General features: G+C 68.3%; 54 protein-coding genes and 2 pseudogenes (2 of these 56 cut by a window edge). 29 read left to right on the top strand and 27 right to left on the bottom strand.

Going from position 1 to position 55,727, the window contains the following annotated elements:
* The 3 genes in view from LCL87_RS21030 to LCL87_RS21020 are tightly spaced (at most 47 nt apart) and all read right to left on the bottom strand, a layout consistent with a single transcriptional unit that may run on beyond the window.
* A protein-coding gene (locus LCL87_RS21030) for a hypothetical protein (protein WP_225023382.1) crosses the window boundary here: on the bottom strand, nucleotides 1-387 show its 5' portion. Its footprint begins 321 nt before the window's first position; 387 of the gene's 708 nt are visible here — the first part of the coding sequence; the start codon lies at nucleotides 385-387; its stop codon lies beyond the left edge, outside the window.
* A gap of 47 nt (nucleotides 388-434) precedes the next feature.
* On the bottom strand, nucleotides 435-2,828 hold the full coding sequence (locus tag LCL87_RS21025) for a TPR repeat domain-containing protein (protein ID WP_225023381.1): 2,394 nt from the start codon (nucleotides 2,826-2,828) through the stop codon (nucleotides 435-437).
* Entirely contained in the window at nucleotides 2,828-3,109 is a 282-nt protein-coding gene (locus LCL87_RS21020; RefSeq protein WP_225023380.1) for a hypothetical protein, read from the bottom strand. The genes LCL87_RS21025 and LCL87_RS21020 overlap by 1 nt, the downstream gene beginning before the upstream one ends.
* A gap of 161 nt (nucleotides 3,110-3,270) precedes the next feature.
* Here LCL87_RS21020 and LCL87_RS21015 point away from each other — a divergent pair, with 161 nt between their 5' ends.
* From LCL87_RS21015 to LCL87_RS21005, 3 genes are all read left to right on the top strand, one after another.
* A complete protein-coding gene (locus LCL87_RS21015; protein ID WP_225023379.1) occupies nucleotides 3,271-4,095 on the top strand; it encodes a hypothetical protein in 825 nt (274 codons plus the stop codon).
* 100 nt (nucleotides 4,096-4,195) lie between these two features.
* The gene (gene pnuC, locus LCL87_RS21010) at nucleotides 4,196-4,819 is read left to right on the top strand and encodes a nicotinamide riboside transporter PnuC (protein WP_225023378.1); all 624 of its coding nucleotides are present in this window, start codon (nucleotides 4,196-4,198) and stop codon (nucleotides 4,817-4,819) included.
* On the top strand, nucleotides 4,819-5,907 hold the full coding sequence (locus tag LCL87_RS21005; RefSeq protein ID WP_225023377.1) for an AAA family ATPase: 1,089 nt from the start codon (nucleotides 4,819-4,821) through the stop codon (nucleotides 5,905-5,907). Before pnuC ends, LCL87_RS21005 begins: the two co-directional genes overlap by 1 nt.
* A gap of 14 nt (nucleotides 5,908-5,921) precedes the next feature.
* On the opposite strand, the pseudogene LCL87_RS21000 reads toward LCL87_RS21005, so the two are convergent.
* Nucleotides 5,922-6,155 (bottom strand): annotated as a pseudogene (locus tag LCL87_RS21000) (FAD-linked oxidase C-terminal domain-containing protein); the annotation flags it as partial.
* Between the two features lie 1,268 nt (nucleotides 6,156-7,423).
* Between LCL87_RS21000 and LCL87_RS20995 the strand changes: the two are divergent.
* Nucleotides 7,424-8,260, top strand: coding sequence for a hypothetical protein (locus LCL87_RS20995; protein ID WP_225023376.1), 837 nt, complete (start codon nucleotides 7,424-7,426; stop codon nucleotides 8,258-8,260).
* 411 nt (nucleotides 8,261-8,671) lie between these two features.
* On the opposite strand, the gene LCL87_RS20990 is transcribed toward LCL87_RS20995, so the two are convergent.
* Nucleotides 8,672-10,051, bottom strand: coding sequence for an FAD-linked oxidase C-terminal domain-containing protein (locus tag LCL87_RS20990; RefSeq protein ID WP_225023375.1), 1,380 nt, complete (start codon nucleotides 10,049-10,051; stop codon nucleotides 8,672-8,674).
* 93 nt (nucleotides 10,052-10,144) lie between these two features.
* Between LCL87_RS20990 and LCL87_RS20985 the strand changes: the two genes are divergently transcribed.
* Nucleotides 10,145-10,768 carry a maleylpyruvate isomerase N-terminal domain-containing protein gene (locus tag LCL87_RS20985; protein WP_225023374.1) on the top strand — a complete coding sequence of 208 codons (624 nt, stop codon included), beginning with the start codon at nucleotides 10,145-10,147 and terminating at the stop codon, nucleotides 10,766-10,768.
* 19 nt (nucleotides 10,769-10,787) lie between these two features.
* Nucleotides 10,788-11,219, top strand: a pseudogene (locus tag LCL87_RS20980) (DUF429 domain-containing protein); the annotation flags it as partial.
* A gap of 207 nt (nucleotides 11,220-11,426) precedes the next feature.
* Here the strand turns inward: LCL87_RS20980 and LCL87_RS20975 are convergent.
* Complete coding sequence (locus tag LCL87_RS20975; RefSeq protein ID WP_225023373.1) at nucleotides 11,427-12,191, bottom strand: hypothetical protein; 765 nt, start codon at nucleotides 12,189-12,191, stop codon at nucleotides 11,427-11,429.
* A 352-nt stretch (nucleotides 12,192-12,543) separates the two neighbouring features.
* Between LCL87_RS20975 and LCL87_RS20970 the strand changes: the two genes are divergently transcribed.
* From LCL87_RS20970 to LCL87_RS20955, 4 genes are all read left to right on the top strand, one after another.
* On the top strand, nucleotides 12,544-12,837 hold the full coding sequence (locus LCL87_RS20970) for a hypothetical protein (protein WP_225023372.1): 294 nt from the start codon (nucleotides 12,544-12,546) through the stop codon (nucleotides 12,835-12,837).
* Between the two features lie 137 nt (nucleotides 12,838-12,974).
* Nucleotides 12,975-13,499, top strand: a complete 525-nt coding sequence (locus LCL87_RS20965) for a DUF3558 domain-containing protein (RefSeq protein ID WP_225023371.1) — start codon at nucleotides 12,975-12,977, stop codon at nucleotides 13,497-13,499.
* A 138-nt stretch (nucleotides 13,500-13,637) separates the two neighbouring features.
* Complete coding sequence (locus tag LCL87_RS20960; protein ID WP_225023370.1) at nucleotides 13,638-13,898, top strand: hypothetical protein; 261 nt, start codon at nucleotides 13,638-13,640, stop codon at nucleotides 13,896-13,898.
* A gap of 27 nt (nucleotides 13,899-13,925) precedes the next feature.
* Nucleotides 13,926-15,479 (top strand): PPE domain-containing protein, encoded by a 1,554-nt coding sequence (locus LCL87_RS20955; RefSeq protein WP_225023369.1) that lies wholly within the window; start codon nucleotides 13,926-13,928, stop codon nucleotides 15,477-15,479.
* 23 nt (nucleotides 15,480-15,502) lie between these two features.
* Here the strand turns inward: LCL87_RS20955 and LCL87_RS20950 are convergent, their stop codons facing one another.
* Genes LCL87_RS20950 through LCL87_RS20935 form a run of 4 tightly spaced genes read right to left on the bottom strand, consistent with a single transcriptional unit; the run spans nucleotide 15,503 to nucleotide 21,327 of the window.
* Complete coding sequence (locus LCL87_RS20950; protein ID WP_225023368.1) at nucleotides 15,503-16,093, bottom strand: hypothetical protein; 591 nt, start codon at nucleotides 16,091-16,093, stop codon at nucleotides 15,503-15,505.
* A gap of 13 nt (nucleotides 16,094-16,106) precedes the next feature.
* Nucleotides 16,107-17,546: an HAD-IB family hydrolase gene (locus tag LCL87_RS20945; RefSeq protein ID WP_225023367.1), complete on the bottom strand. Its 1,440-nt coding sequence runs from the start codon at nucleotides 17,544-17,546 to the stop codon at nucleotides 16,107-16,109.
* Entirely contained in the window at nucleotides 17,543-19,843 is a 2,301-nt protein-coding gene (locus LCL87_RS20940; protein ID WP_225023366.1) for a glycerol-3-phosphate 1-O-acyltransferase, read from the bottom strand. The genes LCL87_RS20945 and LCL87_RS20940 overlap by 4 nt, the downstream gene beginning before the upstream one ends.
* Nucleotides 19,840-21,327, bottom strand: a complete 1,488-nt coding sequence (locus LCL87_RS20935) for a wax ester/triacylglycerol synthase domain-containing protein (protein WP_225023365.1) — start codon at nucleotides 21,325-21,327, stop codon at nucleotides 19,840-19,842. The genes LCL87_RS20940 and LCL87_RS20935 overlap by 4 nt, the downstream gene beginning before the upstream one ends.
* A gap of 171 nt (nucleotides 21,328-21,498) precedes the next feature.
* On the opposite strand from LCL87_RS20935, the gene LCL87_RS20930 reads away from it, so the two are divergent.
* The 3 genes from LCL87_RS20930 (at nucleotide 21,499) to LCL87_RS20920 (ending at nucleotide 23,821) form a co-directional block, all read left to right on the top strand.
* Nucleotides 21,499-21,810 carry an FmdB family zinc ribbon protein gene (locus LCL87_RS20930; RefSeq protein WP_510850827.1) on the top strand — a complete coding sequence of 104 codons (312 nt, stop codon included), beginning with the start codon at nucleotides 21,499-21,501 and terminating at the stop codon, nucleotides 21,808-21,810.
* Between the two features lie 30 nt (nucleotides 21,811-21,840).
* A complete protein-coding gene (gene fmdA / locus LCL87_RS20925; RefSeq protein WP_225023364.1) occupies nucleotides 21,841-23,094 on the top strand; it encodes a formamidase in 1,254 nt (417 codons plus the stop codon).
* A 355-nt stretch (nucleotides 23,095-23,449) separates the two neighbouring features.
* On the top strand, nucleotides 23,450-23,821 hold the full coding sequence (locus LCL87_RS20920; protein WP_225023363.1) for a hypothetical protein: 372 nt from the start codon (nucleotides 23,450-23,452) through the stop codon (nucleotides 23,819-23,821).
* On the opposite strand, the gene LCL87_RS20915 is transcribed toward LCL87_RS20920, so the two are convergent.
* The 3 genes from LCL87_RS20915 to LCL87_RS20905 are packed head-to-tail and all read right to left on the bottom strand — an operon-like array spanning nucleotide 23,779 to nucleotide 25,961.
* Nucleotides 23,779-24,438 carry a Type 1 glutamine amidotransferase-like domain-containing protein gene (locus LCL87_RS20915; protein ID WP_225023362.1) on the bottom strand — a complete coding sequence of 220 codons (660 nt, stop codon included), beginning with the start codon at nucleotides 24,436-24,438 and terminating at the stop codon, nucleotides 23,779-23,781. The two genes, LCL87_RS20920 and LCL87_RS20915, sit on opposite strands and share 43 nt — an antisense overlap.
* 6 nt (nucleotides 24,439-24,444) lie before the next feature.
* Nucleotides 24,445-25,266 (bottom strand): maleylpyruvate isomerase family mycothiol-dependent enzyme, encoded by an 822-nt coding sequence (locus LCL87_RS20910; RefSeq protein WP_225023361.1) that lies wholly within the window; start codon nucleotides 25,264-25,266, stop codon nucleotides 24,445-24,447.
* Nucleotides 25,263-25,961: a mycothiol-dependent nitroreductase Rv2466c family protein gene (locus LCL87_RS20905; protein ID WP_225023395.1), complete on the bottom strand. Its 699-nt coding sequence runs from the start codon at nucleotides 25,959-25,961 to the stop codon at nucleotides 25,263-25,265. The genes LCL87_RS20910 and LCL87_RS20905 overlap by 4 nt, the downstream gene beginning before the upstream one ends.
* A 195-nt stretch (nucleotides 25,962-26,156) precedes the next feature.
* Here LCL87_RS20905 and LCL87_RS20900 point away from each other — a divergent pair, with 195 nt between their 5' ends.
* Entirely contained in the window at nucleotides 26,157-27,695 is a 1,539-nt protein-coding gene (locus tag LCL87_RS20900) for an AMP-binding protein (RefSeq protein ID WP_225023360.1), read from the top strand.
* 3 nt (nucleotides 27,696-27,698) lie between these two features.
* On the opposite strand, the gene LCL87_RS20895 is transcribed toward LCL87_RS20900, so the two are convergent.
* On the bottom strand, nucleotides 27,699-28,073 hold the full coding sequence (locus LCL87_RS20895; RefSeq protein ID WP_225023359.1) for a DUF488 family protein, N3 subclade: 375 nt from the start codon (nucleotides 28,071-28,073) through the stop codon (nucleotides 27,699-27,701).
* Nucleotides 28,074-28,342: 269 nt separating this feature from the next.
* Here LCL87_RS20895 and LCL87_RS20890 point away from each other — a divergent pair, with 269 nt between their 5' ends.
* From LCL87_RS20890 to LCL87_RS20880, 3 genes are read left to right on the top strand one after another with little or no spacing between them, the layout of a single operon-like run.
* Entirely contained in the window at nucleotides 28,343-29,458 is a 1,116-nt protein-coding gene (locus tag LCL87_RS20890; protein ID WP_225023358.1) for a Re/Si-specific NAD(P)(+) transhydrogenase subunit alpha, read from the top strand.
* Nucleotides 29,459-29,791 (top strand): NAD(P) transhydrogenase subunit alpha part 2, encoded by a 333-nt coding sequence (locus LCL87_RS20885; RefSeq protein ID WP_225023357.1) that lies wholly within the window; start codon nucleotides 29,459-29,461, stop codon nucleotides 29,789-29,791.
* The gene (locus LCL87_RS20880; RefSeq protein ID WP_225023356.1) at nucleotides 29,791-31,221 is read left to right on the top strand and encodes an NAD(P)(+) transhydrogenase (Re/Si-specific) subunit beta; all 1,431 of its coding nucleotides are present in this window, start codon (nucleotides 29,791-29,793) and stop codon (nucleotides 31,219-31,221) included. The genes LCL87_RS20885 and LCL87_RS20880 overlap by 1 nt, the downstream gene beginning before the upstream one ends.
* A gap of 116 nt (nucleotides 31,222-31,337) precedes the next feature.
* On the opposite strand, the gene LCL87_RS20875 is transcribed toward LCL87_RS20880, so the two are convergent.
* The 4 genes from LCL87_RS20875 to pdhA all read right to left on the bottom strand — a co-directional run bounded on the left by LCL87_RS20875 (nucleotide 31,338) and on the right by pdhA (nucleotide 35,746).
* Nucleotides 31,338-32,435 carry an MFS transporter gene (locus tag LCL87_RS20875; RefSeq protein WP_237692565.1) on the bottom strand — a complete coding sequence of 366 codons (1,098 nt, stop codon included), beginning with the start codon at nucleotides 32,433-32,435 and terminating at the stop codon, nucleotides 31,338-31,340.
* A 124-nt stretch (nucleotides 32,436-32,559) separates the two neighbouring features.
* A complete protein-coding gene (locus LCL87_RS20870) occupies nucleotides 32,560-33,666 on the bottom strand; it encodes a dihydrolipoamide acetyltransferase family protein (protein WP_225023354.1) in 1,107 nt (368 codons plus the stop codon).
* Nucleotides 33,663-34,652, bottom strand: coding sequence for an alpha-ketoacid dehydrogenase subunit beta (locus LCL87_RS20865; RefSeq protein ID WP_225023353.1), 990 nt, complete (start codon nucleotides 34,650-34,652; stop codon nucleotides 33,663-33,665). The genes LCL87_RS20870 and LCL87_RS20865 overlap by 4 nt, the downstream gene beginning before the upstream one ends.
* On the bottom strand, nucleotides 34,649-35,746 hold the full coding sequence (gene pdhA / locus LCL87_RS20860) for a pyruvate dehydrogenase (acetyl-transferring) E1 component subunit alpha (RefSeq protein ID WP_225023352.1): 1,098 nt from the start codon (nucleotides 35,744-35,746) through the stop codon (nucleotides 34,649-34,651). The genes LCL87_RS20865 and pdhA overlap by 4 nt, the downstream gene beginning before the upstream one ends.
* Before the next feature lie 167 nt (nucleotides 35,747-35,913).
* On the opposite strand from pdhA, the gene LCL87_RS20855 reads away from it, so the two are divergent.
* Nucleotides 35,914-36,423, top strand: a complete 510-nt coding sequence (locus LCL87_RS20855; protein ID WP_225023351.1) for an Lrp/AsnC family transcriptional regulator — start codon at nucleotides 35,914-35,916, stop codon at nucleotides 36,421-36,423.
* Between the two features lie 117 nt (nucleotides 36,424-36,540).
* Nucleotides 36,541-37,569, top strand: coding sequence for a phosphotransferase family protein (locus tag LCL87_RS20850; RefSeq protein WP_225023350.1), 1,029 nt, complete (start codon nucleotides 36,541-36,543; stop codon nucleotides 37,567-37,569).
* A gap of 164 nt (nucleotides 37,570-37,733) precedes the next feature.
* Here LCL87_RS20850 and LCL87_RS20845 read toward each other — a convergent pair whose 3' ends face one another.
* Nucleotides 37,734-37,874, bottom strand: a complete 141-nt coding sequence (locus LCL87_RS20845) for a hypothetical protein (RefSeq protein WP_225023349.1) — start codon at nucleotides 37,872-37,874, stop codon at nucleotides 37,734-37,736.
* Nucleotides 37,875-37,986: 112 nt separating this feature from the next.
* On the opposite strand from LCL87_RS20845, the gene LCL87_RS20840 reads away from it, so the two are divergent.
* Nucleotides 37,987-39,405: an MFS transporter gene (locus LCL87_RS20840; RefSeq protein WP_225023348.1), complete on the top strand. Its 1,419-nt coding sequence runs from the start codon at nucleotides 37,987-37,989 to the stop codon at nucleotides 39,403-39,405.
* 13 nt (nucleotides 39,406-39,418) lie between these two features.
* Here LCL87_RS20840 and LCL87_RS20835 read toward each other — a convergent pair whose 3' ends face one another.
* The 5 genes from LCL87_RS20835 to LCL87_RS20815 all read right to left on the bottom strand — a co-directional run bounded on the left by LCL87_RS20835 (nucleotide 39,419) and on the right by LCL87_RS20815 (nucleotide 42,377).
* Nucleotides 39,419-39,877 carry an acyl-CoA thioesterase gene (locus tag LCL87_RS20835; RefSeq protein ID WP_225023347.1) on the bottom strand — a complete coding sequence of 153 codons (459 nt, stop codon included), beginning with the start codon at nucleotides 39,875-39,877 and terminating at the stop codon, nucleotides 39,419-39,421.
* Nucleotides 39,878-39,905: 28 nt separating this feature from the next.
* Nucleotides 39,906-40,388, bottom strand: coding sequence for a DUF6328 family protein (locus LCL87_RS20830; RefSeq protein WP_225023346.1), 483 nt, complete (start codon nucleotides 40,386-40,388; stop codon nucleotides 39,906-39,908).
* Nucleotides 40,389-40,396: 8 nt separating this feature from the next.
* On the bottom strand, nucleotides 40,397-41,239 hold the full coding sequence (locus LCL87_RS20825; RefSeq protein ID WP_225023345.1) for a shikimate 5-dehydrogenase: 843 nt from the start codon (nucleotides 41,237-41,239) through the stop codon (nucleotides 40,397-40,399).
* Nucleotides 41,240-41,282: 43 nt separating this feature from the next.
* A complete protein-coding gene (locus LCL87_RS20820) occupies nucleotides 41,283-41,981 on the bottom strand; it encodes an HNH endonuclease family protein (RefSeq protein ID WP_510850826.1) in 699 nt (232 codons plus the stop codon).
* Nucleotides 41,982-42,059: 78 nt separating this feature from the next.
* Nucleotides 42,060-42,377, bottom strand: a complete 318-nt coding sequence (locus tag LCL87_RS20815; protein ID WP_225023344.1) for a hypothetical protein — start codon at nucleotides 42,375-42,377, stop codon at nucleotides 42,060-42,062.
* A gap of 88 nt (nucleotides 42,378-42,465) precedes the next feature.
* On the opposite strand from LCL87_RS20815, the gene LCL87_RS20810 reads away from it, so the two are divergent.
* A complete protein-coding gene (locus LCL87_RS20810) occupies nucleotides 42,466-45,267 on the top strand; it encodes a DEAD/DEAH box helicase (protein WP_510850829.1) in 2,802 nt (933 codons plus the stop codon).
* Entirely contained in the window at nucleotides 45,264-46,079 is an 816-nt protein-coding gene (locus tag LCL87_RS20805; RefSeq protein ID WP_225023343.1) for an SWIM zinc finger family protein, read from the top strand. Before LCL87_RS20810 ends, LCL87_RS20805 begins: the two co-directional genes overlap by 4 nt.
* A gap of 15 nt (nucleotides 46,080-46,094) precedes the next feature.
* Here the strand turns inward: LCL87_RS20805 and LCL87_RS20800 are convergent, their stop codons facing one another.
* The gene (locus tag LCL87_RS20800) at nucleotides 46,095-47,342 is read right to left on the bottom strand and encodes an amidohydrolase (RefSeq protein WP_225023342.1); all 1,248 of its coding nucleotides are present in this window, start codon (nucleotides 47,340-47,342) and stop codon (nucleotides 46,095-46,097) included.
* A gap of 157 nt (nucleotides 47,343-47,499) precedes the next feature.
* On the opposite strand from LCL87_RS20800, the gene LCL87_RS20795 reads away from it, so the two are divergent.
* Entirely contained in the window at nucleotides 47,500-47,997 is a 498-nt protein-coding gene (locus tag LCL87_RS20795; RefSeq protein ID WP_225023341.1) for an SRPBCC family protein, read from the top strand.
* Between the two features lie 58 nt (nucleotides 47,998-48,055).
* Here the strand turns inward: LCL87_RS20795 and LCL87_RS20790 are convergent, their stop codons facing one another.
* Complete coding sequence (locus LCL87_RS20790; protein WP_225023340.1) at nucleotides 48,056-48,421, bottom strand: nuclear transport factor 2 family protein; 366 nt, start codon at nucleotides 48,419-48,421, stop codon at nucleotides 48,056-48,058.
* Between the two features lie 128 nt (nucleotides 48,422-48,549).
* On the opposite strand from LCL87_RS20790, the gene LCL87_RS20785 reads away from it, so the two are divergent.
* The 5 genes from LCL87_RS20785 (at nucleotide 48,550) to LCL87_RS20765 (ending at nucleotide 53,309) form a co-directional block, all read left to right on the top strand.
* Nucleotides 48,550-49,326, top strand: coding sequence for a helix-turn-helix transcriptional regulator (locus LCL87_RS20785; RefSeq protein ID WP_225023339.1), 777 nt, complete (start codon nucleotides 48,550-48,552; stop codon nucleotides 49,324-49,326).
* A gap of 70 nt (nucleotides 49,327-49,396) precedes the next feature.
* The gene (locus LCL87_RS20780; protein ID WP_225023338.1) at nucleotides 49,397-50,719 is read left to right on the top strand and encodes an alpha/beta fold hydrolase; all 1,323 of its coding nucleotides are present in this window, start codon (nucleotides 49,397-49,399) and stop codon (nucleotides 50,717-50,719) included.
* 142 nt (nucleotides 50,720-50,861) lie between these two features.
* The gene (locus LCL87_RS20775) at nucleotides 50,862-51,386 is read left to right on the top strand and encodes a WxL domain-containing protein (RefSeq protein WP_225023337.1); all 525 of its coding nucleotides are present in this window, start codon (nucleotides 50,862-50,864) and stop codon (nucleotides 51,384-51,386) included.
* Nucleotides 51,387-51,461: 75 nt separating this feature from the next.
* The gene (locus LCL87_RS20770; RefSeq protein WP_225023336.1) at nucleotides 51,462-52,496 is read left to right on the top strand and encodes a COG1361 family protein; all 1,035 of its coding nucleotides are present in this window, start codon (nucleotides 51,462-51,464) and stop codon (nucleotides 52,494-52,496) included.
* A 114-nt stretch (nucleotides 52,497-52,610) separates the two neighbouring features.
* Nucleotides 52,611-53,309, top strand: coding sequence for a methyltransferase domain-containing protein (locus tag LCL87_RS20765; RefSeq protein ID WP_225023335.1), 699 nt, complete (start codon nucleotides 52,611-52,613; stop codon nucleotides 53,307-53,309).
* Between the two features lie 13 nt (nucleotides 53,310-53,322).
* Here the strand turns inward: LCL87_RS20765 and LCL87_RS20760 are convergent, their stop codons facing one another.
* Complete coding sequence (locus tag LCL87_RS20760; RefSeq protein ID WP_225023334.1) at nucleotides 53,323-54,999, bottom strand: sulfatase family protein; 1,677 nt, start codon at nucleotides 54,997-54,999, stop codon at nucleotides 53,323-53,325.
* A gap of 215 nt (nucleotides 55,000-55,214) precedes the next feature.
* Between LCL87_RS20760 and LCL87_RS20755 the strand changes: the two genes are divergently transcribed.
* On the top strand, nucleotides 55,215-55,727 hold the start of the coding sequence (locus LCL87_RS20755) for a CoA-acylating methylmalonate-semialdehyde dehydrogenase (protein ID WP_225023333.1). Its footprint extends 993 nt past the window's final position; only the first 513 of its 1,506 coding nucleotides appear in the window; it begins with the start codon at nucleotides 55,215-55,217; its stop codon lies off the right edge, out of view.

The following is a 55,727-nucleotide window of genomic DNA, read 5'->3' as shown; positions in this document are numbered from 1 at the left end:
GGCGTAATTGCGGGCGAGGGGAAAGCGGCCGTCGGTGGGTTGGGAGACGTCGGTGTCGTCGGTGCACACGATGGCGTCGACTCTTTGCTCGGTGGCCTGCTCCAGTAGCAAATTCAGGCGCAAAGTTCCGATCGGCCCGACCGTGTTGTCGAGTGCGTTGACCGCTATGGCAGTCGCATTGGGGCCTGCGGCTTCGAGGTATCCGGGGTACGTGTAGCGGCGTCCGATGCCAAGTGCGATTAGATTGTTCTCTGCCGCCGCCCGGATGACGGAGATCGGCGGCGAGTCCAGATCGAGGTCCTCTGTGTTGCTCCACTGGAACGCGACCGACCACGATCTGGTTGGGGCGGCAGGTGTTTCGGCTGTCGAGCTACAGCCGACACACATCAGTGTGAGAGCGAGTGCGATTGCTGCAGCGGGGTTGTGCGGGGTTCTCAACGCTGCACCTGAGGGTCAGCCAGGATCCTGTTTTCGTAGTGGGCTGCATCGGATGTGTACTCCTGCAGATTGCCCCGCCACTCGTCGAGCGGCCCGTTGAACCGCTCCAGCCTCAGGCCACCGCGATCCAGCGCTTCTTCCGCGATTGTGCGCAGTTCGACGGCCGTGGTGAGTCGACCATCGGTCGCCACGATTTCGCTGTAGCTGCGGAGCCTGCCATCGTCTACCCAGTCGCTTGGTATCAACGGATCCCCGTCGCTCAAGAGTTCGTCGAGAACGCTCGGATCCTTCGCCGCGACGGCCTCGAGGACGTGGTAAGCCCGCTGCCCTGCAAGTAGGTTGTCGCTTACGTCGAACGATTCCGCGGGCAGACCCGACTTCTCCGGTGTGATCCCCGCCTGCACAACCGACGACGCAATGTCGAGTGGGATGGTCGCCGGCCCGCCGAGTCCCACCACGGTCTTGGTGGCGACGTCGATAGCGAGCGTGGTTCTGTCAGCGGACTGCTCGGCCGCAGCCGCGTCATCCAGCCCGCGGTCGTATGCTTCCGCGCGCAGACCCTGATCCATGTAGCCGAGGAGGCGTCCGCTCGCCTCCCCGAGCTGGTACCGGATGACGCTGGATTCGCCGTGGAGTTCGCCGAACCGCCCGGCATAGTCGTTGGTGCGCTCGACGATGGCGCCGTTGAAGAGGGCGGACGCCGTTGGATCGGTGTTCATCAGCGTGGCCAATCGAATCGACCGGATATCGCCGCCCTCGCCGACGGCGGCTTCCCGGTCGAAGCCGTGTGTCTGCAACTCGGGTGCGCGCGCGATGTCTCCGAGATAGGGCGTGACCGCCTGCGCGATCTGCTGAGTCAGGGCGGGGTTGACCTCGCCGAGTGAACGTCCATCGTGACCGGGCAGGTTCATCATCGATTCGAATCGGCCCGACGTTCCGTCCGTGATCAGCGAGATCAGTCCGGTCGCCGCCCGGCCCGCCTGCTCGGACTGCGCGACAGAGACCTCGGCGCCGGGGATCGCGTTGTCGCCGATCCAGCCGAACAGGTTCGGCGCGCCGCGATCGTCGGACCAATCGAACTGCAGGAGCGGGGTAACGGAGTTCGAGGGCTTGTAGTCGCTGTCGAGCGGTACGCGATCCGAGCCCTCGCCGGTGAGCAGCTGGGTGATCGCCTCATGGTTTCGGCCGGAGACCTCGAGATAGTCGCGCATCGACTGCTCGACCAACTCGGGGGCGGCGCCGGAGAGCGCTGTTCCCTCAGCCAGATTCGCGGCTTGGCGGGTCAGCTCTCGCGCCATCTCGATGCCCGGGGCGTAGCCCGGCTCGGACTCCTTCAACAGTTCCCCGAGACGCCGGGTGTCCTCGTGGAAGCGGTACTGGTCACCGAGTGCCCCCGACTCGCCGGGAAAGCGGATCGCGTTGGCCTCGGCGCCGTGCGTCCGCGTCGAGATCACCTCTCGAAGATCTGCCGGCAGCTGGTCGTACGAGCCGGGCGAGCGCAACGACCCGTCCGGGTTGTAACCGCTGCCGATGTTCTCGTTCGAGACCACCATCAGCCCGTTGGCCAGCGAGTTCAGGGCGCGGCCGGCGTTCGGATCGCCACCGGCTTCCTGCGCCCGCAGATGATCGCCGAGCGCCAGGATCCCGTCCTTGCCGGCCGTGCGGTACAACTCGGCGTAATAGTCGCGCACCGACTGCGGCAGCGTGCCGACCTGGCCGCCGGCCGCGAGCGCATCTAGTTCCGCGGTAGTCAGGCCTTGTACCGGCAGCTGGCCGGCGATTCGGTCGAGCGTCTCGACGTCCCCGGCTGCGGCGGCTGTCGCGAGCGCTTGGCCGTCCTCGCGTCCGAGCCCGCCGGCGCCGTCCGCGATCGACTCGGAGGGGTCGCCACCGGAACCGATCAGATCACCGCGCGCGAGGATGCGCTGCGCCGCATCCTCGATCAGGCGCGCCACCTCGGTGTCCTCGCATGCCAGGGCCGCGGCGGCGCCCGCGACCGCGTCGCGGTGGGCGAGCAGGAGTTCCGCGGAGGCAACCGCGTCGCCCACTACGGTCCAGTCGTCGAGCACGGTGCACCCGTCGGCGAGGGCCGCCTCGACCCGCGACAGTGCAACATCCCGTGCCCAGTACAACCGCTGCGCACCCTCGTCGAGGATCTTGGCCAGGTCGAGGACGTCATTGGAGACGGACTGGCCTGCCGCTCGCTCGGCGTCGACGCGATCGCGGGCGGCGTCGTAGGCGACGCCCGACCAGTCGTGGCTCAGCTCGTCCATCGCCCGTGACGTCGCGGCCAGTTCGTCGACGAACCGGGAGTCGGCGTCAGCGGTGCGGGTCGCGGCGTCGGACAGCAGCGCGGTATTCCAGGACCGCACCTCGGACAGGCTGGGCATCAGTCCACTCCGCCCATCGCGCCGAGTCGGGCGGTGAAGTCGGATTCCGTGACGTCGTACTCGTCGGCGTTGCCCCGAGCGATCACGGCCATCTGCCGCAACCGGTCCGCGACCCGGAGATAGGCGCCTTCGACAAACTCGACGGCCTGATTACAGGCTGTAGCTGCGGCGGAACCTGGAAGCCGGACGCCCGGACCGATCACGGCGATGGCGTCGACCGCATCGCCGGCGCCGTCCATGGTCGATGCGAACGCACGCAGCCGCGCGGAGTCCACCTTCATGCGATTCCCCCTCGATACCGGCGACCTCCCCTGATCGCACCGGTTCGGTCGCCAATGTACCGAATGACGCGCGGCGGCCCCCTCGGCGGTTGGCGCCAGACTTCGGGGCGACCGTAGTGTGGCCCCGCCGCGCAACGCTCGTCGGCGGCGAAGGGGGAGACATGAAGTCATCCGATGACACGCACAGGGTGGGGGAGTGGCCGAGCGCGTCGTTCTCGTTGCGTGAATGGGCCGCGATCGTGGTCCTCCTCGCAATCGGTTGCGGTGCAATCATTATGGGCGTCGCCGGTGGCATCGATGGTAGGACGATGGTGCTGCGATACAGTGCGGCCTACGGGTGTCTCGCCCTTCTCGTTGCGGCGTTCGGGGTTCTGACGAGGTGGCCCCGTTCCGGGGGTGCGGTGCGCTGCACTCCGGTGGAGTCGGGGACGGCCACGGAGATTCGGCAGTCTCGCGGATTGTGGGCGGTGTTGGTGGCAATGACGGCGTGCTGTGCGGCTATCACCGCCGGTCCGGCCGTCGAGATCTATCTCAGCGTGGGGACGTCCGGAGTACCCGGCGCGACGGTGGTTTTCGGTGTGGTCGGAGCGTTGTTGGGGTCCTTCCTCGTTCTGGTGGTGTTGCGACGGGTTCGACGGGGCTCGGTGCTGCTCATTCCCGACGGGGTTCGTCATCGCGGCTGGAGTTTCGACTCTTACCTGCCGTGGGAATCGGTGGCGGGTGTGCAGCCGGCCCACAGCGGGCACCGGATGATCCTGCTGATCGGGTTCACGAACGCGCAGTGGACCCGCCGGTACACCACACCGATCTGGCGAATCGACAAACTGCCCCCGGTTCCGATGATCGAGCTCGACTGCCGCAAGTTCGCGATGGACGACGTGCTGCTGCTTCACTTCGTGCGCTTCTACGCGAACGATCCCGCAATGCGCGGCGAGCTCGGGACCGACGCTGCCCAAGACCGTTTCGCGTTGCGCGACTTCACGTGAGAGCGGTGTCGGGACGGGAGGTCCGGACGGCCGGGCATCCCTCGGTAAGAGTTAGCGCAAATGTGCGCTAATGTGATGGGCGTTGAGCCGAGGAGGAGTGATGATCGATTTCCTGAACTCGACGGCGTTCACCGCATTCGGTGCGCCGACGAGTTGGGCGGAGGTGCTGGGCTTCGTGACCGGAGCCTGGTGTGTGTGGTTGGTGGGCCGCCAGTCGATCTGGAACTGGCCGATCGGGATCGCCAACAATCTGGTGTGGATCCTTCTGTTCGCTACCGCAGGACTTTTCGCGGACTCGGCGCTCCAGGTCGTCTACATCGCGCTCGCGGTGTGGGGGTGGCGGAACTGGGTGCAGGGGCGCGCGGGAGATGCCCTGCCGGTCACCGGCACCTCCGGGGCCGAATGGATGTGGCTCGCCGCCGCGGGCATTGCCGGAACCGGCGTGCTGACAGTGCTTCTCGACACCGCGACGTCATCGACGGTGCCGTTCTGGGATGCGGTCACCACCGTCCTGTCGCTGCTGGCTACATGGGGGCAGGCGACTAAGCGGTGGGAGTCGTGGCTGCTGTGGATCGCCGCGGACCTGATCTACATCCCGCTGTACGTGCACAAGGGGTTGACGCTGACGGCGCTGCTCTACGCCGGGTTCTTGCTGCTGTGCATTCGCGGCCTCCTCGCGTGGCGACGCAGTCGGGCAACCGATCCCGTGTTGGCGGTGGCGTGATGGCCGCGCCCTACCGGCACGCCCTGGTGATCGGCAAGTTCTATCCACCGCACCTCGGACACCACCACCTGGTCCGATCGGCCGCGCGGATCGCAGACCGCGTGACGGTCGTGGTGATGGCGTCGGCGGCGGAGTCGATCCCGCTCGCCGACAGGGTGTCCTGGATGCGGCAGAGCCACGCGGAAGACGCGGCGGTGCAGATCACGGGGATCGCCTGCGACGCCCCGATGGACCTCGAATCGACCGCGGTGTGGGCGGCGCAGGTCGCCTGCATGCGCGCCGCTGTCCGTCAGGTCGACGCCACCCCGATCGACGCGGTGGTGTCGAGCGAGAAGTACGGCGACGAGCTCGCACAGTGGTTCTCGGCCACCCACGTGTGCGTCGATCCCGACCGGATCGCGCACCCCGTATCGGGCACCGGGTGCCGCGCGGACCTCTCTGGGCACTGGGATCGGCTGGACGAGCCCGCACGCGCCGGGCTGACGACCCGCGTCGTGGTGCTCGGCGCCGAATCGACCGGAACCACCACCGTCAGTCGCGCACTGGCGCAGCACTACCGAGACCGTGGCGGCGTGTGGTCGGGGACCGGCTGGGTGCCCGAATACGGGCGGCAGGCCACTCTGGACAAGCTGGCCAGCCTGCGTGCGGCGCACCCCGAGGCTGCGATGGAAGAACTGGAATGGACCGGCGACGATTTCGCGGACATCGCCGCGGAACAGGCGCGGATCGAGGAAGCCGCCGCCCGAGCCGGCTCGCCGGTACTGATCTGCGACACCGACAGTTTCGCCACCACCGTCTGGGAGCGGCGCTACCTCGGAACCGGCAGTGGGCGCGCCTGGGAGGGCTTGGTCGACCGGTCGGCAATCTACCTGCTCACCGATCACGTCGGCGTCCCCTTCGTGCAGGACGGCATCCGCGACGGCGAGCATGTGCGGGCCGAGATGACGCGGTGGTTCGAGGACGCGCTGACGGCGACCGGGCGGTCGTGGGTGCTGCTCACCGGACCGCTGTCGGAGCGGGTGGATCTCGCGGAGCGGGTGACCGATCTTGCACTGGCGCAACGGTCGACGTTCGGGTCGTCGCTGTAGAACCCGGGTCGGGACAGGACGGCACCTGGATTGAGGATCCCCAGCGGATCCAGCGCGTTCTTGACCCGCCGATTCAGCTCCATGACGTCCTCGCCGAGCTGGCCAGGCAACCATTCTCGCTTGAGCCGCCCGACGCCATGCTCACCGGAGATGCTGCCGCCCAGGGCGATCGCGAGATCCATGACGCGACTGAACGCTACGCGGGCGCGTTGGGTCATGTCGGGGTCGGTGGGGTCGAAGACGATAAGGCTTGGATCTTGGCGTCGCCGGTGCATTCGGCAGCGGCCTTCTTCACCTCCTCGCGGCGCAGTACTCAAACGCATCAAAGAGTTTGGCAGATCCGCTCAGTCGCTCACAGAGGCGAACAGTTCCGGATCGGTGATGGAGCCGGCTCCCCTCCGTGCCGGGTCTGGATCACTTCGGACACGAACGCTACACCGCATCAGGTTCCGTACCGCTGATAGTGGTGCATCGGTGACCGGTCCGACCAGTAGGCGCCAGCATAGTGGCACCAGTACCCGTGCTTGGGTAGATTCCACCGGTGGCGCAGGAATGGCGTCCAGATCGGCGTAGCGTCCGCAATGTGTGGGCTCCAGTACGCCTGACCCGTCGCACTCAACGCGTACTTCCAGCTCCTGACTCAGGTAATCGATGCCGCCGAGGTCGAAAGACCACTGCGAGCGGGCCATCGATCTGTCCCACCTCATAACGGGCACGGGGGATCCACGTATGCACGTGACCACGTACGGTTCTCGGATGAGCACTTCGGCCGAAGCCGCCTCGGGGGGTCGGTGGTGGTCAGCGTAGCTGCGATTGTCGGCACGCCCTGCGACGAACAGAGTTGCGGAGCGGGTCTGAGCAATGTTGGTAGTTCTATTTCCGACCCTCCCGATTGTGGTAGCGCAGTTGAACCGTGGTGAAACCCCGGCGATATCGCGTAGCTGCTGCTTGGAGGCTTGGTGGGATCGGTCGCCATCAATCAGGCGACGACTGCGCACTGGCTGTACTCCGACAGGCCTGATGCGTGTGGACGAGCCCCAAAGGTAGCCTGTCTCTACTTGGCTAGCGATCTGCCGAGCAAGTCCAGCGCCGGATCCATTCGGGCGTATCAATCAGGCTTCGCGATGCTCAACTTCGCGCAATCTGTCCCCAACGCGTGGTGGCTGGCGTGCTCATAGATCGGTTAAGGGCTTAGCGGACTCAGCGACCGATCCTGCGCTGGATTCTGACGTGGACACTGGGAATGCGTCTAGGGGCAGCCATAGCAGGATCGTGTCGCGCTAGAGGGAAGGGATTTGGCGTGGTTGCAAGGAATGCATGAGGATGCAACGGGTTGCAGGGGCGGGATGGTGGCGAAGCATGGGCTAGCCGCAGACTTTCGGGCGATGTAGATCGCATGAAGTCTGGGTATCGCTGCAGTTAGAAGCTGTTTTGGTGCACATTCGCCCGCCGGGCTTGGGGCGGTGCGATGTTGTCTCATATGATGATCATTCATTTCGTATCGCAAGGGGGCTAGGTGTCTTCAATCGGGTTGCAGCTGTCAACCGAGCTCGTCGATTTCACACCATCGATCGCGGCCGAGTATCTACAGGTCAACACCCATAACCGCAGCAAGACGCAATCGCGCATCGATCAGTACAAGAACGACATGCTAGCTGGCCGATGGGCGATGAACGGTGAGGCTATCAAGATTTCCGATACCGGTGTCCTGTTGGACGGCCAGCATCGGCTGCAAGCGGTCGCAGATATTGACGTCCCAGGGTTTAGTGTTCAGATGCTCGTCATTCGTGGGCTGCCGATGGAGTCCCAGATGACGATGGATCAAGGGGGAGTGAGGCATGCGCATCAGCAACTTTCCCTTGCTGGCGTACAGGCCGACGGCACTATGGCCGCCGCGATACGGCTGTACATGAGATGGGAACAGGGCAAGCTATTCGGCGATCAAGTCCGTTCAAAGACAACGACGGCCGAGGTTGTGGACTGGGCGCTGAACAATGACTGGGCAGTGGACATCGGGCGCAAGTTCACAGCAGATGGATTCCGCAAGATTCGGTGTCAGCCATCGGTATCTATGGGAGTTGCTCTCAAGTTGTACCGCATAGATGCGCAGGCGGCGGATCGCTTCTTCTCCAAGCTTCTCAACGGTGACTCGCTTGAAGTGGGGAACCCGATCCTGACATTGAGGGAACGATTGGGGCGGATCAAGGAATCGAAGACCAACGAGCCGGAGCGTGACATGATCGCGTTCTTCGTGCTGGCCTGGAACGCTTGGCGTCAAAGCAAGTCGATGACGAAGTTTCAGCGTCCGCGCGGGGGATCTTGGACGCCGGACAACTTTCCACATCCCGTGTGAGCTGAAGCGATCTGATCTGACCGTCCTTGAATGGGGCTCCGACGCGGACCTCGCTCGACTCGAGGGGCACGATCTCGCGCATGCTCGGCTCGGTTATCGACGCGGAGGATGCCGCGCAGGAGACAACTGCGCGCTGGTACGCCCTCACTGGGTGAGCAGTGTGAAGCCATCGGTTCGGTAATCCACGGGGCTGTCTAAATGCGGTGGCCAGTCGCGTCTACCTTGACATGCTCGGTTCGGCTCGCGCTCGCCGCGAGCGATTCACCGGGGCTGGTCAATGGGCAACCCGGTTTGGTCGCCCGGTGGGGGCGCGACGCTCGCGTTCCTTGCTTCGACGCGGGCGACGCACGTATCCGCTCGATTTGAGCTGTCCGCAAGCCCGACAAACTCAGCGGCTGGACGCGAATGGCGTCAGCCGAGCACCGCGCCGGGGTTGAGGATCCCCAGTGGATCGAGTGCCGATTTGACCCGCCGGTTCAGCTTCATGACGTCCTCACCGAGCTGCCCAGGCAGCCAGTCCCGCTTGAGCCGTCCGACGCCGTGTTCTCCGGAGATGGTGCCGCCCAGTGCGATTGCCAGCTCCATGACGCGGGCGAAGGCGGTGCGGGCGCGGTCGGTCATGTCGGGGTCGGTGGGGTCGAAGACGATCAACGGGTGGGTGTTGCCGTCGCCTGCGTGGGCGACGGTGCAGATGAGGACGTCGCAGTCCTCGGCGATCGCCTCCACGCCGGTGATGAGCGCGGGCAGCTGCTGCATCGGCACGCCGACGTCCTCGAGCAGCAGGCTGCCCATCGCCTGCACGGCGGGGAAGACGGATCGCCTAGCGGCGGTGAAGGCGTCGCCCTCGGCGGCGTCGTCGGTCGCGAACACCTCCGTCGCACCGTTCTTTTCGCACGCTGCGACGATGGTCGCGATCTCCTGAGCACCGGCGGCGCCGGGCGCGTCGGACTGGGCGAGCAGCAGCGCGCGGGTGTTGCGGTCCAGGCCCATCCGGACCGCGTCCTCGACCGCGTTGATGCTCGCGTGGTCCATGAACTCGAGCATCGCCGGCCGCATTTCCCGGGTGATCGCGAGGACCGCGTCGGCCGCGGACTCGACGGACGGGAACGACGCGACCACCGTTGACGCCGGCGGCTGCGCGGGGATCAGCCGCAGCGTTAGCTCGGTGATGATGCCGAGGGTGCCCTCGCTGCCGACGAACAGCTTGGTCAGCGACAGTCCGGCTACGTCCTTGAGGAGTGGCCCGCCCAACCGGACGGCGGTGCCGTCGGCGAGGACCACCTGCATGCCGAGCACGTAGTCGGTGGTCACCCCGTACTTGACGCAGCACAGGCCGCCCGCGTTGGTGGCCGCGTTGCCGCCGATCGAGCAGATCTCGTACGACGACGGGTCCGGCGGATACCAGAGCCCGTGCTCGGCGGCGGCCTTCTTCACCTCGGCGTTGAGTAGGCCGGGCTGGGTGACGGTGACCCGGGTCACGGGGTCGACGGTGATCTCCCGCATCCGCTCGGTGCTCAGCACGATCCCGCCGCCCACAGCGCTCGACCCGCCGGACAGCCCGGAGCCCGCGCCGCGCGGCACCACCGCGATCCGGTGCTCGGACGCCCACCGCATCACCGCCTGCACGTCCTCGGTGCAGGTCGCGCGGACCACCGCGATCGGGGTGCCGGCGTTCGGGTCGGCGGCCCAGTCCTGGCGGTAGCCGGCGGTCATGTCCGGGTCGGTCAGCACCGCGCCGTCGGGCAGCGCGCCGATGAGTTGGTCGAGAACAGCCGGGTCCACCGTCGTCATGCGTCCATCATGCCCCCGCGTGCCGGATTTGCGACCGAAGGTAACGACCGGGCGATAACGTCGAAGCGACCGTACGTCGACGAGGGGGTTGTGGTGGCGGAGTTCGAGCAGGACCGGGATCTGTTGATCCGACTGTGGCGGATGTGGGCCAAGCGGGCCTCGGAGCTGTCCGACAAGCAGTGGACGACGGAGACCCGGCTGCCGGGTTGGACCGTTTGTGACGTGTACGTGCACGTCACCCCCGACGTCCTGATCGCGATGCTCGCCGAGCCCGCCGCCGACGGCGACGCGAAGATCACGAGCGCCGCGGACATGCTTCGCGTCTTCAACGCCGACCCGGCCGCCACCGAGCCGCTGCACGCGCAGCTCGCCGAGATGGTCCGTCAGATGGCCGCCGACGTCGATCGCGGGACCATCGTCGAGCGTTTCGAGACCGAGTTGCCCGACGCGTTCGAACGGCTCACCGGACTGAGCCGCGACACCGACATCGCGCACCCAATCCTGGAGTCGGTCTCGCTCGGCGCCTTCCTCGACATGGCGATCATGGAAGCGACGGTGCATTGGCTCGACGTGATCGACGCGGTCGGCGGTGATCAGCCCGAGGCGATGGCGCTCGAACGGGCACGCGACGTCCTCGCCGCGGTGCCCGATCCACTGGCGTTCGTCGAGGCGGCGTCGGGGCGGTCCACTGGCGCGGTCCTGCCGGTGATGCGTTGAGGGCCGATAACGTCGCGGCATGAGGACTGTCGGTATCGACCTTGCGGCCGAACCCGCGAAAACTGCTGTCGCGACCATCGATTGGGGTGAGCGCTCCGCTCGGGTCGTCGGCCTGAAGCTCGGAGCGACGAACGACGACCTTGTCGAAGCGGTCCGGGGTGCCGACAGATCCGGAATCGACGCGCCGTTCGGGTGGCCGGACGCGTTCGTCGACTTCGTTCTCGCGCATCACAATCGGGAACCACGCCGCGAGCTCGAACTGAGCAGTCGTGCCGGTCGGCTGCCGCTGGTTCGACGGCGGACGGACCGTGTGGTGCACGAGGTGACGGGAATCGTGCCGCTCAGCGTGTCGGCCGACCTGATCGCACACGTGGCGTTGCGGTGCGCTGGGCTGCTGGCGCGGCTTGCGGTCGAGGGCGTCGACACGGATCGCGTGAACCGCATCGTGATTTAGGCGTACTCGGCGGCCGCGCTGCAGCAGTGGAGGGTGTCCACCCATTCGTGCTCGTTGTGTTCACCAATTGCGATAGCAACGTGGTCGCTGCCGCCTCGATTGGTGGTTGCGGGCCGATGTCTCGCGATCTGCGTAGTCTCGACCGCTGTCGGATAGTTGCCGGACATCACATCGCCAGTCGCAGCGGGGTCGACGGGTCGCCAGTCAGGACGACATCGCCCCATAGTCGGGCTTCGTGAGTTCGAGGCTAGCCAGGTGCTTCTGCAGTCGATTCGACATCGGCAGGAATGTCGCGAGGGTGAGTCCCCCGGAGAACACCGCTCCGATGACCGGTACGACCTTCGCTACCGCCCCCGCGTAGACACGCTTTGTCATCGTGACGCCGAGCATGGTCGCGACCTTCTTGACTACGGGGTACAGCGTCCCCTTGGTCAGCGCCTGCTGGGGCAACTTTTTGACTACTTGCCTCGCCATCATGTCGGCGACCTTCGCCACGCCGGCCTGGGCGACCTGAACCCCAAACATGACGCCGACAAACAGAGTGAGGATGCCCTCGGTGGCTTCATCGATGCCGTCGCTCTTGTCGGTGAATAGGTCCGGCCAGCTGTAGATATAGGCGAGCTTCTGGGCGATGCGTAGTACGTGACCGAAGTACTGGACCACATCGGCGGGCACAGTGCCGAGCATCGCCACACCGCCAGGAATCCCTGCGGCCGTAGACAACGCAGTCACTTTGCTCGTCTCGAACTTGATCGAGGTCTTCGCCACCTTAGTGATCACGTCATTTGGGATGCCCGCGGCGGCTGGACTGGTAGCGATCGCGCGCTCGATCTGCTCATCGGTGCAGTACCGCTTCAGCGCAGCACGCAGGTAGGCCCTACGGTCGATTCGGGCACCGGGGAGTTGCGCGGAGGCCTCTAGTGTCTGCGTGAACTTCGATCCGGGCTCCACCTGCGTTCTCGTCGACATGCGATGAACATATAGCACCATCATCGTGGATCGTGTGCTGCCGCCCGGGCATCACTGGTATCGGGGACTTGCCCGGCTTGTTTTACGCCGTCGCCTACAGGGAAACAACTGATTTGAAGCGAGAGCGGTGCGACGTGGCGGTGCCGCCGGATGGTGGTGCGTCGACTATTCGTACCAACGTCTTTCGGAATGATGCGCGGCCTGACCCCCGTGAGTAGGTTGTGAAGCTGGCGACGGTCCTGAGCCCCTAAACCCCGGAGTAGTCAATCGTGACGGAACTCGTACGGCCTGGTTTGTGCCAGCTCTGCGGCATCGGGTGAACTGGGCTTCGAACTTGGGATAGCAAGAAAGTGTGCCGCTCGCTGTGAAGAGTTTGGTTGGTCAACTTCAGGCCATTAAGGATCGGGCGTTGGTGCCGGCCACGATCGATGGGTTCGGGGAGCACCTTTCCTCCGCGGGTTGTCCTTGCAGCCAAGTTCGAGCGCAGGCCTCGGCCGGGGAATACTCACTCGACCAAGCGCTGGCCGATCACATCGCTGAGGTTGAGCAGATGCGAGACGTCTACCTCGCCGTTGAGAACCGCTACACCGCAGCGGATGAAGCGAACACCGCAGCCTTGGCGGGCTCCGCCTCCGCGATGGAGTAGGTCTCGTCGCCGGCGGTGGGGTGTTCCGAGATTGCCGGTGCAACCGTTTGCCGGTGCTGTGAACTCGATGGAACCAGAAGTGTCGGCTCGGCGTCTGATTAGAGTGAAGTGGTCTGGAAGTAGGGGAGGAGGTCCGGATGCGAGTTACCGTTGCGATCGTGCTGATCGGTGCTGGTCTGCTGTTGGCGGGGTGTGGGTCGGGAACTGTGCCGGGCGATGCTGGTGCCGAGGGAACTGCTGTGGGGGAGGCCGCGTTCAGTCCGTGTGAGGACATTCCCGACCAGGTATTGATTGATCTTGGCCTAGACCCTGCGACCGAATCGCCCGAGATCATGGGTATTAAGCAGCCGGGTTGGAAGATTTGCAAGTGGCAAGGTGCAGGACCTGCCCTTGGAGTCGCTGCCACGAACTACACGTTGGGCGACGTGCGGGAGAACGCCCGCAACACGGAGTTCAACGAGATCGAAGTCTCGGGTCGAAAGGGTCTGACGTACAGGGAAACCACTGACCGGGAACGTCGAAGTTGCGACGTAGCACTGGCGACCGGTGGTGGCGTAGCAATCATCTCGGTTACGTACCTGGGCGTGGATCCGGTGGTCGAAGATCCGTGTCTCGTTGCAGTCCGGCGCGCGGACAATATTGCTCAGTACATTCCTGCATAGCGTCAAACTGTTCGAGGGGGAGCATTGGACATGTCTGGATGGCGTCAACTGGGCGAATCTGTTGCCACAGGGGATCTGAGCATCGAGCGAGGGACCGCCCAACGCTGTGCGGAGCGATGCAGTGCACTCGTAGCCCGATTGAAGGACATTCAGTATGAGTCCAAATGGCTGGGGAAGGTCGAGGGTTTCGGCGACAAGCTGCCTTCGGGCATTGCACTTGCCGCCAAGTTTGAGCGCAAGGCGTTGGGAGGAGACTACTCGTTGGACCAAGCCCTTTCCGAGCACATCGCCGAGATCGAACAGATGCGCGACGTCTTCCTGGCCATTGAAAGCCGCTTCGCCGCAGCGGAGGAAGCGAACACCGCCGCCGCAAGTGCTGTCGAATCGCAGATCAACTAGAGCTTCCGGGGCCGTGCCACTGAGGGGATGGCGCGGCCTCGGATCCGCCACGGACGGGGTCACCGGCCGAGGTATGAGAAGAGGGGGATGAGAATGGGCGTGTCGAGCTTCGGCGGCTTGATTGCCGGCATCAGCAAGGACATCGTCGAGTTCGGCAAGCATTCGGGCAACAAGGTGGTGGATCTGCTCACCGGCTACGACCTGATCGAACGCGGCCGCGTGCGTGACGCGCAGGCCGACGGCAATGCCCTACGCGACGACCTCTACCTCGTGCAGACCCCGCTGTACGGCGACTTCGACGAGAACGAGTTCGACGGCCCCGCCCTCGGATCTCCGGAACCCTTCGAAGCCATGTCGCATCAGGAGATCAAGGCCGCCGTCGACGGGATGAACGGCGGATCCCTACGCGCCAGCGCCGAAGGCTGGACCAAGATCGGTGAATCGCTCGAACAGGCACTCAACGACTTCCGTGATTTCATCACCAATGAGACCAACGGCAAATGGGAAGGCCTCGCGCAGGATTCTGCCGCGGCAGCGACCGACAGATACGCCACCGAGTCGGGCAAACTGGCGCGGGCCGGAAAACTCATCGGCACCAAGATCACCGAAGCCGCAACCGGCGTAGACCAAGTGAAAGCCACCGTCCCGCCCGTCTCCGGTCGCTCACTTTTCGAGATCGCCTTCGACGCAGGCGTTCCCGGTGCCGGCGTGTTCAAACGCGTCTTCCACGCCCAGGACGAATCGCACCAGGAAGCCATCCAGATCATGCGGACCGTCTACACCCCGGTCATGCAGCAGGCCGACACCAGAGTCCCGAGACTCCCCGAGCCGCCACAGGTCGTCGGTCCGGGGCAGAACTACCCAGACTCCAGAGGCGGTGCACCCGGTATCGGCGCCCCGAACCCGTACGGCCCCTACGTCGGGGGGCCGAGTGCGACCGCTCCGACCCCGCAGACGCCGACTCCCGAAGGCGCACTTCCCGGCGGCACACCCGGCTCCGGATCCACTCCCAATGCCTACGATCCGATCACGCCGGGCGGGCAGCCCGCGGCGAACGACCAGTTCACCTTCCCGGCCGATGCCACGACAACTCCAGCCGCCGCCTGGACCGCACCCGCGGCTGCGACAGGGCTTGACGGCAGCCGCGCGGGACAGTCCGGTTACGGAATCCCCGGGGTGGGCGGGGGCGCCGGCACCTACTCGGGCACAGGCGGCTCGGGATCGAGCACAGGGTCGGGCATCGGCGCAGGAGCAGGAGGCGGCACCGGCGGCTACGGAGGTGGAATCCTCACCGGCGGATACGGCTCCGGCGGAATGGGTTCTGGTGGATCAGGAACCGGAGGCGGTGCCGCGGGATCGTCGCCGAGCGCGACCGCAGGCGGAGCAACGGGCACGACAGCCGCCGGCACCGCCGCGCGAGGTGGTGCAGCTGGCGGCGGCATGATGCCGGGTGCTGGAGCGCGCGGGCGCGGCGAGGACGATGCCGAACACAAGACGCCCGGCTACCTGGTGAACGTCGACAACGGCAGCGAACTCATCGGCAACCTGCCCCTGGCCGCCCCGCCCGTCATCGGGAGCTGAGGCGGCCGGGGCCGGCGCCAGCCCTAGACGCCGATCAGCTGCTTGGCCGCCGCGACGGCGGCCGGGGCGTCCAGGGACGGCATGTCGTCCCACTGGCCGCCGGTGATCGTCACCTTGACCTCGGGGGTCTCGACCGTCGTGACGATCACCCCGGCGACTGCCGTCGTCATCGGCAGCGTGTAGGCGACACCGCCCGCCTTCGCGATTGCGGCATCCGGAAGGACGGTGAGCTTGCCGGCTTCGAGGTCACTCACCGCCGGAACCTCACCGGTCCCCGGCTCGATCAGCACCTCGACAGAGCGGATCTCGCTCAGCGAGGTGGCGCTCTCCGGGGTCTCCCAGTTGCAGATCACTCCGTACTCGTCGGCCGCGTTCGACGGGCTCTCCTGCAGTCCCGCGATGTACTGCGCAACCGTCGGCGCGACGTCCCCGCAACTCGAGAACCGCGCCAGCACATCCGCGCCCGAGGTACTCGCGGCATCCGCGACCTCACCACCGGCGACCGTGCCGAAGGTGACCTCCGAGCCTGCAGTCTCGGCATCGTCGGAACCGCAGGCGCTCAGCGCCGCAGCAAGAACTAGAACCGCTGGAACAAACCGGGCGTTTCGGGTCATGTAGGCACTGTACCTACGCCTTCACCGGCCCCGCCCGCAGCACGTCGTCGAACCGCTCCCGGACCTCGGCGACGTGCTTGTCGAGGTCCTCGACCGTCCACCCCTCGGTGCTGATCGGCTCCAACACGTCGACGTACACCTCACCGGCATGCGCGACGAACGAGTTACGCCACATCAGATCCCCGGCATTGTGGATGACGATCGGCACGATCGGCACCCCCGCCTGCATCGCCAGATGGAAGCCGCCCTTCTTGAACCGGCCCAACCGGGGTGTGGGGGAGCGGGTGCCCTCCGGCGCGATCGCGATCGACGTGCCGCCGCGCAGCTTGTCGACCGCCGGCTTCAGCGCCTCCCGCGCCTGCGCACTGTCCGTCCGGTCCACATACGCGACGTCGAGCAACGCCCCCACCGCCGCGAACCGCGGATCGTGCGACGCCTCCTTCTTCGCCACCCCCGTCGCATCGCGCTGGATCACCTTGCCGATCAACAACATGTCCAGCGAACTCTGATGGTTGAACATGAACACCGCCGGCCGGTTGTTCCACGCGTTGTCCTCGCCGGTGATGTGCACGTTGACGCCACACAGTCGCAGCGCCAGATCCGGGCCGTACGTCCCCACCAGGTTCGCTGCCGTCCGCCGATTCCCCGACAGCACCCCGGCCGTCGCCCCGAGCGCCGTCGTCGCCATCAACGCACCCAACGCCACCCCGGTCCGGGCCGTCGCGACCGGCGTCGCACCCCGCTCCGGCTTCGGCAGATTCACCGACAGCCAGCCCTCCGACCGTGCGATCCCGGCGAGCTTGCGATCGGGGTTCAAAGCCACCGGCCGCCCCACCGAATCGAGCATCGGAACATCCTCGGCGCCATTGGAATACGCGAACGCCTCAGCCAGCGGCGCCCCCGCCTCCTCCGCGAACGCCCGCACCGCCTTCGCCTTCTCCGGACCCCACAGCGCCGGACCGGTGAGTTTGCCGGTCAGCATGCCGTCCACCACCTCGGGACGGCTGCACAGGATCTCGTCGATCCCCAGGTCGTACGCGACGTCCTGCGCCTGATACACCGTCGCCGACGTCGCCAGCACGATCCGATGCCCGGCCCGGCGGTGGGCGTCGAGCAGACGTCGGACATCGGGGTAGATCATCGCGGCGATGTCCTGCCGGAACAGCCGCTGACTCCACTCCCGCAGCTCGTCCTCGCGCCGCCCGGCCAGTCCGGTGACCGCGATCTCCATCAGCCGACCGACGTCGGCGCCCCGGAACTGCGTGTCGAACGCGGCGCCGGTGGTGCGGAGCAGTTCGGCGACGCTGATGTCGAAGCGGCGCAACCGGTCCCGGTACACGACGCTGGCGGTGTAGCCGGTGATGAGGGTGCCGTCCAGATCGAACGCGGCCAGCGTCTTCGGCCCCTGCGGGGCGGCGGCGATCGCGGAGTAGATGTCGTCGAGACGGTTCATCGATCCGACCCCGTTCCCTCGATGAACTCGGCCACCGAGTCGGCGCCCTTCACCTCGTCGAGCTTGGCGTGGGCGCGGGCGCGGATCTCGCGCACGCGGCGCACGAGGGTGCGGACCTCGTCGGCGAACGCGCGGCGCCCCGCCTCCACCGACGGGTCGTCGTTCTCGATCAGCCGGCGGTTGCGGGCCAACTGCAGGGCGGTGGCGAACAGTTCCGACGAGATGGACTCGCTGCTCGCGATCTGCTGGCGGAGCCGGCGCTGCTGCGCCAGCGCGAGACACTCTGAGAGGAACGCCTTCTCGTCGAAGTCCGGCGCCACCGGCGCGTCCAGCAGATGGTCGGCGACCACCTCGTACGCCTCGAGGAACGGCTGTAGCACCCGGTGCGCGAGATACGGGCGCACCTCGTCGAGGATGTGCTCGACGTGCTCGGGGTTGCTCAGGTCGCTCTCCCACGCCGGGTCGATGAGGCTCAGCTCCGAGCGCAGCTCCTCCCGGAACGTGTCCTTGTCGCTGAAGAAGAACTCGAACTTGAGCAGGTCGCGGATCCGTTTGGCCTCGGCCCAGCCGTCGGCGAGCGGGTCGGCGAACTTCTCGTCCACCGCCGCGCACAGCACCATCTCGGCGATCGCCCGCGCCAGCAGGAAGTGAATGGTGTTGTTGCGGTAGAACGCCGCCACCAGACCCTGATCCTTGCCGAGATAGTAGACGCGCTCATTGCCCTCGTCGTACCGCTCGAGCACCCCGGAATCGAGGTGCGTGAACAGCGCCCTGCGGATCACCTGCGGGTTGGTGAGGTCGACGTCGCCGGCCGTCGGCAGCTTGCGCGCGATGATGTAGTCGACCATCGGGGCGAGGATGAAGCCGAGCTCGGGCACGGTGAGCGCCCGATCCTCGATCCCGAGGAACGCCAGCATCACCAGCGACGACGCGGTCACCGGGGTGACCTCGTTGATCCGGTGGCTCACCTCGATGCCGGTCTTCTGGATCGCCAACCGGAAGTCGTCCTCCTGCGCCAGCGAATCCCGCAGCGACAGTGGACGTCCCACCGTCACATGTGCGACGCCGCGGCGCTGGCCCTGCGCCCGGACGTAGCCGACCATCCAGCGAAAGCTCTCCTTCCGCTTCGCCGCACCATGCGCCTCCGCCGCCATCGCGCTCACCTCGTACAACTGGTCGTACACCAGCGAGACGGGGACGAGGTAGACGTCGGACGCGTCGGACGACTGGAATGCCTTCGCCAGATACGTCAGCAGCCCGTATCGGGGCGGACGCAGCTTGCCGGTGCGGGACCGGCCACCCTCGATGTACCACTCGAGGTTGAAGCGCTTGTTCATCAGGAAGCGCATGTACTCGCGCAGCGTCCACTTGTAGATCTCGTCGCCGTCGAACTTGCGACGGATGAACACCGTGCCGCTGCGCTTGCTGATCGGGCCGATCGGCCAGAAGCTCACGTTGAGCCCGCCCATCACGTGGTTGAGCGGCAGGTCGTTCGCCAGCAGCGCCGGCCGCAGCACCAGCGGATCGAGGTACGAGCGGTGGCTCGGCAGGAACACCAGCGAGTGTTCGCGGTTGAGTTCCCTCAGCTCCTCGAACCGGGTGGTGTCGACGTCGAGGCGGTAGGCGCGGGAGAAGTAGCGGCCCAACTGATCCCACACCGCGATGGCCCGTCGGCTCTGGGCGGCCACCATCTCGTCGAGGTCCGCGCGGGCCCGACGTTCGACGTCGACGACGGTGAGGTTCAGTTGCGCGGCAAGCTTCTTCACACCCGCGGTGAAGCGGTTGGTGTCGGTGATCTCCTCGACCACGAACCGCGACACCTTGTACTGCGTGCCGAGCAGGTGACGTTCGGCCCGCTCGAGCGCGAGCGCGGCCTGACGCCGGATGAAGTCGGGCAGCGACCCGCCGCCGCGCTCGGCCAACCGGTCCCGCATCTCGGTCAGCGACGCCGGATCGCCCTCGATCACCTTGCATCGCGCGGGATCGGAGCGCAGCACCCGTCGTTGCGCGTTGGGCGCGATGTGCAGCGGATCCCGGGCCGAGAGCACCTCGCGCAGGCGCTGCCCTCGATGACCGTTCGTGGTCTCGGGCATCCACACCACGCGCACCGGCGTCAGCACCGGGTCGTCGTCACGCAACACCAGCGCCGACAGCGACTGCCCGGTGGTGGCGACCGTGACCGTCGGCCGGCCGTCCTCGGCCTCCCGCCGGCCGAGCCACGTCCGTAACACCCGGTCCTCGGTGTCGGTCATCTCCTCGGTGAGATAGATCCGCGGATGTCGGTCCGGATCGGTCATCGCTGCGCCCCCTCCGCCGCGTCCTCGGCGGCGCCGCCCAGCGCCACCACCTCGTCGAGACTCTCCTGCAGACAGCGCATGAACAGCGCGGGTTCGGTGACCGCCGCGGTGTCGATGTTGACGCCGATGCAGCACGTGCCGACGTGCGAGACCATCGTCGCCATCACCGCGCAGCCCGGCGCCGGCCCGAACGGGAACATCCGCTCGATCCGCGCGCCCGCCAGGTACACCGGCACCGGCACGCCCGCGACGTTCGACGCCTGCAGATCCAGGCCCGTCGACTGCGACAGGTACCACTCGGCGAGCAGCCGGGTGGGCAGCCGCACCAGCAGCGGCGAGGCCGCCTCGACGATGTCGAGTGCGGGTTCCTCCCGCAACGCCAGCACTGTCGCGCGCACCTTCCGGATCCGCTTCGCCGCGTCGGGCTCGGTGGCGGGCCCTGCGAACCGCACCGCGGCGATCCGGTTCCCGCCCGACGGATCCGACGCCGCCCGCATGTTGATCGGCATGCCCATCGGAACCTTGCCGACCTCCGTGCCCATCTCCTGGTGGTAGCGCCGGAAGCCACCGAGCAGCGCCGCGATGTAGGCGTCGTTGACCGACCCGCCGGCCGCGTGCGCTGCGATCCGCAGCTCGTGCAGACCCACCTCGAGTACCCCGAACCAGCGGCCGAGCCCGCGCTCGCGCAGCAGTGGCGAGCCGGTCGCCGGTGGCGGTTGCACGACCCGGCGCAGTGACCCGGCGTAGTCGAGGACCTCGCCGGCCGCGTCGAACGGGCGCGTGACGGCGGTGACCGCGGCACGGAGGGACCCCGACACCAACCCGGCAACACGGCCCGGGGCCTTCCGGAACCCGGAGACCACATCGCGACCGAGCGCCCCGAGGTCGGACAGGTGCTCGGGCGGTGCGGGTTCGCGGTCGGGCTTGTCCGGGGTCGGCTCGGCGCGACGGCTGTGCAGCAGCGCCATCATCTGGATGCCGCCCATGCCGTCGGTGATGCTGTGGTGCGTCTTGACGACGTACACCGCACGGCCGTCGTCGAGGCCCTCGATGAGCATCGCGACCCACGGCGGCCGGGCCTTGTCGAATGGCTCGGTCGCCAGATGCCGGCAGATCCGCAGCGCGTGATCGAGATCGGCCTTCTTCCCTGGCAGGCGAATCCGTCGCAGGTGGTAGTCGAGGTCGAACTCGGGGTCGACCGACCACACCGGATTACCCAGCCCGAAGGCCGGCTCCACCGCGCGCATCCGGATGCGGGGCACGATGTGCGACGCCCACTCGTGCGCGCGTACCAACCGGTCCCAGTCCGGGGCCTTGTCGAGGACGTCGACCGCGACGATGGGGGTGCGGAGTTCGGGTCGCACCTCTTCCATGCGCCACATGCCGGTCTCGAAATCCGACATGGTGCGACTCTGACCCCACGCGACCGCGGACAGATCGACATCCACCGCGCTCGGTGGAACGAACGGTTGTCCCTCGGTCATACGCGCTCCTCGGCGATTAGTCCTCGGTTCGATTCGACGTCGCTTCAAGTGTGGACCCGTTCGCGGGGGAGCGTCCCCGATTTCGGCGCTTCCGGGTTTCGGACACCGGGGACAACTCGGATCGCGCGCGGATGTGCCGGGTGTCCGTTAACGTTCGGGGCACTTCGATCCTTGCCCCGGCGAAAGGACGCGGTCATTCCTCTCTACCAGTTCCGGTGCGCCCAGTGCGGTCCGTTCGACCGGCACTTCCCGATGGCGGACGTTCCCGACAGCGCCGACTGCCCGCTCTGCGCGTCCGACGGGCGCCGGCAGATCACCGCTACCCGGCTCGGCCGGGGCGGCTCGGCGTCGATGCGACTGCTCGACGCGACCGCCCGGTCGGCGAGCGAGCCCGCCGTCGTCACCGGGCCCGGCCCCGGTGCCCGGCGCACCCCGCAGAAGACCACCACCAACCCGCTCCACCGAAAGTTGCCCCGCCCCTGAGTAAATCGCCCGTCCGCGTTAGGAGGCTCGATGCCCGAGTTGCTGTTCCCGTTGGATTCGAACAAGAAGTTCACCGAGCAGGAGAAGATCGGCCACAACCGGTGGCACCCGGACATCCCCGCGGCGGTGACGGTCAAACCCGGTGACTCGTTCCGGGTGCACTGCCGGGAATGGTTCGACGGCGCGATCCACAATGACGACTCGGCCGACGACATCCTGAACGCCCCGCTCACGACCGTGCACACGCTGTCGGGGCCGTTCGCGGTCGAGGGGGCCAAGCCCGGCGACCTGCTGATCGTCGACATCCTCGACATCGGGCCCATCCCGCAGGAGGATTCGGGTCCGCTGGCCGGGCAGGGCTGGGGGTACACCGGCATCTTCCCGACCGACAACGGCGGCGGCTTCCTCACCGAGCAGTTCCCCGACGCCTACAAGGCGGTGTGGGACTTCGCCGGCCAGACGGCGACCTCCCGGCACGTGCCGCACGTGAAGTTCACCGGCATCGTGCACCCGGGTCTGATGGGCACCGCGCCGTCGCACGCGCTGCTCGGCAAGTGGAACACCCGCGAGGCCGCGCTGATCGCGACCGACCCCGACCGGGTGCCGCCGCTGGCGCTGCCGCCGGAACCGCGGGACGCGATCCTCGGCACCCTCGCCGGCGCCGACTTCGACCGGGTCGCCGCCGAGGCCGCCCGCACCGCGCCGCCGCGCGAGAACGGCGGCAACCAGGACATCAAGAACCTCACCAAGGGCAGTCGCGTCTTCTATCCGGTGTTCGTCGACGGCGCGAATCTGTCGGTGGGCGACCTGCACTTCTCGCAGGGCGACGGCGAGATCACCTTCTGCGGCGCCATCGAGATGGGCGGCTTCATCGACCTGCGTGTCGACATCATCAAGGGCGGCATGGAGACGTACGGCGTCTCGGAGAATGCGATCTTCATGCCCGGCAACACCGACCCGCAGTACTCCGAGTGGCTCGCCTTCTCGGGGACGTCGGTGACGCTCGACGGCGAGCAGCGTTACCTCGACTCGCAGCTGGCATATCAGCGCGCGTGCCTGCACGCGATCGACTACCTCACGAAGTTCGGCTACAGCCCCGAGCAGGCGTATCTACTCCTCGGTGCCGCGCCGATCGAGGGACGGCTGTCCGGCGTGGTCGATATCCCGAATTCGTGCGCCACGGTGTACCTACCGACCGCGATCTTCGATTTCCCGATCGCGCCGTCGGCGAGTGGGCCCGTGAAGATCGATCCGGGGATCGGCGCACCGCACTCGGCGCGCTAGCGCATTCATTTACCGACCGCAGCGCCGACGGCCTTCCCCGGTCGTCGGCGCTGCCGTCGGTGCGAGCGGAGGTTACCAGCACAAAGTGCATATTTGGGGTGCTAGGTGTGGACTTCACCCGAATTCTCACCCTCGAGTTTCGAGAAAATCCGCCTGTGTGTGAACGGCAGGTTTCGTTATCTAATCGTGATGATCAAACAGTAACGCCCCAGTCATTCGTCACGTTAGCGTCGATCTCAATCGCCCGGCGCTATCGAAGCGTTACGCGATGACACAACATCTACATTCTCGTCGCCCGGATCGTGATGTCCGCCAGTGCGAGATCGGGCCGTCGGGGAGAAAGGGGCGCGGAGTCGTGAGCGCTTCGTCGAACTGCATCGAGAACTACATCGCGGCCATGTTTGCGTACGAATTCATGGACGGCGGTGTCGACCTCGACTCGCTCGAGCGCATCCATCGCGGCGACGTCCGCGAGTGGGTCGGCGCGGTCGCCGGGTCGGGTCTGTTCACCAACGCGCAGGTTGCGCGCGTCGATGCCGGTTGGCGTCACGATCCCAAGTCGCTGCTCGACACCCTGCTCTCCGAGGCCGACGAAATGACCGTCAAGCGTTGCGAGACGACGTGGGCCGCCCTGGACCGCATCGAGTCGCCGGCCGAGCGCCGCGAGCTGGTGGCCGTCGGTGGTTACAGCACCGCGGTGGCGCCGGCGTCCACGACGATCGCCTGATCGTCCGTCAGCATTCGATACCGAACCCCGGCAGCACTGCAGGCCTCGACCATTCGGGCCGCCTCGCTGCCGGGGTTCGTCGTATCCACGGACCCGTCGGTGTCCCGCTCGCAATGCGGGACGATCGAGAAGTCCACGAACCCCAGCCCGTCCCAACGTGGTTGGACGCCGCACACGGGCTCCACCTCACCCGGATCGTCGGCGCTGTCGATCCCGACCAGTGACGGCGCCATGACGCACGCCCCGGCGCTGTACCCCGCGTAGGTCAGCCGCCCGTCGCGGACCGCCGTGCCCAGCACCACGTCGCCGCCGCTGCGCGCCAGCTGCGCGCGCAGGACGAACGTGTTGCCGCCGCGCACCCACACCGATCGGAATCCCGACAGCGTGGCCGCCAGCCGTTCCGGGGCGCCGACGTAGTCGCGCAGATCCACCTCGGCCGGGGCGAACCCGAGCCGCCGCAGCGGAACGACGTCGCTGACGACCGCGGACTCCCGCGCCCGGGCGGGCCACGCGTCCGCGGCGTTCGCGATCACCGCGATCGGCCCCGGACCGCCCGCGAGGTCCACGAACCGGTCCACGTGCGTGCCGAAACGATACGACGACAGGAATAGGCGCACCCGACGTCAGATCGTGTAGGCGAGGTGGTCGAGGAGCCGTCGCCCCACCTCGGTGTCGCCGCTCAGTTCGAACTCCGACACGTGGTCCGCGGCGGTGGTCCGCCCGCATGCCAGCCGGGTGAACAGGCGCGAGTCCATCGCGATCGTCGACGTGGCCGGCCCCGACAACTCGGGTACGACTACCGCCCGGCCGTCGACCTCGACGTGCATCGTGCGGGCCAGCGGACCGGACAGCTCGAACGTCACCCGGGAGCCGTCGGGTGCGTGGCCCAGCTTGCCGACGATGAAGCCGAGCGCCCCCTCGATCTCCTGGAACGCGAGGTTGCCGCGCGAGCCGCCCTCGTCGCTCGCGGGGCCGCCCAGCGCATCGCGGATGTCGTGCTCGTGGATCCAGCAGTCGAACAGCCGGATCCGCATGAACCGGCCGTACGTCGCCGGCCCGGCGGGGGTGACCGCGGTCGCGTCGAAATCGTCCTGGTTCATGTCGCCGAGCACCTCGAGCCGGCTGGAGGTGATCTCCCGGAACATCGCGAGGATCTGTGCTCCGGTGTGGGCTCGCAGTCCCTCCACCCACTGCTCGTTGAGCGCGCCGATCTCGTTGCGCACGTGGGCGAGTCCGTGGACGTCGATCGCGGTCGCCGGCGGCTTCAGACCCGAGAGCATCGACTCGGTGCCGATGATGTGCGAGACGACGTCGCGCACCGTCCAGCCGGGCAGCGCGGTCGGGGTCAGCCAGGCGTCGCCCTCGACGGTGGAGAGCACGTCGTCGAGCACGGCCCACTGCTCGGACAGGGCGTCGACCAGGATGCCCTGGGGGAACTCGCTCATCTGTCACTCTCCGTTTCCGCCACGGGGAGGTCGACGACCTCGCCTCGGTCGACACTCTGCCAGTCGCGGCCCCGCACGTACGGTTCCAGCGCGCGTCCGATGTCCGCGGCGTCCGACGCGCCCTTGATCCGCTGGATCTCGTAGACGTGCGGGAACTCCAGCAGTTCGGTCACCGTGTTCCACAGTCGCACCGCCGCCGCGCCCTCCGGTGGGTCGATCAGCACCGGGCCGAAGAACGCCGTGCCCTGGACGAACAGCGTCGGCACGCCGAACCCGCCCGCCGCGACAACTCGATCGTGGTCCGCGCGGACGTCGTCGTGCGTCGTGGGATCGGCGAGGGCCGCGTCGAGCAGCGCCGGATCGAGGCCCAACCGCTCGAGCAGGCCGCGGGCGACCACCGGGTCGTGCGGTTTGCCGCCGTCGACGTGCAGCAGATGACCGGTCGCGAAGTACCAGCGGTCCAGCAGATCCATGCTCTCGCGGCGCAGCAGTGCGCCGATCCGCATGAGCGACCACCCGTAGGACCACTCGCGCTCCCACGGGTGCTTCTGATCGTCTCGGCGGTTGATCTCCTCGAGGCTGAAGAAGCGCCACGAGATGTCGATCGCGGTCTCGGCGCGCACGTGCCGGATCCACCGCGACGCGTGGAACGCGAACGGGCACATCGGGTCGAAGTGGAAATCGACCGACGTGATCGGCTCGGCGCTCGCGTCCGTGCTCACCCTGCCACTCTATGACCGATCGCCGCCCGGGGCGACGACTCGGACCGCAAACGTGGCGCGAGGTCGGTCTTTCGAACGATTCGGTCGAAATCGCCCCGCGGACGCGACCGGAGGTGGACCATCGACGCAGACCGATCGTGCGAATCACCGTTCACATGAGGAGCTGCCGTGTTTCCGGGAAACTTCGTCTCCACCACCCCCGACAAGCCGGCGGTCATCCGGCCCGCCACGGGCGAACAGCTCACCTACCGGCAGCTCGACGACCGGTCGCTGCGGCTGGCCCGCTACCTGCACTCGGTCGGGATGCGGCCCGGTGACCACATCGCGGTGGTTGCGGGCAACGATCTGCGGGTGCTCGAGGTGTACTGGGCGGCGCTGCGATCCGGGCTTTACATCACCGCCGTCAACTGGCACCTCACCCCGGCGGAGGCGGCGTACGTGGTCGACGATTGCGAGGCGTCGGTACTGGTCGTCTCGGCGGACGCCGCCGCGACCCTCCCGGCCGATCGCGCCGAGCTGCCGAAGGTACGACACCGATTGGTGTTCGGGGGAGCGGTCGACGGCTACGACTACTACGACGCCGTGCTCGCGCGGCAGTCGGACGAACCGCTGGCATCCCAGCCGCGCGGGCAGGACATGTTGTATTCGTCGGGCACCACCGGCCGGCCCAAGGGCATCAAGCCGAAGCTGCCGGAGGGGCAGGTGCACCAGACCGTCGATCCGTACACCGCGGTCTTCGCACCGATGTACGGATTCGACGCCGACACCGTCTATCTCTGCCCGGCGCCGCTGTATCACGCTGCGCCGCTGAGGTTTTGCGGCACGATCAACTCCGTCGGCGGGACCGTGATCGTGATGGACCGGTTCGACGCCACCGAGGCGCTCGAACTGATCGAACGCCACCGGGTCACACACAGCCAGTGGGTGCCGACAATGTTCGTGCGAATGCTCAAGCTGCCCAACGAGGTCCGCGACCGCTACGACGTGTCCAGCATGCGCGTCGCGGTCCACGCCGCGGCCCCGTGCCCGGTCGAGGTCAAACGCGCGATGATCGACTGGTGGGGTCCGGTGATCCACGAGTACTACGCGTCGACGGAGGGTTCCGGGGCGACGTTCATCGACAGTGCCCAGGCACTGGCCCATCCCGGGTCGGTGGGGCGCGACGGGGTTCTCGGCATCGTGCACATCTGCGACGAGGCGGGGCGCGAGCTGCCGACGGGGGAGACCGGCACCGTGTACTGGGAGCGCGATCAGCTGCCGTTCGAGTACCACAACGATCCCGTCAAGACCGCGTCCGCGCAGCACCCCGACCATCCGACCTGGACCACCAGCGGCGACATCGGCCATATCGACGACGACCGCTTCCTCTATCTCACCGATCGTGCGGCGTTCACCATCATCTCCGGCGGCGTCAACATCTATCCGCAGGAATCGGAGAACGTCCTCACGCTGCACCCGAAGGTGTACGACGTCGCGGTCATCGGGGTGCCGCACGACGAGATGGGTGAAGAGGTCAAGGCGATCGTCCAGCTGGTGGACGGTGTGACCGGCAACGCAGACGTGGAACGCGAACTGCTCGATTACGTCCGCGAGCGCGTCGCGCACTACAAGGCGCCCAGGTCGATCGACTTCGTCGCCGAACTGCCACGCACCCCCACCGGCAAACTCGTCAAGCACACCCTGCGTGCCGGGTACGTGCCCGCGTGAGGATCAGCTCGGAATCTCGAGATCTCGGAAGTGTTCGCGCAGGACGGCGGCGTGACTGTGGTCGAGGTCCTTGGTCGCGGTGAGCAGGACCAGGGGGCGGTGTCCCGCGAGGGCCAGTACGCGCTCGACGGCGCTTCGTCCCTCCGCGGATTCCAGCTCCGTGAGATAGCGGGAGCGAAACTCGCCGAACTCTGCTATGTCGTGGCTGTACCACCGGCGCAGCTCCGTCGACGGCGCGAGATCCTTCGCCCAGTCGTCGTAATGGAACGAATCCTTGCGCAATCCGCGCGGCCACAGCTTGTCCACGAAGACGCGAAAGCCCGCCTCTGCACCCGGATGGTCGTACACACGTTCGATGTCGACGGTTCTCGTGGGCATCTGCCATCTCCGTTTCGTGGGCCTATTCGAACGGTAAGTTACGTCCATGTGAAATAGTGAGCTGTATCACAAAAAGTGTCTCTTACAGTGGTATACCTCTGTTCGGACTCGATTCAGACACTCTCGCCGACTTGCGTGTGTTTCCTTGCTCACGGTAGTTCTGCTTACCATCGTGGACCACTTGCATCGTTCGGGTCATCGTCCGTCGATCGCTCGATAGTTGCCGCCCGTCGCGGCCGGCACACCATCTACCGCAGGAAGTCGAAACATTGGATACATCGAAGAGCGCGGCACAGGTGCGCCCATCGGTCGGTGTCGTTCGGGAGACGAGCGACGGCGAGCGACGGGTCGCTCTGGTGCCGAAGGTCGTGGCGTCGCTGGCCGCCAAGGGGGTCGACGTCGTCGTCGAGCCCGGCGCCGGACTGGGCGCCCTGATTCCGGACGAGCTGTACAAGGAGGCCGGCGCCACCATCGGTGACGCGTGGACGTCCGACGTCGTCGTCAAGGTCGCACCGCCGTCGGACGACGAGGTCGGCAGGCTCCGCTCGGGGCAGACGCTGATCGGCTTCCTCGCGCCGCGCAACGCCGACAACCAGATCGGTGCGCTGTCCGCGGCCGGTGTGAGCGCGTTCGCCGTCGAGGCGATCCCGCGTATCTCTCGCGCCCAGGTCATGGACGCGCTGTCGTCGCAGGCCAACGTCGCCGGCTACAAGGCCGTCCTCGTCGCCGCGTCGGAGTCCACCCGGTTCTTCCCGATGCTGACCACCGCGGCCGGCACCGTGAAGCCCGCAACCGTCCTCGTCCTCGGCGTGGGTGTCGCGGGTCTGCAGGCGCTGGCCACGGCCAAGCGTCTCGGTGGCCGCACCACGGGCTACGACGTGCGCCCCGAGGTGGCCGATCAGGTCCGCTCGGTCGGTGCGCAGTGGCTCGATCTCGGCATCGACGCGGCCGGCGAGGGCGGTTACGCCCGTGAGCTGACCGACGCCGAGCGTGCGCAGCAGCAGCAGGCACTCGAGGACGCCATCAAGGGCTTCGACGTCGTCATCACCACCGCGCTGGTGCCGGGACGTCCCGCGCCGCGTCTGGTGACCGCCGCTGCCGTCGAGGGCATGAAGCCCGGCAGCGTGATCGTCGACCTGGCCGGTGAGACCGGTGGCAACTGCGAGCTCACCGAGCCCGGCCGGACCGCCGTCAAGCACGGCGTCACGATCTGCTCGCCGCTGAACCTTCCGGCGACGATGCCCGAGCACGCCTCGGAGCTGTACTCGAAGAACGTCTCGGCGCTGATCGAGTTGATGCTCGACGAGAACGGCGCGCTGGCGCCGGACTTCTCGGACGAGATCCTCGCCGGTGCGTGCGTGACCGGATCGAAGGAGACCCCCTAGATGTACACCGAACTTCTGGCGAACATCGCGATCCTGGTCCTGGCCGGGTTCGTGGGCTTCGCTGTCATCTCGAAGGTGCCGAACACGCTGCACACGCCGCTGATGTCGGGCACCAACGCCATCCACGGCATCGTCGTGCTGGGTGCGCTGGTCGTGCTCGGTCACCTGCCGGCGGACGCGCCGTGGTCGATCAGGATCATCCTGTTCGTCGCGCTCGTGTTCGGCACCCTGAACGTCGTCGGCGGTTTCGTGGTCACCGACCGCATGCTCGCGATGTTCAAGCCCAAGAAGGACGCCCCCAAGGCAGCTGAGAAGAAGGGGGCTGACGCCTGATGAGCTACCTCGTCACGATCCTCTACATCGTCGCGTTTGCGATGTTCATCTACGGTCTCTCGGGTCTGACCGGCCCGAAGACCGCGGTCCGCGGCAACTACATCGCTGCGGTCGGCATGCTGATCGCGGTCGTCGCGGTCCTGATCGACATCCGCGACACCGACCACTGGGGCCTGATCATCGGCGGCCTGGCGGTCGGCATCATCCTCGGCGTCCCGCCGGCCCTGCGCACGAAGATGACGGCGATGCCGCAGCTCGTCGCGCTGTTCAACGGCGTCGGCGGTGGCACGGTCGCGCTCATCGCGTGGGCCGAGTTCCTCAACTCGGACGGCTTCACCACCGTCGAGACGGTGCCGTCGGTGCCGTTCATCGTCGGCTCGCTGTTCGCCGCGATCATCGGTTCGGTCTCGTTCTGGGGCTCGCTGGTGGCGTTCGCGAAGCTGCAGGAACTGTTCAACAAGAACTTCGAGAAGAAGGTCGTCGCCTCGGCGAAGGCGTTCCAGCTGGCGAACATGATCCTCGCGGTCGTCTCGGTCGGCATCGCGATCTACATCGGCATCCAGGCCGACCCGGCCAACGATCCGACGTCGGCGATCTGGATCGTCGGCCTGCTGATCGCGGCCGGTGTCATGGGTCTGTTCGTGGTGCTGCCGATCGGCGGCGCCGACATGCCCGTCGTCATCTCGCTGCTCAACGCGCTCACCGGTCTGTCGGCCGCGGCCGCGGGTCTCGCGCTCAACAACCAGGCGATGATCGTCGCCGGCATGATCGTCGGCGCGTCCGGCTCGATCCTGACCAACCTCATGGCCAAGGCCATGAACCGCTCGATCCCCGCGATCATCTTCGGCTCCTTCGGCGGCGGTGACGCCGGCGGTGCCGGTACCAGCGCGGCCGGCGGCACCGTCAAGGCCACCTCCGCGTCGGATGCGGCGATCCAGATGGCGTACGCCAACCAGGTCATCGTCGTCCCCGGCTACGGTCTCGCCGTCGCGCAGGCCCAGCACGCGGTCAAGGAGATGGCGGCCCTGCTCGAGGAGAAGGGCGTCGAGGTCAAGTACGCGATCCACCCGGTCGCCGGCCGCATGCCCGGTCACATGAACGTCCTGCTCGCCGAGGCCGACGTCGCGTACGACGCGATGAAGGAGATGGACGACATCAACGGCGAGTTCTCGCGCACCGATGTCACCGTCGTCATCGGCGCCAACGACGTCACCAACCCGGCCGCGCGCAACGATTCGAGCTCGCCGATCTACGGCATGCCGATCCTCAACGTCGACCAGTCCAAGTCGGTCATCGTGCTCAAGCGCTCGATGTCGTCGGGCTACGCCGGTATCGACAACCCGCTGTTCACCGCGGACGGCACGTCCATGCTGTTCGGCGATGCCAAGAAGATGGTTTCCGAGGTCACCGAGGAGCTCAAGGCCCTGTAGGTCCTCGGCGCACCACGGAATACGAAGACGGCAACTGGCGGACGAATCCCCCTCCGCCCGTCAGACGAAGGGTCCCTTCACACGCTCCCCGCGGGTGAAGGGACCCTTCCGCCGTTTCAGCCGACGGTGACGGTCCGCGTCGCCGGCCGTCCCACGATCCCGGCGAAGCGGGATGCGACCAGCACGCACGCCAGCGGCACCACCATCGCGATCGTGAGCGGCACGAGCTGCGTGAGCCAGCCGATGGTGGCCGGCCCGGCGAGGAAGCCGATGTAGCCCATGCCCACGACGCGGGACATGTTCGCGCCGGCCGAGCCGGTGCCGAGGTTCCCGGCCGAGGTGAAGATCTGCGGCACACAGCCGGACAGCCCTAGCCCGAACAGCGCCCACCCGAGCAGCGTGGTCGGCAGCCACGGCGAGACGACCACCGTTGCCATTCCGGCCGCCGCGATCAGCGTCCCGTAGCGGACCACCGCGACCGGTCCGAGCGCGGAACTGACCCGGTCCGCGGTGAACCGGCCCACCGTCATCGTCAGCGAGAACGCCCCGAACGCGAGCGCCGCGACCGACTCCGGGACCTCCAGGTGTTCCTTGACCTGCAGCGTGGACCAGTCGTTCGCGACCCCCTCGGCGAGCATCAGCGCGAACGCCACCGCACCGAGCGCCAGCACCCGCGGTGAGTACCGGGCCTTCGTCCGCTGCTCGTGGGGTTCGGGCCGCGGATGCGCCGACGGTGGCAGCAGCCGGGTGGTGCACAGCGCGATCACCGCGACCCCCAGGACGGACGCCGCGCCCAGCGTGACGGCCGGAGACCAGCCCGCCTCGATCGTCACCGCCCCGACGAGCGAACCGGCGACGCCGCCGATCGAGAACATGCCGTGGAACGCCGACATGATCGGGCGGCCGTACTCACGTTCGGTGAGGACCGCCTGCGAATTCATCGACACGTCCAGCGCGCCGTTGCCGAACCCGAACACCATGAGCGCCAGGCCCAGCTGCCACGCGGTGGACGCCAGACCCGGGCCGATCGCCGCGACCGACAGCAGCGTCCCGCTCAGTGCGACCAGCAGCCGACTGCCGTACCGGTCGGCGAGCGGCCCCGACAACTGCATGCCGGCGATCGCGCCCACCGCGAGCAGCAGGAGCAGCGAGCCGAGCGTCGAATGCGAGATGTCGGTTCGGGTCTTGATGGCCGGGATCTGGACCACCCACATAGCGAGCAGGAACCCGTTGATGCCGAACACGCCGAAGATCGCGGCGCGGGCGGACCGCAGGTGTCGCGGGAGGGGTGTCGGGTTGTCCACGTTCCCCTTTGTACCGAACGGCGCGCGGGTGGGGTCAGAGGTGCGCGAGGAGGGCGGTCACAGGGTCGGTGAGTATCGCGCCGAGGTCGGCGAGGAACCGCGAGGCCTGCTCGCCGTCGACCAGCCGGTGGTCCACGGTCACGCTGAGCGTCGTCACGTCCCGCGCGACGATGTCGTCGCCCACCACCCACGGCCGCCTCGTGATCGCGCCGAGCGCGAGGATCGCGGCCTCGCCCGGGTTGAGAATCGGGGTGCCGGTATCGATGCCGTAGATCCCGACGTTGGTGATCGTGATCGTCCCGCCGGTGAGATCGGCCGGCGTCGCCCGTCCGGCCCGCGCGGTGTCGGTGACTGCGCCGATCGCCCGGCACAGGTCGGGGAGGGCCAGCCGGTCGGCGTCCTTGACGTTGGGCACCATCAGGCCGCGCTCGGTGGCGGTCGCGATCCCGAGGTTCACGTAGTGCTTGGTGACGATCTCCTGGGTGTCCTCCGCCCACGACGAGTTCAGCGACGGGTGCGCCCGCAGTGTGAGCAGCAGCGCCTTCGCGACCAGTGTCAGCGGCGTCAGGTGCAGTCCGTCGAACGCGGTGGACGCGCGCAGTCGGTCGAGCAACCTGACCGACTCGGTGACGTCGACGGTCAGGAACTCGGTGACGTGCGGTGCGGCGGCGGTACTGGCGACCATCGCGGCCGCCGTCTCCCGCCGCACCCCGCGGATCGGCGTTCGGGTCTCGCGGGCGTCTTCCGCGGTGCGGCGCGCGTGGACGGCGCCCGAACGGACTCCCGGCGACCGGGGAGCGTGCGGCGCAGCCCGTCGGCGCCTGCTCACGGTGGGCGCCGACGGGCCGTAGCCGACCAGCACCGAGTCCGGCCGGGGAGCATCGGGAGCACGGTCGTCGGCCGTCTCGACGCGGATGATCGGCGTCCCGACCGGCACCGTCGTCCCGGGCTGCACGAGTAGTTCCCGCACCACCCCGGCGAACGGCGACGGCAGTTCCACCAGCGCCTTCGCCGTCTCGACCTCGCCGATCGTCGCGTTGAGTTCGACGGTGTCGCCGACGGCGACCGCCCACGACACCAGTTCCGCCTCGGTGAGGCCCTCGCCGAGGTCGGGCAGCCGGAACTCCTCGAGGCGGCTCATGCGAGCACCTCGTCGACGGCGCCGAGGATGCGGTCGGCGTCGGGCACGTGGTGCTTCTCGAGCTTCGCCGGCGGGTAGGGGATGTCGAAGCCGCCGACCCGGCGCACCGGTGCCTCGAGCCGGTAGAAGCAGCGCTCCGAGACGCGCGCCGCGATCTCGGCGCCGAGACCCACGAACACCGGCGCCTCGTGTGCGACGACGAGCCGTCCGGTCCGCTGCACCGACTCCTCGACGGTCGCGAAGTCGACGGGGGACAGCGAGCGCAGGTCGACCACCTCGAGTGACGTGCCCTCGCCGTCGGCGATCTCGGCGGCCTGCAGCGCGGTCGGCACCATCGATCCGTAGGCGACGACGCTGACGTCGGTGCCGGGCCTGACGATCCGGGCCCGGTGCAGCGGCAGATCGGGTGGGGCGTCCACGTCGACCGCGCCGCGATCCCAGTACCGCCGCTTCGGTTCGAGGAACACGACCGGGTCGTCGAGCGCGATGGCCTGCCGGATCATCGCGAACGCGTCGGCCGGGGTGCTGGGGCTGACCACACGCAGGCCCGCGGTGTGCGCGAAATACGCCTCCGGGGACTCCGAATGATGTTCGACGGCACCGATGCCGCCGCCGTACGGGATGCGAATCGTCAACGGCACCTTCACGTGTCCGCGGGTGCGGTAGTGGATCTTGGCGACCTGCGAGACGATCTGGTCGAACGCGGGGTAGACGAAGCCGTCGAACTGGATCTCGCACACGGGCCGGTAGCCGCGCAGCGCCAGCCCGAAAGCAGTTCCCACGATCCCGGATTCGGCGAGCGGGGTGTCCATGACGCGGGCGGGGCCGAAGTCCTTCTGCAGTGCGTCGGTGATGCGGAAGACGCCGCCGAGCTTGCCGATGTCCTCGCCCATCAGCAGCACCTTGGGGTCGTCCTCGAGCGCGCGGCGCAGGCCGGCGTTGAGGGCGGCGCCGAGGGTCATCGTGGTGGTCGTCGTGGTGGTCATGACACTGCCTCCTCGCCGGCGGTCAGGGTGTCGAGGTAGGCCCGGTACTCGGCGCGTTCCTCGTCGATCAGCGGATGGTCGGTGGCGTACACGTGCTCGAACAACTCGTCCGGTCCGGGATCGGGGGCCTCGAGCGCGCCGGCCCGCAGCCGGGCGGCGACGTCGTCGGCCCGCGTCCGCACCTGAACGTCGAACGCGTCGTCGAACAGGCCCTCGCGGTCGAGGAGGCGGTGCATCCGATCGATCGGGTCCCGGGCCCGCCACACTTCCGACTCCCCGGCCGTGCGGTAGCGGGTCGGGTCGTCGGACGTGGTGTGCGGACCCATCCGGTACGTGATCGCCTCGACGAACGACGGTCCGCCGCCGTCCCGCGCGCGTCGGGCGGCCTCGCGGGTCACGGCCAGCACCGCGAGCACGTCGTTGCCGTCCACCTGGACCGCGGGCATGCCGTACCCGGCGGCGCGGGCCGCGATCGGGGTGGGGCTCTGCAGGTGGACGGGTTCGCTGATCGCCCACTGGTTGTTCTGACAGAAGAACACGACCGGCGCCGCCAGGCTGGTCGCGAAACCGAGCGCCTCGGCGAGGTCACCCTGGCTGGTGGCACCGTCGCCGAAGTACACGACGGTGGCGATCTCGGCGCCGTCCAGGTGCGCGCCCAGCGCATAGCCGGTCGCGTGCAGTCCCTGCGAGCCGACCACGATCGCGGGATTGGTCATGTTGACCGTCGCCGGATCCCAGCCCGAGTACGCGCAGCCGCGCCACATCCGCAGCATCACCGCCGGATCGACGCCGCGGCAGTACGCGACGGCGTGTTCGCGGTAGCTGGTGAAGATGTAGTCGTCGGGGTTCAGGGCGTGGACCGAGCCCACCTGGGCGGCCTCCTGGCCCAGCAGCGGCGCCCAGATCCCGAGCTGGCCCTGCCGCTGCAGGGCGGTGGCCTCGGTGTCGATCCGCCGTGCGACGACCAGATCCTCGTACAGTGCGCGCAACTCCTCGGGTCCGACGTCGGACACCAGCGCGGCGTAGTCGGGCCGGTGCACGCGCTGTCCGTCGGGTTGGACCAGCTGCACCGGGAAGGCGATTCTGTCGGCCATCGTCGGTCACCTCGTCGCATCGATCCGGGTCCGCCTCGTGAGCGAAAGTCCGGATGTATGTGCTCTACCTCACAGCATCCACCGTCTCGCGATCTGCGCAAGCGAAGTTGCAACGATTCAGCACAATGCACAGTTTCGGTGGGGTGAGGGCTGGCACACTGCGAAAGATGAGCACTCTGGACGCCACCGATGCCCGCCTGCTGCTCGAGTTGTCGCGCAATCCGCGGGCGACCGGTGTGGACCTCGCGCAGCGGCTCGGGCTCTCGCGGAACACCGTGCAGGCGAGGCTGTCCCGGTGGGAGGGTTCGGGGGCGCTCGGTGGCTTCGACCAGCTCGTGGACCCTCGCGCGCTCGGCTATCCGCTGGCGGCCTTCGTGTCCACGCGGGTCGATCAGCACCAGCTCGACGCGGTGGTGGACGCGCTCGCGGACATCCCCGAGGTCGTCGAGGTGTACGGCATGACGGGCCTGACCGATCTGTCGGTCAAGGTGGTCGCGACCGACGCCGACGATCTCTACCGGCTGGCCGGGCAGATCCTCAAGATCCCCGGCGTCGAGCGCACGAATATGGCGCTCGTGATGCGCGAACTGGTCGGGCCGAGGACCGCGCCGCTGCTCGAGCGCACTGCGGAAGGTCGTGGTGCGCAAATTCCCGCGCGGGGGCAGTCCGCCGACTAGCATCGTCAAACGAGCGTCGACCGGGGGTGCGGGATTCGACGAAATTGACCGGCGTGAGGAATCGATCGATCCGAACAGCGGAAGCAGATGCGGGACACCGGAGGGGAGTGGTGCGCAATGGGTGTTGTCGGCCTCGACGAGGACGCCGTCTCGACCTGGATCACCGGTCTCGGTGTGGGCGCACTCGCCCCGCTCTCGTTCGAACGGATCGGTAGCGGTCAGTCGAATCTCACTTTCGCAGTGCGCGATTCGGGCGGTGGCCGGTGGGTGCTGCGGAGGCCGCCACTCGGGCAGCTGCTGGCGTCCGCACACGACGTCGGGCGCGAGTATCGGATCCTGGCGGCGCTGCAGGGGACCGGCGTTCCGGTACCGAAAATGATTGCTCTGACCGATGATCCGGCGATCACCGAGGTGCCGCTGGTCCTGATGAGTTATGTCGACGGGATCGTGATCGACGACGAGTCGGTGGCCGAGCAGCTCGACCCCGAGCGGCGGCGCGCCATCGGGCTGTCGCTGCCCAAGGCGCTCGCCAGCATCCACCGGGTGGACCTCGAGATGGCCGGCCTGCTCGACCTCGCCGGTCACAAACCCTACGCCGAACGACAGCTCAAGCGCTGGTCGGCGCAGTGGGAGCAGTCCAAGACCCACGACATGCCCGACATCGAGGATCTCGCGGCCCGTCTCGCCCGCAACGTGCCCGAGCAGACCGAGACGACCCTGGTGCACGGCGACTTCCATCTCAGCAACGTCATCACCTCACCGGACGACGGTCGCGTGGTTGCGATCCTCGATTGGGAGCTGTGCACGCTCGGCGACCCGCTCGCCGATCTCGGCGGGCTCCTGGCGTACTGGCCGCAGCGCGGAGACGGCGTGCGCGGGCCGTTCATGGCGTCGACGCTCGACGGGTTCCCGACTCGGGACGAACTGGTCGAGGCGTACGTGCACGAGACCAAACGAGACGTTTCGGCGGTCGGTTTCTGGCACGTGCTCGCGCTGTGGAAGCTCGCGATCATCGCGGAGGGTGTGCTGCGCCGCACCCTCGACGATCCGCGGAACCGGGCCGAACGTGGCGGCCCGACAGCGGAACTCATCGACGACGTGGTGCGGCGCGCGGTCGCGACCGCCGACGCGGTGGGGTTGCGCTGAGGCTACTTCGATTTGGAGTTCGTCCGATATGTGTTTAACGTATACGCCCATGTGACTGCCTGCGTAGCGCGCTTCCGCTCCTCTCCGCATCAGCGTCCGCCGCTTGCCTTCCGATTTCCGGATGTGTTCCGGGGCGCTGCGGCACAACGTATTTCCACTCTCCTTCACGCAACGCCATAAAGAGCGTCGGTGGCATCGATCCCCGACATCTGCTCTCCTCGCGCGGCGAATTCCATCATGAGCGCCTGCTGCAAGGTCTGCTCGCCGCCTGTCGGCACCTCCGCAACCTGACCGGTCGATGTCATTCGAGCCGGTCCGGTTGCCGCCCCGTGCCCGAAACGTGTCCCGGTCCGACCGGGGCGCGGTGAAAGTGCTGCGCACCAACGTTCTTCGACGAAATTGTGTCCAGGAGTTCCGATGTCCCGACCTGTCCCACAGAGTGCCGTATCGCGAAACTGGGCCGGGCTGGCAATGCTCGCGTTGCCGGCCCTGCTCATCGCGGTCGACATGACCTGCCTCTACGTTACGATTCCGCACCTCAGTGAAGACCTGGGGCCGACCGCCACCCAACTGCTGTGGATCAACGACATCTACGGCTTCTTCATCGCCGGGGCGCTCGTCCCGATGGGTGCACTCGGCGACCGGATCGGCCGCCGCCGACTGCTGTTGCTCGGTGCTGCCCTGTTCGGGGCGGCGTCGATACTGGCCGCCTGGGCGCCGAATGCCGAGGCGCTCATCGCCGCTCGCGCCGTCCTGGGCCTGGCCGGCGCCACGCTGATGCCGTCGACCCTTTCGCTCGCCCGCGTCATGTTCGACGACGACCGGCGGCGCACCCTGGCCGTGTCGGTGATCATGGCCGCCTTCTCGGTGGGCACCGCGCTGGGGCCGCTGGCGAGTGGTCTGCTGCTCAACTACTTCTGGTGGGGTTCGGTGTTCCTGATGGCTGTGCCGGTCACGGTCCTGCTGCTCCTGGTCGGACCGCGCACGCTGCCCGAGTACCGCGACCCGACGGCCCGGTCGATCGACCTGCCGAGCGCGGCGCTGTCGATGTCCGCGGTCCTCGCGCTGGTGTACGCGATCAAGCATGCGGCCGCGTCCGGGTTCGATGCCCGCGCGGCGGCGTTCGTGCTGGTGGGTCTCGTGGCCGGTGCCGTCTTCGTGCGCCGACAGCGGACACTGGATGATCCGTTGCTCGACCTCACACTGCTGCGCAACCGGCTGATCCGGTCGTCGCTCGGTACCTACACGCTCGGGCTGCTGGCGATGGCGGGCACTCAACTGTTCGTCGTGCTCTACCTGCAGCAGGTGCTGGGGCTCGGACCGCTGCAGGCCGGGATGTGGATGGTGCCGGCCGCCCTCGGCACGTTGGCGAGTTCGCTGGTGGCGCCGTTCCTGATTCGACGGTGGCGGCCCGCCGTCGTGATCGGTGGCAGCCTGACGGTGTCGGTGCTGGGGTTCCTGCTGTTGACCCGGGTCGGCGTGGACGACCTGCCGTTGCTGATGGTCGGCTACGTCGCGATCTCACTGGGGGTGAGCCCGGTGATCGCGCTGTGCACCGACATCGTCGTCAGCTCGGCTCCGGCGGAGCGCGCGGGATCGGCCGCGGCGCTGTCCGAGACGGGTGCCGAACTCGGTGCCGCACTCGGGGTGGCGTTGCTCGGCAGTCTCGGATTCGCCGTGCACCGCGGCAGCCTCGGCGCGGATCCGGCGTCGGTGGTCTCGTCCGAGGCGGTCGCCGACGGCCTGGTCGTCGCGGCCGGCGCGTCCGCGGCCGTCGTGGCGCTCACCGCGCTCGTCAGTGTCGCCGCGTTGCGCAGGATTCCGGTACAGCGCTGATCGGCGCCGGAACCTACCCGGAGTCGGTGACCAGAAGGTTTGCCGCGCTTCGTATCTCGGGAGGGATCGCGGCGGGTCGGCGTCCGGCCGGTTCGATGTAGACGTGCACGAACCGGCCGGTAGCCGCCAGTTCGAGGATCCCGTCGGGGTCCTCCCGGAAGATCGCCAGCGCGTACACGATGTCGGTGGCGCCGATGCGTTCGACGGACAGGCCGATGTGCAGCTGGTCGGGGAAGGACAGTTCGCGCACGAACCGGCACGACGCCTCCGCGACGATCCCGATCGCCGGCAGCTCGCGGATGTCGAGTCCGGTACTGGCCATGAGCCATCCGTTGATCGCGGTGTCGAAGTACGCGTAGTAGGCGATGTGGTCGACGTGCCCGTAGTGGTCGTTGTCGGCCCACCGGGTCGGCACCGGCCACAAGGCCGGATAGGCCTCGGCGCGTGGTTCGGGCTCGTCGGGAGCTGCCATGAAATCGACGATAGTGCCCGGGAATCGATCAGCGCAGGTCGTCGTCGCGACGCAGCATCGACGGCACGACGAACCACAGGATGCCGAAGGCCAGTGCCGTGGACCCGCCGATGAGTTTGGCGGCCCAGCCGCCGACCGCGACTTCCGCGACGATCAGGACGGTGCCGACCATCGTCGCGGCCAGGAACACCGAGCCCGCCAGAGCACACCGATTGGCCTGCCGCAGGATGTCCTCCCGGCGCCGGTGCCGGAACAGGATGCGATGCCACACCGCGGGCGCGATCAGCAGCGCCGACGATGCCGCCGCACACAGCACCGTCACCAGGTGCAGCGCCCGCACGTACGTGGACTGTTCCTCGTAGGACTCGGTGAACACGATCGCCAGGAGGAACGCGAACAGGATCTGCACGCCGGCCTGCTGCACGCGCAGTTCCTGCAGCAGTTCGCTGAAGTTCCGGGCGAGGCGCGTGCTCTGCGACTCGTCCGAATCGTTCGGCGGGAGGTCGGCCATCGGGGACCCTAGGCCTTCGAAGGGGCTCTCGAGAACTCCGACGCCCGACGGATCTGCTCGTCCGACGGCCGCACCCCGGTGTAGAGGGCGAACTGCTCGGCCGCCTGCAGCGCGATCACCTGTGCCCCGGTGATGACGGTCTTGCCCGCGGCAGTGGCGAGTCGGATCAGCGGGGTGTCGGCGGGCATCGCGACGACGTCGAACACGGCCTCGGCGGCGCGGACGGCGTCCTCCCGGAACGGCAACGCGTCGGCCTCGGGGCCGCCCGCCATCCCGATCGGAGTCGCGTTGACGAGCAGTTGCGGGTGCGCCGCGCCGAGGTCGGGCAGCCACTCGAAGCCGTACGTCCGCGCCAGGGCCGGTCCGGTCTCGGCGTTGCGGGCGACGACGGTGACCGTGCGGAAGCCGCTGTCGCGCAGCGCGGCCACGACGGCCTTGGCCATGCCGCCGCTGCCGGCGACGGCGACCGCGAGATCCGGGCTCAGCTCGGCGCGGTGGAGCAGATCGGCGACGGCCTGGTAGTCGGTGTTGTAGGCGTGCAGTTCGCCGTCCTCGTTGACGATCGTGTTCACCGAGTCGATCGCCGACGCCGACGGGTGCACGACGTCGACGTGCTCGATGCACGCCTCCTTGAACGGCATCGACACCCCGCACCCGCGGATACCGAGCGCGCGGATCCCGGCGATGGCCGCGGGCAGGTCGGTGGTGGTGAACGCCTTGTAGACGAAGTCCAGGCCGAGTTCGTCGTACAGGTAGTTGTGGAAGCGGGTGCCGATGTTGCTGGGCCGGCCGGACAGCGACATGCACAGTCGGGTGTCCTTGCTGACGGCGTCGGTGATCGTGCGGCTCACCCGTCCACGCTAACCGGCGACCGGGGCTCGTGTCGGCGACTCGTCATCCGCAGGTGGCGGCGACGTCGGCGATCGCATCCCGATCGCCCACGGTGATCGGCAGGCTGTAGCGGACCGCCACGCCCAGGTACTTGCCGACGTAGAAGCAGCGGTAGGCCGGATCGGACGGCAACCAGCCCGACGGCGTGCTGTCCCGTTTGGCCTGGTTCTCCGGTCCGCTCACGGCCAGCAGGTTGTAGGTGACGTCGTTCGCGAAGTCGCGGCGTCGTTCGATCGGCCACGAGGCGGCTCCCATGTCCCACGCCGCGGCGAGCGGGTACACGTGGTCGATCTGCACGGCGTTTGCGTCCTGCTTGGTGAAGGCGACGGTCCGCCCCGAGTACGGGTCGGCCAGTGTGCCCGCGACCACGACGCAGTCCCGGGTGCCGTCGCGGAACTCGACGTCGGTGAGATCGGCCGCGAGCACGTTGTTGCGGGTGTCGCAGCCGTCGTGGCCGCCGGGCCCGGTGTGGTCGTCGGACCAGGACGGGCCGAACACGCAGCCCTGCCCGGTCCGGCAGCCGCGCTCGTAACCGGCGACGTCGGGCCGGGCGGCCACGACCTCGACCCGGGCGAGCAGGTTGTCGACCGCGGTGCGGGACGGACTGCCCGGCGCGGGTTCGACGGCACCGGGCGCTGTGCCGCACGATACGCAGGCCAGGGCGACGGCCCCTGCACCGAACAGAATCCGACCACGTCCCACCGCTGCCCCTCCCCGGACGGCCACCTGTCGCGGCCAGTGTGCCGGACGGGACCGACAGCATCGGCCGGACGGGATCGGTCAGGAGTGCGGGAACTTCGCGGCATGGAGGGATCCGGCGTCCACGCCGTCGTGCCCGATGAGCCACGACCCGCCGTTCTGTCGGCACTCGGCGATCTTGCCGAAGACGCTCAGGAGGAAGCCGATCGCCTGCTCCGGGGTGCGGGTGGTGGCCAGGCGGTGCGATTCGCCCTGTTTGGTGACGTCGAGCCAGACCCCGGCCTGGCCGTCCAGGCGCATCGCGACGATGTGATCGGCGTCGACGAAGGCCACCTTGCGCTCCTGCCACGGCGTGCTCGGCGAGTACACCTGTTCGAAGACCTGAAGCATGATCGTCATCGGTGCCGACCTTCCCTCTGCGCCCAGTATGGGCCTGGTGGCGGGCTGGAATCCAGGGATGTCGGCGGCGGCTGGTTGGATGGACGACATGCTGCACGGGCTCTGGTCGCCGGGCGCGGGCCTCATGCTGTGGCGGGGCCCGGATTCCGAGCTGCCCGATTTACCCGAGCCCCTCGCGCGGGTGCTGCGTCGGCGCTTCCGGCGGCATCACACCGTGCACGTGCCCGCCGCCGTCGGGGTCAGCCAGCAGCGCGTCCCGGTCCTCGCGCTCGCGCCGGCCGAGGCCGCCGACGTCCTGCTCGCCGTCCCGGACGACGCGCCGGGCATCTCCGGTGACCTGCGGTACCTCGCGCACGTCGCCCGCGGCGTCGAACGGTGGGCGCGGGCCGGCCGGGTGGTGCCCGAGCTGTACCGGACCGAGGGGCACTGGTGGCCGCGGTGGCGGCTGCTCGGCGGCGAGCGACAGCGCGCGTGGCTGGCCGAGCTGGCGTCCGCGATGCCGCCGGTGCAGCGGTTCGAGGGCACCCCACGCGAGATCCTCGACGACTTCGTCGGCGAACTCACCGACGCCGTCGTCCGCGACCTGCTCGGGGACCGGGACGCGGAACACCCGCTGCTGCGGGCGCTGCTGCGCGGCGAGCCCTACGAGGGCGGCAACCACAAGATGGCGAGCGGGCTCGACGCGTGGCGCGAGAGCCTCACCGTGGACGAGCCGGAACTGGTGCTCCGGCTGCTCGAGCCCGAGGCGGGCGACGAGTTCGACCTCGCCGACGACGCGCTGTGGCGCCTGCAGGTGTGCCTGCGCGCCGAGGGTGAGGCGCCTGCGCCGATCCGCTTGCACCGCACCGAGTCCCGGCTGCTCGAGATCGCGGTCCGGAAGCTGGCCGCCGCGGTCGCGGCCTACCCACGGCTGCGGGACCTGCCGACCGACCCGGACAGTCTCGACCTGCTGCTGCCGACTCCGGTCGTCACCGACCTCGTGCTGCACGGGGCGCGGGCGCTCGAGCACGCCGGCGTCGCGCTGCTGCTGCCGCGCGCGTGGGCGGCGGCGTCGCCGTCGCTGCGGGTGAAGGTGTCGTCGCCCCCGGTGCCCGCCGCGGCTGAGGACCGGGCCGTCGGCATGAACGAGATCGTCGGCTACGACTGGGAACTCGCGCTCGGCGACATCGTCCTCACCCCCGACGAACTGACCCGGCTCGCCGACACCCAGAGTGACCTGGTGCGGCTGCGGGGGCAGTGGGTGCAGGCCGATGCCACCGTGCTGGCGCAGGCGGCCCGCTATGTGACGCAGCGTAATTCGGGTGAGGACGGCACGCTGAGTGGTCTCCTCGGGCAGCTCACCGAGGCGGAGCGGCCGCCGGTGCCGGTCGACGAGGTGTACGCCACCGGCTGGGTCGGCACGCTGCTCGACGGCACCCTCGAGCCGACGCCGGTGCCGAAACCCGCCGGGCTGCACGCCGATCTGCGGCACTACCAGCAGCGCGGACTGGACTGGCTGGCGTTCATGAGCGAGACCGGACTCGGAGCCGTGCTCGCCGACGACATGGGTCTGGGCAAGACGGTGCAGTTGCTGGCGCTGCTCGCGCACGAACGCGCCGACACCCCGACGCTGCTGGTGTGCCCGATGTCGGTGGTGGGTAACTGGCAGCGTGAGGCCGCGCGGTTCGTGCCCGACCTGCGCGTGCACGTCCACCACGGCGCCGACCGCAGCCGCGGCGACAACCTGGCCGCCGCCGTCCGCTCCTGCGACCTGTTCATCACGACCTACTCGCTGCTCGCCCGCGACGTGGAGGCGCTGGGGGAGCAGGCGTGGCGCCGCGTGGTGCTCGACGAGGCGCAGCACATCAAGAACTCGGCGACCGCGCAGGCCCGCGCGGCCCGGGCGATCCCGGCCGAGCATCGCATCGCCCTCACCGGCACCCCGGTGGAGAACCGGCTCGACGAGCTGCGGTCGATCCTCGACTTCGTCAACCGCGGAATGCTCGGCAGCCCACAGGCTTTCCGGGCCCGCTTCGCCGTGCCGATCGAGCGGGAGCAGGACGAGGCCGCCGTGACCCGGTTGCGGGCGGTGACGTCGCCGTTCATCCTGCGCCGGGTCAAGACCGATCCCGCCGTCATCTCGGATCTGCCGGAGAAGCAGGAGATGACGGTGCGGGCGAACCTCACCGTGGAGCAGGCCGCGCTGTACCGGGCGGTGGTCGACGACATGCTCAAGAAGATCAAGGACACCGAGGGGATGCAGCGCAAGGGTGCGGTGCTCTCCGCGCTCACCCGCCTCAAGCAGGTGTGCAACCATCCGGCGCACTTCCTCGGCGACGGGTCCGGCGTGCTGCGCCGCGGCCGGCACCGCTCCGGCAAGCTCGGCCTGGTCGAGGACATCCTCGACTCGGTCACCGCCGACGGTGAACGTGCGCTGCTGTTCACGCAGTTCCGGGAGTTCGGCGACCTGGTGGTGCCGTATCTCGAGGAGCGGTTCGGGACCGACGTGCCGTTCCTGCACGGCGGGGTGCCCAAGGCTCGCCGGGACCGGATGGTGGAGCGGTTCCAGGGTGACGACGGGCCGCCGATCATGCTGCTGTCCCTCAAGGCCGGTGGCACCGGCCTGAACCTGACCGCCGCCAATCACGTGGTGCACTTGGACCGGTGGTGGAACCCGGCCGTGGAGAACCAGGCCACCGACCGGGCCTTCCGGATCGGGCAGCGCCGCGACGTGCAGGTCCGCAAACTGGTCTGCGTCGGCACGCTCGAGGAACGGATCGACGCGATGATCTCGAACAAGCAGGAACTCGCCGATCTCGCGGTCGGCACCGGCGAGAAGTGGATCACCGAGATGAGTGCCGATCAACTGCACGACCTGCTGATCCTCGGCGACGAGGCGGTCGGCGAATGAGCCCGCAACGCGGTCGCCCCGACTTCAGCGCCTTCGGCAAGCGCCGGCCCGTCGTCGGCGGCGTCGAATCGGTCTCCAAGCGAGGCACATTCGCACGCGGATGGTGGGGGCGGGCGCTGATCGAGGCGCTCGAGAAGGTCGGCGACAGCGGGCGACTGAGCCGCGGCCGCACCTACGCCCGCGGTGGGCAGGTGGTGGCGCTGGACATCGCGGCCGGCCGGATCATCGGCGAGGTGCAGGGCAGCCAGATCACGCCGTTCACCGCGGTGCTGACGCTGCGCACGCTCGACGACGAACACACCGCCGAACTGGTCGAGACGATCCGCTCCACTCCCGGCACGCTCGCCGCGCTCGCGTCCGGGGCGGTCCCGCAGGAGCTGGCGCCGATGCTGCTGCCCGACGGTGGACGGGAACTCGACTTCGACTGTACCTGCCCCGATCCCGGCTGGCCGTGCAAGCACGTCGCCGCGGTGGCGTACCTGCTCGCCGAGCGCGTCGACCGTGAACCGCTGACGATGCTGAAGGTGCGCGGGCTCGACCTCGACACGCTGATGCGGGCCGTCGGCGGCGAGGACGACGAGACCGGCACCGCGCACACCGACGACCACTTCGGCGACGCCGTGCGGTACGAGCACCTGCCCGAGATCGAGTTCGCCGCCGCGCCCGACGACCTGGATGCGATGTTGCTGCGCAAGGTGCTTCGCGCGGGTGCGGACGAGGCCGTCGCGGGCGAGTCCGAAGTGGTTGCGGCCCTGCGCGATCTGGACGAATGCTACCGCGCGCTGGGCAGCGGGTTCCGGCGGCGGCGCTGACGGACGACGGCCGACTCAGGCTGTCGGCGGCAGCCACGTGCGCGCGGCGGTCACCAGCGCGGCCACTCCGATCGACAGTGTCGGTTCGATCACCGGCGCGTAGTGCGGGGAGTGGTTGGACGGCACCTTCAGCAGCGCCGGATCGGTCATGTCGCCCGTGGTGAAGAGTGACGGGTCCGCGCCGCCCAGGAGCCAGTAGGACAGTGGCGCCCCGGAACTGGTCGCGAGGATGCCGACATCCTCGCTGCCGGCTCCCGCACCCGGGTCGAGGATGTTGTCCGACCCCAGCCACGTGGCGACGGCGTCGAGGGTCGTGCGCAGGGCCTCCGGGTCGTTGGTGACTATGGGGAACCGCTCGATCTCGGTGATCGTCGGGGGCTCGGGTGCGCCGGAGGTCTCGGCCTCGCCGCGCACGATGCGGTCCACACCGTCGAGAATGCGTTGGCGCACCCGCGTGTCGTAGCTGCGGATGTTCAGCTGGACTTCAGCGTGCCCGGGAATGACGTTCGCGGCGTCGCCGGCATGGATGGAGCCGACGGTGAGGACCGCGGTTGCGGTTCCGGGGATCTCGCGGGAGATGACGGTCTGCAAGCGCAGCACCGTCGCCGCCGCCATCACGATCGGGTCGACGGACGTCTCCGGCATCGACCCGTGAGCGCCCCTGCCGACGAGTCGCACCCGCAGCGAGTCCGATGCCGCGTAGGACGGTCCCGGGTGCCCGGCGATCTTGCCTGCCGGTAGCGGCGACACGTGCTGGCCGAGGACGACGTCGGGCTTCGGGAAACGGTCGAACAGCCCGTCGTCCACCATCGCCTGTGCGCCCGCACCCAGTTCCTCGGCAGGCTGGAACACGAGGAGCAACGTGCCCGTCCATCGTGACCGGTCGTCGGCGAGTATCCGTGCCGCTCCCAGCAGGCAGGTGGTGTGCAGGTCGTGGCCGCACGCGTGGGCGACGGGGACGGTGGCGCCGTCGGTGTCGGTAGCTGTCACGGTGCTGGCGTAGTCGAGCCCGGTCTCCTCGCGGAGTGGCAGCGCGTCCATGTCTGCGCGAAGTAGCGCGGTCGGTCCCGTGCCGTTCTTCAGGACCCCGACCACCCCGGTTCGCCCGACGCCGGTGGTGACATCGAAGCCCGACTTTCGTAGATGTTCCGCCACGATCCCGGCGGTCCGATGTTCCTGGAAGCCGAGCTCGGGGTGCCGGTGCAGGTCCTTGTAGAGGTCGACCAGCCTGGGATCGATCGTGATGTCGCTGGGCACGGTCATGGGTTTCCCTTCGACAGCGTCATCTCAGCGTCCCAGACTCCGAGCTCGCGGCGGGGCGGCTTCCGGGCCGAGCAGTGCGATCGTTACGTTCGGTGTGGTCCGATGCCGTCGGCACAGCGTCGTCCGCGAGGTGCCGATTGAAACCCGAAGGAGCCTCATGCGTCTGAGCGACAACCCCACCGTCGAGGTCGTCCAACGGCTGGCCTGCAGCCCCGAGCGGGCGTGGGCGCTGGTAACCGATATCGAACTGCCCACCCGCGCCGACGGCGAACTGCAGCGGGTCGAGTGGCTGGACGGCGCGACCGGGGTGGCCGTCGGCGCCCGATTCCGTGGATACAACGCCAGCCCGCAGATGGGGGAGTGGCAGACCGAGTCGGAGATCGTGGAGGTCGAGGAGGGCCGCCGTTGGGTGTGGTGTGTCGGCTCCGTCGCGGAGCCCTTCGCCGTGTGGGGTTTCGAGGTCGAGCCCGGTCGTGACGGCACCGTCGTGCGGCAGTGGGCCAAGGCCGGCCCCGGCCGGTCCCCGCTCTCCGACTTCATCGCCCAGCACCCGGACAAGGAAGGCGCGATCGTCGCGCACCGGATGTCGGTGTGGCGCGACGGGATGGCGGCGAACCTGGCGATGCTCGCGGAGCTCGCCGCCTCCCACGTCTGATCGTCCACGACGCCCGCGCGATCACGTCCGTCGCGCCGTGCGGCTGCTCACTATGTGATCAGGCGGCGGGAACCTTGTCGAGGAACCCCAGGACGGTGCGCAGCTTCCCGTTCGGGTCGCGCTCGACGACGTCGAATCCGATCACGAGCGGTTCGGCGCCGACCGGGCCGAGCGCCCACGTGAACCGGGCCTGGTCGTGGTGGGCGTCGACGTCGCCGACGAGTTCGAACCGCATGCCGTCGAACTGCTGCTGCACCGCCCCGACGAGGGCGCTCAGTTCGGCGTGCCCGGTCGCGCTGCCGATCGGGTCGACGTAGCGTCCGTCGGCGGCCCACAGTTCCTCGACCAGGGCGGCGCGCTTGTCGCCGTCGGTCTCGTTCCATACGTCCAGGTAGCGCTGGATCAGGGCGTCGAAGTCGTTCATGGCGAGAGCCTTTCGTGATGGGCCGTCGGAGCGCGGCCTGTGGGAACGAGCGTGCCCAGGTGGCTGCCGCGGGTCGATTACCTCGGAGGTAATGGGCTGTATTCCCCGTGACCGCCTAGGGTCGGGGCATGTCGCGGACACAGCAGCCGGTGGGGGATCAGATCCGGTGGTGGCGCGGGCACCGACGGATGACGCAACTCGATTTGGCCAATCGGGCGGAGGTCTCGACCCGGCACGTCAGCTTTCTCGAGACGGGCCGCGCCCGGCCGACCCGGGCGATGCTGCTCCGGCTCGGTGACCATCTCGACATCCCGCTGCGCGATCGCAATGCGATGCTGCTCGCCGCCGGGTTCGCGCCGGCGTTTCCGGAACACACGCTGACCGACGTCCCGATGGCGGTCGTCTCGGACGCGATCCGGACCCTCCTGGCGGCGCACTCCCCGATGCCCGCGCTGGTGGTCGATCGGCACTGGAACCTGGTGGATGCGAACGACACCGTGGCACTCCTGACCGACGGCGCCGCCGCCCGGCTGCTGGAGCCGCCCGTCAACGTGCTGCGCCTGAGCCTGCACCCGGACGGGATGGCGCCGCGGATCACGAACCTCGCCCAATGGCGCGCACACGTGCTGCACCGGCTGGACCGGCAGATCGAGGCGACCGGCGACGACGAGCTGCGCCGGCTCCGTATCGAGCTCGCGGGCTACCCGGGTGGGGTCGACGGGACCGAGCCGGGGCCATCGCTCGTCGTGCCGCTCCGGGTGCGGGTGGGCGACCACGATCTGTCGTTCCTCAGCACGACCACGGTCTTCGGAACCCCGCTCGACGTCGCGGTGTCCGAGCTCGCGATCGAGACGTTCTTCCCGGCCGACGCGACGACGTCCGAGCACCTCGCAGCGCGCCGGTAGGCGGCCGACCTGCGTGCTCTCCCGTTGCCTCTACCGTGGAGCCTTGCGATGGCGGCACGAGAGGAATCGGGTGAGGGTGCGTCGGACGGCGGTGTGGGTAGGCGTGGCGGCGCTCGGTGCCGGCGCGCTGTCCGGGTGCGGCGGACCGGTGGCCGCCGACACCGTCGCGTGGGAACCCTGCACGGACCTGGCCGCCTACGTCACCGATCTGGGTGTCGACGAGGACGTCGTCGATCGCCTGCAGTGCGCGACGATCGACGTCCCGCTCGATTACGACGACCCCGGCGGCCGGACCGTCGAACTCGCGCTCAGCCGTGTGGTGGGAACCGATCCGGCCGCGCGCACCCTGTTCGTCAACCCCGGCGGTCCGGGTGTGGAGGGCCGCAGCATGGCGGCTACCGTCGCATCGAGCCTCGGACTCGGCGGCACCGTCGTCGGGGTCGACCTGCGCGGCATCGGCTATTCGTCGCGCATCGACTGCGCCGAACCCGACGAGCCGGACACCCGGGACGACGACGGCCTCGCCGCCTACGTCGACGAGATCTCCGCCGCGAACCGGGACTGCGTCGATGCCGATCCCGCCTTTGTCGCGAGCCTGACGACCGCGACGGCAGCCCACGACCTCGACACCGTGCGGCAGGCGTTGGGTCTGGACACGATCGACTTCCTCGGCGTCTCGTGGGGCACGGTCCTCGGCGCCGAACTGCAGTCCCGCTTTCCCGAGTACCTGCACCGGGTGGTCCTCGACAGCATGGACTACACCGGTACCTCTGCGGTCGACGCCCTGCGCGTGCTCGCGGCGGCCGACCCGGACGTCCCGCCGGAGATGCTGCCCGACGCGGCCGCGCTCGACGCCGGGGACGACGGCGGTGTCACCCCCGACGAACCGGAGGTGCCGCCCGGCGACGCCCCGGCACCGGACGACAACGACGCCCCGCTCGACCCGGCGACCACCGATTTCCTCGAGCGCGCGTTCGATCCGACCGCGGGCACCGCTTACATCTGCAACAGCCTCGATCCGGTCGGTGACGGCGCGGTCCAGCTCGCCGAGCACCTGGAGCTCAACGCCCGACTCGGCCGAGACCCGCAGCGCCGCATCGAATTCCCCGCCGACTCAGACGTCCCCGGCATCAGCCTGTGCAGCGGCTGGCCGCTCCCAGTCGAGCCGACGGCCGCCACGAACACCGGCACCGACCTGCTGATCATCGGCCACCGCGACGAGTCGGTCACCCCGTACGGGTGGGCGCTCGAAGCGCAGGCCGTGATGGGCGGCCGGCTCCTGACGATCGAGGACGGCGTGCACGGGTCGACCGTCGGGTCGAGTTGCGGCGGGCTCGTCACCCAGTTCCTCCGCACCGGTCGGCTCTCACAAGATGTGTGCGATCCACGCTGATCTCTTCATGTGAACGCCTGAAGTTGAAAGATCGTCCAGCACAGTTGTTTTGACATTCAACCAACCGACCGGTCGAGGCTTTCGGTGTTAGGGTCCGAATTGTTCGTGTGCTGTCGGGGCGCACCTCTGCGAAGGAGTGATCATGCGAAAACAATTGGCAAGTCTCGGGGTGGCGGGAGTCGCGGTCGCGGCCGCATTGGTCGCGCCGGCCCACGCGAGTGCGGAGGACACCACCACGACTTTCGAACTCGTGGCCGGAGGGCTGACCATCGCTCCTCAGGCCTCTGCCGCGCTCAACACCGCGCAGACCGGTGCGTCGGACGTCCTCGGGTTGTTGGGGGAGGTCACGGTCACCGACAGCCGCGGCAACAATGCGGGTTGGACCGTCACCGTGTCCTCGTCCGAGTTCGCATTGGCTGCGGAGAGCGGTGACACCACGATTGCCGCGACTCAGGTGCAGTACAACCCGGGCACCGTCGAGCGCACGGGAACTGTGACGACGACTCCGTCGGCCGTCGCCGGACTCGATTCCGCCAAGACCGTGGTCGCCGGTACCGCCGCGCGGGGCAACAACACGGCCAGCTGGAACCCGACGTTGACCGTCGGCCTGCCGTCGGACGCTCTCGCCGGTGTCTACACCGGAACGGTGTCGACCTCCGTCGCCTGACCCGGAGATCGGTGTGGGTGCGGCGTGCCGCACCCACACCGATTCCCATCACCGCTCTGGGGGGGATCTTTCACAGTGCGCAGCTCGCAAAACTGCACCAATTTCGTCGCACGGCGCATCGCGTCCGTCGCGGCCTTGATCAGCGCGTTCGCGCTGCTGGCTTCCGGATCGGCGATCTCCGTGGCTCAGTCGTCGCCGACACAGAACGAAGGCATCGGTGTGCGCCTGCTCGAGGCGCCGTCGAACAACGGGAGCGACCCGCGTGCGCGGGTGTACATCGTCGATCACCTCGCGCCGGGAACGACCATCAGCAGGCGATTCGAGGTCACGAACACCACGGGCGAGGCTGCCGACGTGCGCCTCTACCCTTCGGCGGCGGGGATCGACCGCGGCCAGTTCACCGGGGCGGCCGGTCAGGTCGCCAACGACCTGACGACCTGGACCTCGATCACCCCCGCACAGGTGAGGGTGGACGCGCATTCCGCCGCCGAAGCCGTCGCGACCATCGCGGTACCGCAGGACGCGCCACCGGGGGAGCAGTACGGGGTCCTGTGGGCCGAAGTCCGCTCGGCGGCGTCGCCGCAGTCACCGGTCGCGCAGATCAGCCGGGTCGGCATAAGGCTGTATCTCTCTGTGGGGCCGGGCAATCCACCGGCGCCCGATTTCGCCATCGAGTCCCTGACCGCCGCACGGACCGACGACGGCACGCCGATCCTCGAGGCCAACGTCCGCAACACCGGTGGGCGGGCACTGGATCTGAAAGGTAGCCTGGCGCTCGCCGACGGGCCCGGCGGGCTCAACGCGGGTCCGTTCTCCGTCGAGGGAATCACCACACTGGCGCCCGGAACGGCCGGCGCTGTCACGGCCACTCTGAGTAGGGACATCCCGCCGGGTCCATGGAACGCTTCGGTCACGCTCGAGAGTGGGCTGGTCGAGCGCAGTGCCGCAACGCAGATCACGTTCCCCGACTCCGGAAGCGCCGAGTTCGGAGTGCCGGGGCCGCGGTACCTCACCGCCGTGGTCGTCGGACTGGGCGCCCTCGCTCTGATCGCGGTCGCCACGACGATCGCACTGCGCAGGCGGGCGGGGCGCCACAGCGGCGGCGCCTGACCCACACACCATCCCCGTCCGTCGCGTCACACTGCGGCGGCTCGGCCACCGAGTTCCGCGCCTCCGGCCGGCTCGGGCAGGATACGTGCGACCCGCACTGACCCAGGAGCCGCCATGTCGCACACGGAAACCGAGGACGCCGGAATCGGACCGATGCTGGTCTCGGCACGGTCGTTCGACGAGTACGTCGCGATGTTCGCGCTACGCGACGACGACCTGACGGGCACCGTCCTCGACTGCCCCGCCGGTGCGTCGTCGTTCACCGCGACCGCCCGCGCCCGCGGGATCGATGTCATCGCGTGCGACATCGCGTACGGGGACACCTCCGCGTTGGCCGCGACCGCGCGAGCCGAGACCATCCGCGGCAACAGCTACATCGCGCAGCGACCGGAACGGTTCGCGGGGAGCTTCTTCCGCGACGCCGAGCACCATCTCGAACATCGGCTCGCGTCGGTGGAGCGGTTCGCCGAGGACCTGCGAGCGCACCCCGAGTCGTACATTCCGGGAGCGCTTCCCGCGCTGCCGTTCCCCGACGGTTCGTTCGACCTGGTGCTGTCGTCGCACCTGCTGTTCACCTACGCGGACCGATTCGATGTCGACGATCACGACCGGTATCTGGCCGAACTACTCCGCGTCTCGGCGCGGGAGGTTCGGGTCTTCCCGCTGGTGCCGAGCGGGCGGACCGACCGCTACGCGGAGCTGGGCGAGCTGCACCGACGTCTCGACGTCCGGGGCGTCGAACACGAATTGCGTTCGGTCGCCTACGAATTCCAGGGCGGCGGCACCGAGATGCTGGTCTGCTCAGCGAGGTGACCGCTCGCGGCTCCTACGAGCCGCCGACCGGAACCGGGGCGAGCCCGCGGGCCGGTGTCGTCCCGCACCGCTCCATCACCTCGAACAGCTGCGAGTGCATCCGCATTGCCTGGACGGGATCGAAGTAGCCCACGTTCAACGGATTCGCGCGGTTGTGCAGTTCGAGCGGGTCGGTCTGCAGGTCGTACATCTCGAACTGCGGCGGCGTCACCCCGGCCGGATCGAAGTACGCGGAGTACTTCCACCGGTGGTCGCGGATGGTGCGCATGTGGTTGGGCTGCGTGACGATCGTCTGGCCGTTGGGGGTGGCGCAGTTCTGGTCGTCGTAGGTGAAGTGCAGGACGTCCTGCACCTCGGTGCTCGGCGCCGCCGGGTTCGCGGCGGCATCGGTGACGATCGGCATGAGATCGACGCCGCGGAAGTCCCACGCGGACCGGTCCGGCACGTCCGCGAGGCTCGCCAGAGTGGGCATGACGTCGATCAGGGACGACAGCGCGGCCGTGTGGACGGGCCGGGGGAAGAGCGTCGGATTGCTGATCACCAGCGGGACCTTCAACGTCTCCTCGTACGCGTTGAACACCTTCTGCCGCAGGCCACCGTGGGACATGCCCATCTCGCCGTGGTCCGACATCCGGATCACCACCGTCGATTCCCGCATCCCGGGTCGGGCTTCGAGGGCGTCGAGTACCGCGCCGATGTGTTCGTCGACCACCTTGTGCATGTACGCGTAGAAGTTCACGTAGTTGCGGGCGGCGTCCTGCCCGGGCAGCGGCCCCAGTCCGGCGGCGAGCAGGACCTGGGACTGGATCTGCGCGGTGGGCTTGAAGTTCCGGGCCAGGCCCTCGTCGTACGTCGGCGGCAGATCGATGCCCTGCTCGAAGATGCCCGGGGCGTCGGAGCCGTAGTTGTCGCACGTGCCGTTGATGGCATCCCACGTCTGCGGGTAGGCGAGCACGTCGTGCGGATTGACGAACGAGACCACGAGCGCGAACGGACGATCGTCGTTCGGGTCCAGGCCGTGCAGGAACTCGACGGCCTCGGACGCGTAGCGGCTGTCGAGATCGGCGCAGCCGCCGCCGAAGTGGTCCGGGTTGGTGTCCTGACCGCCCTCGGGCGGGACCCAGCCCTGGAAGCCGTACGCCGCGACGTCCGCGCTCGACGGATCGCCGCCGTCCTCGCCCTTGCTCATGTGCCACTTGCCGCGGTACTGCACGTTGTAGCCGGCGGAGTCGAGGAGTTTGGCCATGTTCTGGATGCCCAGGGGGAGAGTCGGTTCCGTCGGTGAGACGGTGCCGCCCTCGGTGAGTGTCGCCGTGACCCCGTGCTGTGCGGGGTAGAGGCCCGTGAAGAACGTGCTGCGACTGGGCGAGCACATCGCGGCGTTGCAGCAGCAGCCGTCGAACGTGAGCCCGGTGTCGGCGAGACGCTTGCGGTTCGGCAGGTTTGCCTCGGCCCAACCCGCGGGCCAGAACATCGGCACCCGCTCCTGGTCGGTGATGACGACGACGATGTTGGGCCGGTGCGGCAGCGCGCCCGGCTGGGTCGCGGGCGCGGGGCCGGGAGCGGCCGTTGCCTGTGCGCCCGCACCCGCCATGCCTGCGACCAGCAGTGCGCCGGCACCGCCGAGAAAGGTCCGCCGGGAGAACGGGTGATCGAGAGTGTCGAGTATCGGTTCACTCAGGGAGTCCATCGGCTGATCTCCGTCCGGGAAGCGATCGCTGAAATCAGGCGTTCGGTTCGTCATTCTGTCCGAGGATTGGGGCCGCTACCTGCGGTTCGGGCAATTGTCGTGATCGAACCCTGGACCTACGTGGACTTCCAACTATAGGATGAGCGATGAATGGCGAGGGTGACGTGCGTCTCCTTCGTGGCTCTGTGACGACCAGCAAAGGACGGGTTCGGGCAATGAGCGTTCGAGAGCTCTCTCACTTCATCGGCGGCAAGCGGATCCCCGGTGCGTCGGGCAGATTCGCCGACGTCTTCGACCCCAACACCGGGCAGGTGCAGGCGCGGGTTCCGCTCGCCGACCGGTCCGAGACCGAGGCGGCCATCGCGAACGCGGCCGACGCCCAGAAGGAGTGGGCGGCGTGGAACCCGCAGCGCCGCGCCCGCGTGCTCATGCGCTTCCTGCAGCTGATCCAGGACGAGATGGATCCGCTCGCCCGGCTGCTGTCGTCCGAGCACGGCAAGACCATTCCCGACGCCAAGGGTGACATCCAGCGCGGCCTCGAGGTCGTCGAGTTCGCTACCGGCATCCCGCACCTGCTCAAGGGCGAGTACACCGAGGGCGCCGGCTCCGGTATCGACGTCTACTCGATGCGCCAGCCGCTCGGCGTCGTCGCGGGCATCACCCCGTTCAACTTCCCGGCGATGATCCCGCTGTGGAAGGCCGCGCCCGCCCTCGCGTGCGGAAATGCG

The sequence above is a fragment of the Prescottella equi genome (genome assembly GCF_020171745.1).
In the GTDB taxonomy this organism is placed as follows: domain Bacteria; phylum Actinomycetota; class Actinomycetes; order Mycobacteriales; family Mycobacteriaceae; genus Prescottella; species Prescottella equi_A.
Note: the sequence above shows the minus strand (reverse complement) of the source record. Positions and strands in the feature narration are given on the sequence as shown.

Coding starts and splice junctions, on each gene's coding strand:
- fmdA (WP_225023364.1), top strand. CDS start 21,841: ATGCCCGAGTTGCTGTTCCCGTTGGATTCGAACAAGAAGTTCACCGAG.
- LCL87_RS20955 (WP_225023369.1), top strand. CDS start 13,926: ATGGCGCGGCCTCGGATCCGCCACGGACGGGGTCACCGGCCGAGGTAT.
- LCL87_RS20865 (WP_225023353.1), bottom strand. CDS start 34,652: ATGACCACCACGACGACCACCACGATGACCCTCGGCGCCGCCCTCAAC.
- LCL87_RS20940 (WP_225023366.1), bottom strand. CDS start 19,843: ATGACCGATCCGGACCGACATCCGCGGATCTATCTCACCGAGGAGATG.
- LCL87_RS20870 (WP_225023354.1), bottom strand. CDS start 33,666: ATGAGCCGCCTCGAGGAGTTCCGGCTGCCCGACCTCGGCGAGGGCCTC.
- LCL87_RS21015 (WP_225023379.1), top strand. CDS start 3,271: ATGAAGTCATCCGATGACACGCACAGGGTGGGGGAGTGGCCGAGCGCG.
- LCL87_RS20785 (WP_225023339.1), top strand. CDS start 48,550: ATGTCGCGGACACAGCAGCCGGTGGGGGATCAGATCCGGTGGTGGCGC.
- LCL87_RS20965 (WP_225023371.1), top strand. CDS start 12,975: ATGCGAGTTACCGTTGCGATCGTGCTGATCGGTGCTGGTCTGCTGTTG.
- LCL87_RS20990 (WP_225023375.1), bottom strand. CDS start 10,051: ATGACGACGGTGGACCCGGCTGTTCTCGACCAACTCATCGGCGCGCTG.
- LCL87_RS20945 (WP_225023367.1), bottom strand. CDS start 17,546: ATGAACCGTCTCGACGACATCTACTCCGCGATCGCCGCCGCCCCGCAG.
- LCL87_RS20815 (WP_225023344.1), bottom strand. CDS start 42,377: ATGACGATCATGCTTCAGGTCTTCGAACAGGTGTACTCGCCGAGCACG.
- LCL87_RS20840 (WP_225023348.1), top strand. CDS start 37,987: ATGTCCCGACCTGTCCCACAGAGTGCCGTATCGCGAAACTGGGCCGGG.
- LCL87_RS20795 (WP_225023341.1), top strand. CDS start 47,500: ATGCGTCTGAGCGACAACCCCACCGTCGAGGTCGTCCAACGGCTGGCC.
- LCL87_RS20800 (WP_225023342.1), bottom strand. CDS start 47,342: ATGACCGTGCCCAGCGACATCACGATCGATCCCAGGCTGGTCGACCTC.
- LCL87_RS20805 (WP_225023343.1), top strand. CDS start 45,264: ATGAGCCCGCAACGCGGTCGCCCCGACTTCAGCGCCTTCGGCAAGCGC.
- LCL87_RS20885 (WP_225023357.1), top strand. CDS start 29,459: ATGTACACCGAACTTCTGGCGAACATCGCGATCCTGGTCCTGGCCGGG.
- LCL87_RS20765 (WP_225023335.1), top strand. CDS start 52,611: ATGTCGCACACGGAAACCGAGGACGCCGGAATCGGACCGATGCTGGTC.
- LCL87_RS20850 (WP_225023350.1), top strand. CDS start 36,541: ATGGGTGTTGTCGGCCTCGACGAGGACGCCGTCTCGACCTGGATCACC.
- pdhA (WP_225023352.1), bottom strand. CDS start 35,746: ATGGCCGACAGAATCGCCTTCCCGGTGCAGCTGGTCCAACCCGACGGA.
- LCL87_RS20880 (WP_225023356.1), top strand. CDS start 29,791: ATGAGCTACCTCGTCACGATCCTCTACATCGTCGCGTTTGCGATGTTC.
- LCL87_RS20810 (WP_510850829.1), top strand. CDS start 42,466: ATGCTGCACGGGCTCTGGTCGCCGGGCGCGGGCCTCATGCTGTGGCGG.
- LCL87_RS21005 (WP_225023377.1), top strand. CDS start 4,819: ATGGCCGCGCCCTACCGGCACGCCCTGGTGATCGGCAAGTTCTATCCA.
- LCL87_RS21020 (WP_225023380.1), bottom strand. CDS start 3,109: ATGAAGGTGGACTCCGCGCGGCTGCGTGCGTTCGCATCGACCATGGAC.
- LCL87_RS20835 (WP_225023347.1), bottom strand. CDS start 39,877: ATGGCAGCTCCCGACGAGCCCGAACCACGCGCCGAGGCCTATCCGGCC.
- LCL87_RS20775 (WP_225023337.1), top strand. CDS start 50,862: ATGCGAAAACAATTGGCAAGTCTCGGGGTGGCGGGAGTCGCGGTCGCG.
- pnuC (WP_225023378.1), top strand. CDS start 4,196: ATGATCGATTTCCTGAACTCGACGGCGTTCACCGCATTCGGTGCGCCG.
- LCL87_RS20875 (WP_237692565.1), bottom strand. CDS start 32,435: ATGTGGGTGGTCCAGATCCCGGCCATCAAGACCCGAACCGACATCTCG.
- LCL87_RS20975 (WP_225023373.1), bottom strand. CDS start 12,191: ATGTCGACGAGAACGCAGGTGGAGCCCGGATCGAAGTTCACGCAGACA.
- LCL87_RS20760 (WP_225023334.1), bottom strand. CDS start 54,999: ATGGACTCCCTGAGTGAACCGATACTCGACACTCTCGATCACCCGTTC.
- LCL87_RS20950 (WP_225023368.1), bottom strand. CDS start 16,093: ATGACCCGAAACGCCCGGTTTGTTCCAGCGGTTCTAGTTCTTGCTGCG.
- LCL87_RS20895 (WP_225023359.1), bottom strand. CDS start 28,073: ATGCCCACGAGAACCGTCGACATCGAACGTGTGTACGACCATCCGGGT.
- LCL87_RS21025 (WP_225023381.1), bottom strand. CDS start 2,828: ATGCCCAGCCTGTCCGAGGTGCGGTCCTGGAATACCGCGCTGCTGTCC.
- LCL87_RS20855 (WP_225023351.1), top strand. CDS start 35,914: ATGAGCACTCTGGACGCCACCGATGCCCGCCTGCTGCTCGAGTTGTCG.
- LCL87_RS20910 (WP_225023361.1), bottom strand. CDS start 25,266: ATGAGCGAGTTCCCCCAGGGCATCCTGGTCGACGCCCTGTCCGAGCAG.
- LCL87_RS20790 (WP_225023340.1), bottom strand. CDS start 48,421: ATGAACGACTTCGACGCCCTGATCCAGCGCTACCTGGACGTATGGAAC.
- LCL87_RS20830 (WP_225023346.1), bottom strand. CDS start 40,388: ATGGCCGACCTCCCGCCGAACGATTCGGACGAGTCGCAGAGCACGCGC.
- LCL87_RS20845 (WP_225023349.1), bottom strand. CDS start 37,874: ATGACATCGACCGGTCAGGTTGCGGAGGTGCCGACAGGCGGCGAGCAG.
- LCL87_RS20935 (WP_225023365.1), bottom strand. CDS start 21,327: ATGACCGAGGGACAACCGTTCGTTCCACCGAGCGCGGTGGATGTCGAT.